This is a genomic window from Prevotella phocaeensis, assembly GCF_900065875.1.
GTDB lineage: Bacteria > Bacteroidota > Bacteroidia > Bacteroidales > Bacteroidaceae > Prevotella > Prevotella phocaeensis.
The window spans coordinates 57,672-115,342 of the sequence record NZ_LT160624.1 but is presented as its reverse complement, the minus strand read 5'-3'; the positions used below and the strand labels follow the sequence as shown (position 1 = coordinate 115,342).

48 protein-coding genes and 4 pseudogenes (2 of these 52 cut by a window edge) are annotated in these 57,671 nt (G+C 41.6%); 23 read left to right on the top strand and 29 right to left on the bottom strand.

Features of this window, described 5'->3' with window-relative positions:
• The 3 genes in view from BN3912_RS05910 to BN3912_RS05900 are tightly spaced (each overlapping or abutting the next) and all read right to left on the bottom strand, a layout consistent with a single transcriptional unit that may run on beyond the window.
• Positions 1–1,530, bottom strand: partial view of an NADH-quinone oxidoreductase subunit D-related protein gene (locus BN3912_RS05910; protein WP_023983232.1) — the 5' portion only. 42 nt of this gene lie to the left of the window's left edge; 1,530 of the gene's 1,572 nt are visible here — the first part of the coding sequence; the start codon lies at positions 1,528–1,530; its stop codon lies beyond the left edge, outside the window.
• Positions 1,517–2,245, bottom strand: a complete 729-nt coding sequence (locus tag BN3912_RS05905; RefSeq protein WP_023983233.1) for an NADH-quinone oxidoreductase subunit B — start codon at positions 2,243–2,245, stop codon at positions 1,517–1,519. The genes BN3912_RS05910 and BN3912_RS05905 overlap by 14 nt, the downstream gene beginning before the upstream one ends.
• The gene (locus tag BN3912_RS05900; protein ID WP_004370212.1) at positions 2,236–2,586 is read right to left on the bottom strand and encodes an NADH-quinone oxidoreductase subunit A; all 351 of its coding nucleotides are present in this window, start codon (positions 2,584–2,586) and stop codon (positions 2,236–2,238) included. Before BN3912_RS05900 ends, BN3912_RS05905 begins: the two co-directional genes overlap by 10 nt.
• 730 nt (positions 2,587–3,316) lie before the next feature.
• Here BN3912_RS05900 and BN3912_RS05895 point away from each other — a divergent pair.
• The 6 genes and pseudogenes from BN3912_RS05895 to BN3912_RS05870 all read left to right on the top strand — a co-directional run.
• Positions 3,317–4,179, top strand: a pseudogene (locus BN3912_RS05895) (phage integrase SAM-like domain-containing protein); the annotation flags it as partial.
• Positions 4,180–4,537: 358 nt separating this feature from the next.
• Entirely contained in the window at positions 4,538–5,347 is an 810-nt protein-coding gene (locus tag BN3912_RS05890; RefSeq protein ID WP_023983236.1) for a DUF4595 domain-containing protein, read from the top strand.
• A gap of 265 nt (positions 5,348–5,612) precedes the next feature.
• Positions 5,613–6,062 (top strand): HU family DNA-binding protein, encoded by a 450-nt coding sequence (locus tag BN3912_RS05885; protein ID WP_036859132.1) that lies wholly within the window; start codon positions 5,613–5,615, stop codon positions 6,060–6,062.
• 312 nt (positions 6,063–6,374) lie between these two features.
• A pseudogene (locus tag BN3912_RS05880) lies at positions 6,375–6,644 on the top strand (helix-turn-helix domain-containing protein).
• A 21-nt stretch (positions 6,645–6,665) separates the two neighbouring features.
• Positions 6,666–6,974, top strand: a complete 309-nt coding sequence (locus tag BN3912_RS05875) for a helix-turn-helix domain-containing protein (protein ID WP_023983239.1) — start codon at positions 6,666–6,668, stop codon at positions 6,972–6,974.
• A gap of 354 nt (positions 6,975–7,328) precedes the next feature.
• A pseudogene (locus BN3912_RS05870) lies at positions 7,329–7,755 on the top strand (plasmid mobilization protein).
• 16 nt (positions 7,756–7,771) lie between these two features.
• Here the strand turns inward: BN3912_RS05870 and BN3912_RS05865 are convergent.
• The 16 genes and pseudogenes from BN3912_RS05865 to BN3912_RS05805 all read right to left on the bottom strand — a co-directional run bounded on the left by BN3912_RS05865 (position 7,772) and on the right by BN3912_RS05805 (position 24,893).
• Complete coding sequence (locus tag BN3912_RS05865; protein ID WP_051403416.1) at positions 7,772–8,191, bottom strand: hypothetical protein; 420 nt, start codon at positions 8,189–8,191, stop codon at positions 7,772–7,774.
• 60 nt (positions 8,192–8,251) lie between these two features.
• On the bottom strand, positions 8,252–10,465 hold the full coding sequence (locus BN3912_RS05860; protein ID WP_036858944.1) for a peptidase domain-containing ABC transporter: 2,214 nt from the start codon (positions 10,463–10,465) through the stop codon (positions 8,252–8,254).
• 30 nt (positions 10,466–10,495) lie between these two features.
• The gene (locus tag BN3912_RS05855; RefSeq protein ID WP_023983243.1) at positions 10,496–12,793 is read right to left on the bottom strand and encodes an outer membrane beta-barrel family protein; all 2,298 of its coding nucleotides are present in this window, start codon (positions 12,791–12,793) and stop codon (positions 10,496–10,498) included.
• Complete coding sequence (locus tag BN3912_RS12475) at positions 12,790–13,473, bottom strand: radical SAM protein (RefSeq protein ID WP_023983244.1); 684 nt, start codon at positions 13,471–13,473, stop codon at positions 12,790–12,792. The genes BN3912_RS05855 and BN3912_RS12475 overlap by 4 nt, the downstream gene beginning before the upstream one ends.
• Positions 13,448–14,038: a radical SAM protein gene (locus BN3912_RS12470; protein ID WP_023983245.1), complete on the bottom strand. Its 591-nt coding sequence runs from the start codon at positions 14,036–14,038 to the stop codon at positions 13,448–13,450. The genes BN3912_RS12475 and BN3912_RS12470 overlap by 26 nt, the downstream gene beginning before the upstream one ends.
• A gap of 68 nt (positions 14,039–14,106) precedes the next feature.
• Positions 14,107–14,325, bottom strand: a complete 219-nt coding sequence (locus BN3912_RS11960; RefSeq protein WP_023983246.1) for a hypothetical protein — start codon at positions 14,323–14,325, stop codon at positions 14,107–14,109.
• Between the two features lie 237 nt (positions 14,326–14,562).
• Positions 14,563–15,701: pseudogene (locus tag BN3912_RS05845) on the bottom strand (StlD/DarB family beta-ketosynthase).
• A 193-nt stretch (positions 15,702–15,894) separates the two neighbouring features.
• Positions 15,895–16,194: a hypothetical protein gene (locus BN3912_RS12465; protein WP_023983248.1), complete on the bottom strand. Its 300-nt coding sequence runs from the start codon at positions 16,192–16,194 to the stop codon at positions 15,895–15,897.
• 636 nt (positions 16,195–16,830) lie between these two features.
• Entirely contained in the window at positions 16,831–17,664 is an 834-nt protein-coding gene (locus BN3912_RS12455; protein WP_023983249.1) for a hypothetical protein, read from the bottom strand.
• Complete coding sequence (locus tag BN3912_RS12450; RefSeq protein ID WP_023983250.1) at positions 17,661–18,197, bottom strand: fimbrillin family protein; 537 nt, start codon at positions 18,195–18,197, stop codon at positions 17,661–17,663. The genes BN3912_RS12455 and BN3912_RS12450 overlap by 4 nt, the downstream gene beginning before the upstream one ends.
• A gap of 384 nt (positions 18,198–18,581) precedes the next feature.
• On the bottom strand, positions 18,582–19,100 hold the full coding sequence (locus BN3912_RS05830) for a CinA family protein (protein WP_023983251.1): 519 nt from the start codon (positions 19,098–19,100) through the stop codon (positions 18,582–18,584).
• Between the two features lie 39 nt (positions 19,101–19,139).
• Positions 19,140–20,171, bottom strand: coding sequence for a tRNA (adenosine(37)-N6)-threonylcarbamoyltransferase complex transferase subunit TsaD (gene tsaD / locus BN3912_RS05825; protein ID WP_023983252.1), 1,032 nt, complete (start codon positions 20,169–20,171; stop codon positions 19,140–19,142).
• Positions 20,172–21,035, bottom strand: a complete 864-nt coding sequence (map, locus tag BN3912_RS05820; RefSeq protein ID WP_023983253.1) for a type I methionyl aminopeptidase — start codon at positions 21,033–21,035, stop codon at positions 20,172–20,174.
• Between the two features lie 107 nt (positions 21,036–21,142).
• Entirely contained in the window at positions 21,143–23,902 is a 2,760-nt protein-coding gene (metH, locus tag BN3912_RS05815) for a methionine synthase (RefSeq protein WP_023983254.1), read from the bottom strand.
• Between the two features lie 6 nt (positions 23,903–23,908).
• The gene (gene smpB, locus BN3912_RS05810) at positions 23,909–24,388 is read right to left on the bottom strand and encodes an SsrA-binding protein SmpB (RefSeq protein WP_023983255.1); all 480 of its coding nucleotides are present in this window, start codon (positions 24,386–24,388) and stop codon (positions 23,909–23,911) included.
• Positions 24,381–24,893, bottom strand: coding sequence for a DMP19 family protein (locus BN3912_RS05805; protein WP_036859140.1), 513 nt, complete (start codon positions 24,891–24,893; stop codon positions 24,381–24,383). Before BN3912_RS05805 ends, smpB begins: the two co-directional genes overlap by 8 nt.
• A 178-nt stretch (positions 24,894–25,071) precedes the next feature.
• Here BN3912_RS05805 and BN3912_RS05800 point away from each other — a divergent pair, with 178 nt between their 5' ends.
• Positions 25,072–25,761, top strand: a complete 690-nt coding sequence (locus tag BN3912_RS05800) for a DnaJ domain-containing protein (RefSeq protein WP_023983257.1) — start codon at positions 25,072–25,074, stop codon at positions 25,759–25,761.
• 102 nt (positions 25,762–25,863) lie between these two features.
• On the opposite strand, the gene BN3912_RS05795 is transcribed toward BN3912_RS05800, so the two are convergent.
• The 4 genes from BN3912_RS05795 to BN3912_RS05780 all read right to left on the bottom strand — a co-directional run bounded on the left by BN3912_RS05795 (position 25,864) and on the right by BN3912_RS05780 (position 31,652).
• Entirely contained in the window at positions 25,864–26,307 is a 444-nt protein-coding gene (locus BN3912_RS05795; RefSeq protein WP_023983258.1) for an HU family DNA-binding protein, read from the bottom strand.
• Positions 26,308–26,777: 470 nt separating this feature from the next.
• Positions 26,778–27,125 (bottom strand): AbgT family transporter, encoded by a 348-nt coding sequence (locus BN3912_RS12445; protein ID WP_230204670.1) that lies wholly within the window; start codon positions 27,123–27,125, stop codon positions 26,778–26,780.
• 244 nt (positions 27,126–27,369) lie between these two features.
• Positions 27,370–28,095 carry a DUF5932 domain-containing protein gene (locus BN3912_RS05785; protein ID WP_004370337.1) on the bottom strand — a complete coding sequence of 242 codons (726 nt, stop codon included), beginning with the start codon at positions 28,093–28,095 and terminating at the stop codon, positions 27,370–27,372.
• On the bottom strand, positions 28,074–31,652 hold the full coding sequence (locus BN3912_RS05780) for a sensor histidine kinase (protein WP_023983260.1): 3,579 nt from the start codon (positions 31,650–31,652) through the stop codon (positions 28,074–28,076). The genes BN3912_RS05785 and BN3912_RS05780 overlap by 22 nt, the downstream gene beginning before the upstream one ends.
• A gap of 134 nt (positions 31,653–31,786) precedes the next feature.
• Between BN3912_RS05780 and BN3912_RS05775 the strand changes: the two genes are divergently transcribed.
• The 14 genes from BN3912_RS05775 (at position 31,787) to cls (ending at position 45,775) form a co-directional block, all read left to right on the top strand.
• Positions 31,787–32,851 carry a LacI family DNA-binding transcriptional regulator gene (locus BN3912_RS05775; protein WP_004370335.1) on the top strand — a complete coding sequence of 355 codons (1,065 nt, stop codon included), beginning with the start codon at positions 31,787–31,789 and terminating at the stop codon, positions 32,849–32,851.
• Between the two features lie 32 nt (positions 32,852–32,883).
• Positions 32,884–34,167: a Na+/H+ antiporter NhaC family protein gene (locus BN3912_RS05770; RefSeq protein WP_023983261.1), complete on the top strand. Its 1,284-nt coding sequence runs from the start codon at positions 32,884–32,886 to the stop codon at positions 34,165–34,167.
• Positions 34,168–34,195: 28 nt separating this feature from the next.
• A complete protein-coding gene (locus tag BN3912_RS05765; RefSeq protein WP_023983262.1) occupies positions 34,196–35,017 on the top strand; it encodes a hypothetical protein in 822 nt (273 codons plus the stop codon).
• 94 nt (positions 35,018–35,111) lie between these two features.
• The gene (locus BN3912_RS05760; RefSeq protein WP_036858950.1) at positions 35,112–35,807 is read left to right on the top strand and encodes a glycoside hydrolase family 25 protein; all 696 of its coding nucleotides are present in this window, start codon (positions 35,112–35,114) and stop codon (positions 35,805–35,807) included.
• A gap of 99 nt (positions 35,808–35,906) precedes the next feature.
• Entirely contained in the window at positions 35,907–37,055 is a 1,149-nt protein-coding gene (locus BN3912_RS05755; RefSeq protein WP_023983264.1) for a zinc ribbon domain-containing protein, read from the top strand.
• Between the two features lie 320 nt (positions 37,056–37,375).
• Positions 37,376–38,941, top strand: coding sequence for an acyl-CoA carboxylase subunit beta (locus BN3912_RS05750; RefSeq protein WP_023983265.1), 1,566 nt, complete (start codon positions 37,376–37,378; stop codon positions 38,939–38,941).
• Between the two features lie 37 nt (positions 38,942–38,978).
• On the top strand, positions 38,979–39,134 hold the full coding sequence (locus BN3912_RS12305) for a hypothetical protein (protein ID WP_023983266.1): 156 nt from the start codon (positions 38,979–38,981) through the stop codon (positions 39,132–39,134).
• Positions 39,135–39,151: 17 nt separating this feature from the next.
• Positions 39,152–39,577, top strand: a complete 426-nt coding sequence (locus BN3912_RS05745) for a biotin/lipoyl-containing protein (RefSeq protein WP_023983267.1) — start codon at positions 39,152–39,154, stop codon at positions 39,575–39,577.
• A gap of 502 nt (positions 39,578–40,079) precedes the next feature.
• Positions 40,080–40,886, top strand: a complete 807-nt coding sequence (locus BN3912_RS05740; protein WP_023983268.1) for a glycogen/starch synthase — start codon at positions 40,080–40,082, stop codon at positions 40,884–40,886.
• A 55-nt stretch (positions 40,887–40,941) separates the two neighbouring features.
• The gene (locus tag BN3912_RS05735) at positions 40,942–42,375 is read left to right on the top strand and encodes a DUF4270 domain-containing protein (RefSeq protein ID WP_023983269.1); all 1,434 of its coding nucleotides are present in this window, start codon (positions 40,942–40,944) and stop codon (positions 42,373–42,375) included.
• Positions 42,372–42,515 (top strand): dehydrogenase, encoded by a 144-nt coding sequence (locus tag BN3912_RS05730; protein ID WP_394332702.1) that lies wholly within the window; start codon positions 42,372–42,374, stop codon positions 42,513–42,515. Before BN3912_RS05735 ends, BN3912_RS05730 begins: the two co-directional genes overlap by 4 nt.
• A gap of 178 nt (positions 42,516–42,693) precedes the next feature.
• Positions 42,694–43,449 (top strand): 3-deoxy-8-phosphooctulonate synthase, encoded by a 756-nt coding sequence (gene kdsA / locus BN3912_RS05725; RefSeq protein WP_023983272.1) that lies wholly within the window; start codon positions 42,694–42,696, stop codon positions 43,447–43,449.
• A gap of 30 nt (positions 43,450–43,479) precedes the next feature.
• The gene (locus tag BN3912_RS05720; protein ID WP_023983273.1) at positions 43,480–44,454 is read left to right on the top strand and encodes a KpsF/GutQ family sugar-phosphate isomerase; all 975 of its coding nucleotides are present in this window, start codon (positions 43,480–43,482) and stop codon (positions 44,452–44,454) included.
• A gap of 22 nt (positions 44,455–44,476) precedes the next feature.
• Positions 44,477–45,775, top strand: a complete 1,299-nt coding sequence (cls, locus tag BN3912_RS05715) for a cardiolipin synthase (RefSeq protein WP_036859145.1) — start codon at positions 44,477–44,479, stop codon at positions 45,773–45,775.
• Here the strand turns inward: cls and BN3912_RS05710 are convergent.
• The 6 genes from BN3912_RS05710 to uxaC all read right to left on the bottom strand — a co-directional run bounded on the left by BN3912_RS05710 (position 45,772) and on the right by uxaC (position 55,254).
• Positions 45,772–46,383 (bottom strand): response regulator transcription factor, encoded by a 612-nt coding sequence (locus tag BN3912_RS05710; RefSeq protein WP_023983275.1) that lies wholly within the window; start codon positions 46,381–46,383, stop codon positions 45,772–45,774. The two genes, cls and BN3912_RS05710, sit on opposite strands and share 4 nt — an antisense overlap.
• Before the next feature lie 161 nt (positions 46,384–46,544).
• Entirely contained in the window at positions 46,545–49,772 is a 3,228-nt protein-coding gene (gene carB / locus BN3912_RS05705) for a carbamoyl-phosphate synthase (glutamine-hydrolyzing) large subunit (RefSeq protein ID WP_023983276.1), read from the bottom strand.
• 8 nt (positions 49,773–49,780) lie between these two features.
• A complete protein-coding gene (carA, locus tag BN3912_RS05700; RefSeq protein WP_023983277.1) occupies positions 49,781–50,857 on the bottom strand; it encodes a glutamine-hydrolyzing carbamoyl-phosphate synthase small subunit in 1,077 nt (358 codons plus the stop codon).
• A 7-nt stretch (positions 50,858–50,864) separates the two neighbouring features.
• Positions 50,865–52,760 (bottom strand): amidophosphoribosyltransferase, encoded by a 1,896-nt coding sequence (locus tag BN3912_RS05695; RefSeq protein WP_023983278.1) that lies wholly within the window; start codon positions 52,758–52,760, stop codon positions 50,865–50,867.
• 177 nt (positions 52,761–52,937) lie between these two features.
• Positions 52,938–53,729: a polysaccharide biosynthesis/export family protein gene (locus BN3912_RS05690; RefSeq protein ID WP_023983279.1), complete on the bottom strand. Its 792-nt coding sequence runs from the start codon at positions 53,727–53,729 to the stop codon at positions 52,938–52,940.
• A 121-nt stretch (positions 53,730–53,850) separates the two neighbouring features.
• A complete protein-coding gene (uxaC, locus tag BN3912_RS05685; RefSeq protein ID WP_023983280.1) occupies positions 53,851–55,254 on the bottom strand; it encodes a glucuronate isomerase in 1,404 nt (467 codons plus the stop codon).
• A gap of 148 nt (positions 55,255–55,402) precedes the next feature.
• On the opposite strand from uxaC, the gene BN3912_RS05680 reads away from it, so the two are divergent.
• Both BN3912_RS05680 and BN3912_RS05675 read left to right on the top strand, forming a co-directional pair.
• Positions 55,403–56,518, top strand: coding sequence for a porin (locus BN3912_RS05680; protein ID WP_023983281.1), 1,116 nt, complete (start codon positions 55,403–55,405; stop codon positions 56,516–56,518).
• 166 nt (positions 56,519–56,684) lie between these two features.
• Positions 56,685–57,671, top strand: partial view of a sodium-translocating pyrophosphatase gene (locus tag BN3912_RS05675; RefSeq protein WP_023983282.1) — the 5' end (the start) only. The gene runs 1,215 nt beyond the window's last position; only the first 987 of its 2,202 coding nucleotides appear in the window; it begins with the start codon at positions 56,685–56,687; its stop codon lies off the right edge, out of view.

The following is a 57,671-nucleotide window of genomic DNA, read 5'->3' as shown; positions in this document are numbered from 1 at the left end:
CGTTGTTACGAGATCGGCAATCTTCTCTCCACGGAGCATCTCGTCCATAGCTGCCACATGGTTCAATCCCATCGGCCGAAATTTCAATCTATACGGACTCTTATCACCCTTCGAATCGAGATATACACCAATTTCACCTCTCGAACCTTCACAAGAAAAATACCACTGACCTTCGGGAACCTTGATGATTGGCTTCTGTTTTACATAATAATCGCCTTCGGGAATATTGTCAATAAGCTGCTCGATAATATGGATACTCTGGCGTATTTCATCTATACGCACAAGATACCTTCCGTACGAATCGCAGAAATCGTTAGTTATCTCATCCCATTCCACCTTATCATACATGCCATAAGGATGGTTCTTACGCACATCGTTCTTCCATCCGGAAGCACGACCAGATGCACCGGTAACCCCATAACTGATAATGTTTTCTTTGCTCATGGAACCTATTCCGACAAAACGGTTCTTCGTAATTACATTATTACCGAAAACATCCATATATTCTTTCAACATGGGTTTCAGATACGAACAAAGAGTTTTACAATTGTTTACGAAATTAGGATCGATATCTTCTTGGCATCCGCCGATACGATAGTAATTCTGAATAAGGCGCCCACCTGTAGTTTCTTCCATCACGTTAAGTACGTGTTCTCTATCGCGCATGCTATAAAGAAATGCGGTAAGGGCGCCAAGGTCTTGTGCACAACAGCCCAAGTAAAGCAAATGAGAGTCTATACGTTGCAATTCATCCATAATTGTACGAATATAACGTATACGATCTGTGAGTTCTACTTCCATCGCCTCTTCGATCACCCCTACAAGCGCATGCCTGTTCATCATTGCGCTCAAGTAATCCATACGGTCTGTAAGTGCCAATGTCTGAGGATAAGTATATTCCTCACACATCTTTTCCATCCCCCTGTGAATATATCCCAAATGGGGATAAATACGTTTAATGGTCTCACCATCGAGAATAGTTTGAAGACGCAGCACGCCGTGTGTACTCGGATGTTGCGGACCGATGTTTATCACAAAATCATCGTCGGTAAACAACGGAACATGCCTTTCTACCAAGCATCCATCACCATCAAGCGAGTATTGGCAAGTATAATTTAATTCTATGTCATCCTCTAAAGTGTAGCCATTCTTCTCCGGAGCCGTATCATAATTCTTACGAAGCGGATACCCAATAAAGTCGTTCCGCAGATAGAGGCGCCGCATATCGGGATGCCCCAAGAACTTAATTCCCAAAAAGTCGTAAACCTCTCGTTCAAGAAAATCGGCTGCTTTCCACGAATTCGTTACGGAATCGAGTACATAATCCTCGCCGATCTGCTTTGCAATAGCCTTTACAGATATACGCTCATGACTTTCCGTATTCTCGAGAATATAGATACATCCTAATCCTTCTTCACCGAAATCTTCGCCAACAATCGTAACAAGATAATCGAAATGCTTTTCATTCTTCAGCTTCTTCATCTCCGAAACAAAGTCGGATGCTTGAAATTCAATATTATTCAGTTTCATTTCCGTCTACCTTATTTATATTGTCAGCATATTCAAGTTCTTCAGAAGCATTGAAATCTTCAGGAACATCCGTTACTACGATAGGCTTCCGCCCCAGCTTCTTTTCAAAGACGAGTTCCTCGTTGCTTTTTCCTGCCTCCTCGGCAGTCTGCTTATGATTTGCTCCGCCAAAGAACTTTTCTATCTTTACTTTACGTTGTAACTGCATCATACCGTACATGATAGCCTCCGGACGAGGAGGACATCCGGGGATAAACACATCTACCGGCACTATTTCATCGATACCCCGTACTACGTGATAGCTACTTTTAAACGGTCCTCCCGATATGGCACATCCTCCTACAGCTATCACATACTTAGGTTCTGCCATCTCATCGTAAAGGCGTTTAAATGCCGGTGCCATCTTGTTAGTTATCGTACCGGCACACATAATCAGGTCTGCCTGACGGGGAGAGTTACGCGTAACTTCGAAACCAAACCGTGCGAAATCATAACGCGCACAACCCACTGCCATAAATTCAATACCGCAACAACTCGTTGCAAAGGTAAGACTCCACAGCGAGTTCGAACGCCCCCAGTTAATCATCTGATCCAAAGAGCCGGTAACAACATTTACCCCACCCTCGTGCAATTCGTCGACAATCTGCTCCAAAGAGCTGTTGTCCTTGAATTCTTCATAGGGAATACTCTTGATATGCGGCTTTCTTACTTCCATTCCAATGCCCCTTTCCGCCAAGCATAAGCCAAGCCAAATACAAGTACCAACAGAAAGAACCCGATACTGACAAGCGCCATAGGACCGAACTGCTTTACCACGACGGCCCACGGATAAAGCAACACCGTTTCGATGTCGAACATCAGAAACAGAATAGCAAAGAGGTAATAACCAATATGAACCGGAAGCCACGAAGAGCCTCTTGTCGGAATACCGCTTTCATAAGGTTCGCCTTTTACCTGATTATACGAACGGGGACCTATCAACTTGGCTATAGCATATGCAGCTATCACCAAGAAAACAGCCGTCAGCAAAACGGTAACAAATAAAGTAAAATACATAAAAAATATAACGTTATTAATATAATGCTTTTTATATAAATGCTTCTAAGTTGCGTGCAAAGTTAATAATATTTTTGGGAATACTATATTTATTTCGATAAAAATACAAATTAAATCAATACTGCATAGAATGTAAAATTCCAAGAAAATGCTTTATATCCACAATTCCAAACCGACGAGAAGCAGACGAAACGCATGTCAGCCTGCTTTGACCATAGCATTGCTTTAAACCTCTAACTACTCTTATCAAGTTTATAACATTGCCTATTATCCCGCAGCCATACCTTTTTCTTTATACGTACGGATATTCTGACCGTCCTGATACGCCCTATGGTTTGCTGCCATAATCATCTGATTTTTAAAGGTTATACACGTTATTTACAAAAAGCATAGCTCTTCGTTGTAAGGAGATGGCCTTTTTACGATAAGTAATCAGTAGTTAAGAATTAAGGGAACCAAAGGGAAACGTAAGGAATGTAACTATTTGAAATATCATTAGTTGGCATTTTATTGCTATTATGAGGGTAAGCAAAAACGAGCATCAAACGGCAGGAGTTCCGTTACCAAATCGTAACCCATCGGGGAAAAGGCAAAAAGGGGTTACGAATTGAATGTAAACGATTGTGTCATAGGTTTTTATTCCTCATCTTTCATTTTTCTGCATCGCTCAGGAATACTTGTTCATCTGTACCTTTGCAAGCAAAGGTAATTTAGAAAAGACGACAGAAAAATGAAGGAAAACAAACTGAAAGTGTCGTTCTTCGTTCAGGCGAAACGAACAGACAAGAAAGGACTTGTGCCTGTCATCGGGCGCATCTCCGTAGGCAGAACTCATTCAGGCTTCTCCACCAAGTGCAAGACTCCACTATCCCTGTGGGACAGCCGAAAGCAACGACTCGTCGGCAAGAGTGCAATGGCGGTGTCCGTCAATCAGAAACTCGGTGAATGCACCGCACTCATCCACGCACACTTTCACGAACTCAGTGAAAGGGAAGAACACTTTACTGCCACAGATGCGAGGGATGCCTATCAGGGGCAAATCCACTGCCAAACCCTGCTCTTGGAGTGTTTCGGGGAGTATCTCGCACAGACAAAGGAGCGCATAGGTATCGACCGAGCCTTGAAGACGTTCAAGCTCCGCACCTATCAGCTCTCCCTGCTCCGTGAGTATGTACAGAAAAAAACAGGGTAAGCGACATTCCCCTTTCACAGTTGGACAAAGCCTTTATCGAGGGTTTCGAGTATTTTCTCACCATCGACCGCAGACTGAAACGCAGCAGCATATCGAGTGCCTTGTCCACCTTGCAGACCATCGTCCGCATGGCGGTGAAGAAAGGCGTGCAGGACTTATATCCTTTCTTGGGCTACAGCTACGAGCGACCAAAGGGCGAGCCTCGAAGCATTACGCAGGAAAAACTTCAACGCATCATCGACTTGGAGATTGAATGGGAGAACTACCGTATTGTCCGTGATTTGTTCGTGTTCTCCTGCTTTTCGGGGCTTGCAATCTCCGATGTCCGTAATCTTCGGGAGGAAAACATCGTCTTGGAAGAAGGCGAACTCTGCATCAAAAACAGGCATTGGTTGTTGAAAGACAGACAAAAACAAAAGCAACGCATTGCATTTCAAGAAATAAGTTGTATATTTGCATCCGATAAACAAAAAGCATTGTGCCTATGAACGGATAAAACAGATAAAAGACATAATAGATAAAAGCGTTAGCTTGCATTCTTGTTCTTGAAATTCGCCAAAATTCAAAAAGAACACACAAGAGTAAAAGTTAATGCTCACGCCAAACGGCGTGGGCTCTTACTCGGTTAGGTGTGTTAGGTGTTTGGCGATACCTCAAGAACATAAGCGAAGTTATCAGTCCACGCTTTTTGTTTGTCTTCTCCTCACCTTTTCAGGACTGAACCAAAACACTAATCATAAACACATAAAATAAGAAATAATGAAAAAAATCCTAACAATGGCGTGCCTTGCCGCAATGGTATTGGGCGCAACGGTGACATTTACATCATGCAACAACGACAACGATGATGAAACCTCTGGTGGAATGGCAAATCCCCAAATAGTATTCACAGGCGGACTTCCCAAGAAAGCAGCTGGTATGACCATTCAGACAAATGAGAAGGGACAGATTGTTGCCATTAAGGATGGAAAAGACGTGGTTACTTTCAAGTACAGAGAAGCAATAACACGCTCTGCTAAATCGGATCCAGATGTTGTCATGACACAAGGAGAAGGTAAAGAAAGACTTGTCTGTAACCTATACCTCAACAAAGACGGCTTTGTCAGACACTGCGAGGAGATAGAGTATGACTTGGATGGGAAACAGGAGGAAACATGGGATTTTACCTACAATGGCGATGGGCAACTGCTGACAATGCTACGTTCTGAAGGCGGAAACGAAAAGACCACAATCAAATATCAAGACGGCAATATCGTGGAAACAGCAACGGTTTCTGCCAAAGAACCAGAGGAAAGCAGCTCCTACAAGGTTTATTATACCTCAAATTCCATAACTTCGCCTATCGAGAACAAAGGATGTATCATGCTCTTTGACACGACTTTCGGTATTGATATGGACGAAATGAAATATGCATATTATGCTGGTTTGCTCGGCAAAGCAACCAAGCACTTGCCTGCAAGACTTGTTGATAACGAAAACTATACTCAGAATTTCTCTTGGACACTAAATTCTGCAGGCTATCCAATCTCATTCAAGGGTAACAACGAAACTTATTCTTTTGCTTGGTAATTAGGAAGTCGCCAAAGAGTATCACTGCAAAAGCAGTTAATCACTACTCGAGAAGCTTATGAGTGTATTTCTCAAAGTTTTTAAGCATTCTCTCAAAAGCTCCTAAGCTTTTCCGGAAAAGCTTAGGAGCTTTTTCTGCCTACTCACTTGCTTTTACGGAAAAAGGGTCCTATTTTTGTGACAGGTTGTTTTGGCAACTGCTTTTGCGGGTTTTATGGTTTTCTGGCCCGTCAAGGCTAACGGAGGAAACCGCCCTTTTGACATTATGGCAAATAAACCATTGCAGTTCATTCTGACAGAGCGCAAGCTCAACGTGGGCAAGCAGGCAGAGAGGACCGTACAGGTAGCCCAGCCTACGGGACGGCACCGTGTAGACTTCCGTAACTTCTGCGACCGTGTGGCGAAATCTACTACTTTCAGTCCGCAGGAGGTGACGGCAGTTCTTAATCTTGCCACAGAAACGGCACGCGACATCGTTGCCAACGGCGACATTGTGGACTTCGGCAACTTGGGCTCGCTCAAACCCTCGTTCAAGAGCAAGGCTGTGGAGAAAGGAAAGCCTTTCCGTGCGCAGGAACACATCGAGAAACCCGTTGTAAGACTCGTACCCTCGCGCAAGTACTTTATGCTGACCGATGCTGCCAACGAGCAGGTGAAGGGAAAAGCAGAGAAGAATACGACTGGAGATACTACGGGTGGTAATGAACATCCATAATTCTACCATGTCTGACACGATGAACGTGTAAGTATTAAACAAAGTCGTCTTGGCATTTAATGGTCAAGGCGACTTTTTTCTGTTATTTGCTGATATGGTGCGAGCCGACACCTCTTCTCATTACCGCAATTCTTGTGTCTTCCCATCATTTTCGTCTTTGACTTCCCTTGTTTCCCTCTATTTCCCTACTTTTCTCCCTCTCTTTTTCAAAGCTTCCCTGCGCTTACCTTTACACACGACAACAGTGGCAACGGACTGTATATTAGTTTGTTTGCCGAGTAACAACAATGTAATCAAAACAAAATGAATGCAATGAAACTTATCATCATCGACCGCAAGGCATAGGAGCGGCACAGCTCCGACTTTGCAGACTTTATCCATCGTATCGAACTGCTTATGGGCAATCCGCCCGAAACGGACGAATGGCTCGACAACGAAGCCGTATGCCGCAGGCTTGGCATCAGCAAGCGCACCCTGCAATCATATCGGGATACAGGTAAAATACCCTTCTCCATCATTGGGCATAAATGTTATTATAAGAAGAACGACATCACGGAGTTACTGAATGCAAAAAATGAATGAACTCAAACACTGAATGGAATTATGACAGAGAACGAAATCATCACACAGCAAGACCCGCAAATGCAGATGTTTTCGCAACTGATGGAGGGCGTATTGAAGAATATGGAGCGTTATTGCGCAACGGCTCGCCCCATGTTGGGCGGAGAGGTTTATCTCACGGGAGAGGAGGTTTGCAGCCTGCTACGGCTGAGCACTCGTACACTTCAGGACTATCGGGACAATGGCACGATTGCCTACTACAAAATCGGTGGCAAGATACTCTACAAGCAGAGCGACATACAAGCCATGCTCGAAAGACATTATTACCCAATACCTAAGAAGCTGGAGTGAGCCACAAGAAGTATAACCTAAGTCAAGAGCATAGTTAAAAATAAGGTAAGTCAAGAAGTTAATTGGTCAGGAAGTTAGTTTTAACTCAACTCAAAATTGACTTACTGCCCAAACTATAGACTTGCCTCAGTCGATAAGTCGACTTATCGACAGGTTAATATGTCGACAAGTCGAAACTTCGGTCAAAAAATATCAGCAGGTAATATCAACTACAAAAGTATCATATCTTGATACTGGCAGCAAGGTGTGTCTTTGTCCGACAAACTGCCATTTGTCCCACAAATACCCTTGCCCCGAAAGGGGATTAAATCACTCCGAATTCGTGATTAGAAAACAAACAAAACAAGTAAGATTATGCCTAAATTAGAACCACTTAATAACAACAGTTACGGTCATCGCAAGATAGAAGAAGTGCCACGCTGGGACAGATGGGACACCCGTATGCCCGATGTGAAAGACCAGTTGCGTGCCATTGGCCTGTACAGCAAGTCGGGTGCAGTGAGCAAATCCGATTTCGTGCGTGCCCGCATTCTCGGAGAGAGTTTCAAAGTGATAACGGTGGATAAGTCCGCCGTGGAGTATTACCGCAAGCTCTCTGAACTCACAGCCCAAGTACATAAGATTGGTACAAACTACAATCAAGTACTACGGCTGATGCACCTTTATACGGCTGAGAAAAGAGTAAAAAGCATTGTTACAAGAACTTATCCTGCTAGAAAAAGAACTCACCGCCTTACAAGAGCAGACAGTGAGTTTAACCATTGATTATCGGGAGAGATAAGAAATATGAGGTGGGATTATATTCTCCCAAGCATTTTTTGCAGCAGGTTGCCCGATGAACGTACTATCTGAAAATCCACCGTCTGGTTTTCTACCGTTTTTATGTCGACTAACTTGAAACGGCATAGGGTTTCCTGACACTCCAATGTGTCACGGATAGCGGAAAGGGTTTGTATTTTTCCAGTAAACGTACCATTGACAACTTGCAGATAAAGCATTTGTCCGTTTACATTATATGGACGTTTGTTCTCAAATCTGAGCAGGATGGTTATATCCGTACTGTCGTTTGGTGTGATTGTTACTTCATGTATGGTAGCCGTTCCCGAATAGACTTGTTTATAAGGCAGGAAATAGGCTACAGCAAAAAGACAAAGCAGTACCACCCCGATAGCGGCAATGCCGTAGCGAACCAATGAGGAGGGAATTTGTCCGACAATGCTACGTACTTTCTCGCTACGTAGCTCAAAACTTTTTTCTTGTTTTTTTCTTCTTCCATATCAGTTGCCAAGTTCTAATTGATTCTTCACTAAGGCAAAGTATTTGCCACGTTTGGCGGTCAGTTCCTCGTGTGTCCCGACTTCTTCTACAATCTTTCCTTCATCCAACACAACTATTTGGTCAGCATTGCGGACAGTGGAAAGACGATGTGCCACTACTACTACGTTTTTTCCCTTGTAGAACTCCGAGAGGTTTTCGGTGATGGCTCGCTCGTTGTTGGTATCCAGAGCATTGGTGGCTTCGTCCAAAAATACGAACATCGGGTTCTTATAGACTACTCTCGCTATGAGGATACGTTGCCGTTGCCCTTGACTAATGCCCTGCCCGTCCTGTCCTATCATTGTGTTGTAAGCCAAAGGTAGGGCTTCGATGTAGTCTGCGATATTTGCCACTCGGGCAGCATGGCGGATACGCTCTATATCGGGATCATCATCCGAAATGGCGATATTTCTTGCAATGGTGTCGGAGAACAGGTAGCCCTCCTGCATCACTGCACCGCATTGGCTTCGCCACCAGCCGAGATTGCATTCATTCAAATTGGCATTGCCTATCTTGATGCTTCCATTCAGTGGCTCATAGAATCCCAAAAGGAGTTTGATTAGCGTGGTTTTTCCACTTCCGCTTGCCCCAACGATTGCCGTTACTTTGCCATTGGGAATGAAAAGGTTGATGTTCGAGAGAATATCTTTCGAGCTGTATATGTCGTATTTGAATGAAAGGTCTTTTATGGCAAGCGAATGCCCATCTGTAGATTCTTCGGTATAGTTGTTCCTTGTCCGTTCCGTATTCTCCTCATTGGTCTCGGTATGAATTTCGTTCATACGGTCAAGGCTGATGCTCACGTCCTGCCAAGAATAGATGAATTGAATAAGTTGCTCCACGGGACTGTTAAGTTGTCCGATGATATACTGCACCGCCAGCATCATACCGAGCGTCATGCTGCCATGTACCACAGCAGTGGCGGCAAGAACTGTAATCAGAATGTTCTTAACCTCGTTGATGGTAATGCTTCCTGCTTGCTGTACTTGTTGCAGGTTCAGGGATTGCAGATTGACCTTGAAAAGGTCGGCTTGCACGCCCTCCCATTCCCAACGCTTGCGCTGCTCACAACCCTGTAGTTTGATTTCCTGCATTCCCCCTATGAGTTGGTATGTAACGTTGCGGTTTCGTCCTGCCTGCTCAAAGTATTTATAATCTAATTGTCTGCGTTTTTTGAGAAAGAGGATAATCCAGCCTGCATAAAGCGATGTTCCCATGAGGAATACAAGGAAGATGCCGAGATTATAGACTGCAAGGACGACGCCGAATACCAAAAATGTGAAGAACGAAAAGAGCAGGCTCAGGCTGCTTGATGTGAGGAACTGCTCCACACGGCGATGGTCTTCGATGCGCTGCAAGAGGTCGCCCATCAGCTTTGTATCAAAGAACTTCATCGGGAGCTTCATTAACTTGATGAAAAAGTCTGAAATGAGCGAGATATTGATACGTGTAGAAATGTGCAGGAGTATCTTCGAGCGGATGAAATCAATAGCAGTACGACTGAAGAGGAGCATCATCTCTGCCAAAAGAACTAACCACACGAAACCGATGTCCTTTCCCCCTATACCTGTATCGACGATGGCTTGGGTGAGGAATGGGAAAATGAGTTGCAGGAGCGAGCCGAGCAACAGACCGAGAATGAGTTGCGTAAAGAAACGCTTGTACTTTTTGAGATAGCTCCAAAGGAACTTCACTCGACTTTGAGTAGGTGCTGTTTCCGTATCGTTTTGAGCGTAGAACTGTTCTGTTGGCTCAAGAAGTAGGGCGACACCTTTCTCCTCACCGTTGGTCTTAGTGCTTACCCAATGCTCGCAGAACTCCTCTTGGGTATGGGTAACAAGTCCTTTCCCCGGATCTGCCACATAGATGGTATATTTTCCTTTCTTATACTTTTTTATCTTATAAACAACGACAAAATGATTTTGATTCCAATGAACTATACATGGCAATGGTTGCTCTGTTGCAAGTATGTCAAAAGATAGCCATCCTCCAACAGTCTTAAAACCTATCTTTTCTGCAGCTTTACTGATACCCAACATAGAAACTCCATCTTTATTCAAAGAACAAAGTTTGCGTAATCTCTCCATATCAGCTTTTATACCATAGTACTTAGTAATCACAGCCAAACAAGTAGGACCACAATCCATTGCATCTTGTTGTTTAATATATATCATAATGATGAATACAATTATAACTTGTTGCTTTTATAATCGATTGATTTCGCTACTTGTTGCTCTTCCTTTATATTTGCTGCGCTGTGGATTAAATGAATAGCGCAACTGTAGCATCACGCCCCGTGTATCAAGTTTTCTGTTTTTTGAGTAATAGACATCATTGATATGGCTGCTCCATCGCTCCTTGTCGGTATTGAATAAATCTGAAACCTTAATCCACACCGTCAACTTGTTTTTTAGTAAAGAGGCATTCAGACCGATGTCGGTACGGAAAGAGGGTTTGAAATCAGACAAATAGAGATTGCCTGCTGCCGTTCCCCACATGTCGAACGAAAGATTGACGTGCTTCGAGAGGCGGAAGAGATTATTAAGTTCATAACTGAAATAAGGTTTATTGTAGTTTCTGCCATGATACGTAAAAGTTTGCTTGAATACACTCATTTCAACTTTAGGACGCCAGAATTTTATCGTTGATGAATAACTCACCGTTGCGCTCCATTCCCGATAATATGGAATGTTTTCTGTCGTAAACAACATCGCTGAAGTACTCTCTAACTTCTGGGTTGTTCGCATGAGACTGTTCTTATACCAAGTATGTGTTATATCAATCATCAGACCTTTCCACGAAAACACGAAATCCAGAATATAGTCATAGGCCGACAGCAGCAGTGGGTTGCCTCGTTGATAGGTATATTTGTCCACATATACGGTGCTGCTGTTTAATTGCCCATAAGAGAGGCGATGAATGGAGTTCGTGTAACTCAATGACATGGAGACAGCATTCTTGTCATAATCAATCTGCAAGTAGGGCAAAATTTTCTTATAGTCTTTACTAACCTCCTTATTGAGCTTCTCATCATGAAAGTATTGATAATTGGCAATTTCTATGCGCCCTCCCGCTTCTATGGAAAAATGCCCGAAAGTCTTCGACAGTGAAGAAAAGAGCCCCCACAATCTTTGGCGGTTTTCATCTTCACTCTCATTTAAAGCTGTATTGCTCGTTTGTTCGGCATAATATGAATAGTTGTTTTTTGTAAAAGAAAATTCCAAGCCATAATGTAGCTCTCCACCCCACAATGGGTTAAGGATTTCTGCCTTGCCTGTATATAGGTGATAATCGGATTTATTTTTAGAATCCACATCTTTTTCTTGTGCCCAGTAGGTTTCGTATTGAGAAAGTGCTTTCCCATGCATATAATCAACATTCATAGTCAATTTATTACCTTTCCCCCATGAGGTGATGTAATAGGCATTCAGTGCATGATTTGTTTTTTCATTTTTTCCCAGCAGCATGACATCTTCCGAATGTTTTGTGGCATTATCCACTGAATATATGCTGGTTCCGCTCATTTCATCTCTGTTGGATGGTGCCCGGGAAAAGTTGTATTTCATGCCAAAGTCATTTTTCCCATTGTTGGAAAAGTTGAACCCCGAGTTTATATTGAATGACTTGTTTTTAATATTATTGTTGAACGATTGGTCTACATTGATGGTGTTACTGTTATGGTCAAAATCAATCAAATTTCCTGTCGAACTTTCTTTGCGATCGTATCTGAAGTCCATACCACCGAAAAAATCCCACTTTCTCAAGCGATAGTTCAACTTTCCAAACTTTAAATGATTGAAATGTTTTACCAGAGTTTCACATGCTGTAAGATTGACGCTCAAGCCTTCACCTTTCCGGATAGTCCTTATGTTAATGACTGCTTTTACGTTGTTTCCATAGTTCGCACCTGGATGAAGATTGATTTCAATATGTTTCACCTCATCACTGGAAAGTTTTTGCAACTCATTTACATCGTTAATCTTGATGTTGTCTATATAAATCAGAGGTGTTCCTCTGCCAAAGACGGAGATACCTTCCGTCGTACGACTGACAAAAGGCATCATGGACAGAACCTGAATAGCATCGCCTGTTCGTGCCAACAAGGTGTGCTGCACATTGACTTGTATTTTCCCTCGATTCATTTGAATGACAGGACGTTTCCCGGACACTACCACTTCATTCAGTTTTTGTGTCTCTTCAATGATCATAATGGTTCCCATATCCACACGAGGAGTCAAATATATGTTTTTGTAGCCAATACTGCTTATCCTGATAAGACAGTCATCCAAAGACAATTTTGTCGGATTCGACAGCAGAAAATGCCCATCATCAGCTGTTACTGCTCCTGAAATAAAAGTACTGTCTGATTTTGTCAGCAGGATAACATTGGCATAAGCAACCATCTCACCACGCTCATTAAATACTTGTCCTCGTATCTCCTGCGCATTGAGAGGCAAATTCAATAACAAATTTAAGATTATCAGGATACATTCTTTCTTCATAACTTCATCTGAGATAAAATCTTGTCAATATATGTTTTATAAAAAGAGCAGGCTACACTGTTTACCCCTTGGTCTATTTCTCTATCAAGAGGGCAGCCTCCTCCACAAACTGGCAAGACGGGACAGTCAATACATTCAGAATTTTCAAGATGATTAGCCTTGAAAAAACAAGAAGACAGTCTTTCCAGTGATATACTTTCTTTTAAAATATTTCCTATGGATTTATTTTTATTCCCAACGTGTTCTATACATTTGAAAATTTCTCCATCTGGCGTTATTGCATATGTCCCTACAGAGTTATACATACAGGGGGAAGCGATATCAGGGAGAAATAAGTTTCTTTTATTATTAATTTTTAGTTTATCAATCCGCATTAAGTAATCAAAATAGTCTTGATGATTCATACAAGAACCTTGTGTGTCAAAATTAGTGCAATCTTTCACTATATTGTAGTTTAATTGTATTCTTTTTCTCTTCATTTGAGAAGGGAACTCTTGATTAAAGAAACCTAATAAATTCTCATATTCTTGGAAATTTGTTTTATCAATCGCTACCTGTATGGTTATGGGAATTGAAGTCTCTGATAACAATCGTTTGATACCTGAAATTATAATATCAAATGAGCCTTTCCCTGAATGAAAATATCTCCTGCTATCATGTATTGTTTTTGTTCCATCCATTGAAATCTGAATGAACTCTATAGATTTTTTTGAGAATATCAATAGCATAGCTGTTCAATAAACTACTATTGGTAATCATTGATGATGAATAGTCAATATGCTCCATTTCTAATTTTTTGGTAATACTTTCTATAGTCCTTATATTCAATAATGGCTCTCCTCCAAACCAAATTATAGAAATCTTTTTCTCTTTGTTTTTCACTAAAAAACGGACAACTGCATCTTCCACATCTTCTGTCATGTTAATTTTTCTTTTATTCCCAGCTTCAAAGCAATAAGAACATGAGAAGTTGCAGTTCATTGTTGGACAGATATAAAGCAATATTCGATTATTACGGAACATTTTGGAATACTGAATGTATTTATATTTCTGTATTTCTTCTTTTCTGTCATTTATAATAATTCCCATATCAATTAATTGCTTAATAATATCTGAATTATTTTCTATTGTGAATAAACCATTAAAGATGTTATTATCAAGTTGTACTAATGCGCTTGTGAAAGTGTTGAAAATGGAAACTTTTCCATCTCTCTTTGCGTAAATATTATATTTAGAAAGTTCCATTGATAATATCTAAATTATAATGGAAAGGTGTAGTTGACTAAATCTCACACCTTTCCATAGTTAATAAATTATGTGGCTTGAGTTGCTGGTTTTTCCAAATTATCAGTCCTTTCTGTTAAAAAAGCAGGACCTTGATAACCACATTTACATTCCATGGAAGTATAGCCCTTTTTGCAAGAAACTTCTACCTGAGAATCAACACCTCCAGTAAGGAAGTTCATTTCTTCATCATTCATGGGGTTTAATAAATCTGTTCGCCCATGGTTTAAGATCTTTAAATCGTTCATAATTTCTTTTTAATTGCGTTTTCTACTCGTGTCGCCTTTCGAATCCGCGTCCTTTATTTCATACAGTTTTTCGAATTAATCGGTAAGGATATTGCTGCACTGTAATCAACTTTACAGCTTCCAAACAACTAAGTTTGTGTTTTAATTCTCTGATTGCTTCTTAAAATTTAATTACTAATACATCTCATACAAAACCTTATTGCGTCCTTGCAAAAGAGCAATAAGCTGGTTTCCTACTTATTCAGCAGTAAATAATACCGTTCCATATGAGAATCTACCACTCTCCGGTACAAGAAGAAGTATCATTTCCCCTCGTTTTATTTCTTTTGTTCGTATCAATTCGTCCAATGCCACATAAATGGCAGCGGAACCGATGTTGCCAACAGAAGTCAGATTTGTAAACCATTTATCCTTTGTCAGAGCAATGTTACGAGTTGCTATTTCATCATTTAACTTCTCATAGAAAAACATTGAGGAAACATGAGGTATGACATAATCTATCTCTTCCGCTTTTACATGATACTTGGCAAGTACGGTTTCGATGTGGTTAACCCAATACTTGATAATGTATTTTTTTAGCTGCCGAATGTCCTGTTTGCCCACGAGTACGGCACGTTCCTTAATCTCATCAGGAGAGAACTCCTTCCAGCTTTTAAGCCGTCCGTTTTCTTGCAACTCTGACGCCATAAACATACAGGTAGGTAGTTCGTTGGCATAGGAAGTCATATCGACCCATTCGATTTTGAGAGGACACGCCCTTTCGGGATGATCTTGCACCAATATCGCTCCTGCACCATCAGAAAGCATGAACCGCATAAAATCCTTCTCAAAAGCCATATATGGATCTTTGTCAGGATTGTCGTGTGTAGCTTCATACTCTGGGTCATAAATTTGGATACCAATGCAGGTGAAGTCAATTCTGATGCCACGCATACGGCTTTTTGATGCAGTCCTGCAAGAATATTGCTATAGCATATTTTCAATGCCTGCAATGAAGTCAGACATACATCTTCCGACGAGAATATTTCCATTGGAAAATTAGTCAACTCTCCGTGAACCATAGATGCATGGGAAGGAAGCAGTTGGTCGGGCGTACTTGTTCCACAAGCCAAAAGGGTTAGGTCGTTAGGGATACTTCCATTTTCAAACAGCCTACATACGGCTTCTTTTGCCGGTCGCGCGTTGGAGTGGGTTATGTTTTGATTTTTGTCCAACCCATAATACCTCGTTTTGATGCCATTTTGTCTAATGACAATAGAACGAACCCTTGAAGGATTTCCACCAATTTCCCCAATATAATCTTCCATTTCCTCGTTGACAATGGGAGAATTAGGGAGATATGCCGACACACTATTGATGTATACTGCTTTTTCCAGAAGAACATTATTTGGTTATTAAATTATATATTGTGTATATCTGATCTTTCAACTCTGAGATGGAAAGCTGGCTACTCAAGGCATTTCTGTACGATAATCCAAGATAAATGTTCCTAATGGAAGAGATAATCTTTTTGGTCTCCACAGTCTGAACAATTTCCCCCTTTTGCTTGGCTAGTTCTATTACCTCATACTATTCACTGTTCTTTCTTTCCTCATATTCTTGAAACTTCTCTTTCCAGTTTGGATAGTTGTCTTTTAGATACAAAATGAACGACATGAAATTGGCAGGAGTGACTGTGCCTTTTGTAATCATAAAAAATGATTTCATACGACGACCGATGTTTTCCATACGATTGTCGATGAAGTCCTTTAATGGCGTTGAGCTTGTAAGTTCAAGAAGGTCTGAAATATCATTGGTCAAGAATTCAAACACAAACCTGTCAACAGTATGGTTGAATATATCCTCCTTATTCTTAAAGTGATGAAACATATTTCCACGAGAAACGCTGGTTGCTTCGACCAAATCCGAGAACGATACAGCTGCATAGCCTTTTTTCAGAAATAGTCTGAATGATTCGTTTAGGGATAATATCCCTTTTACTTATTTTTTCTTTACCTGTTTGATTTTCCATAATCTTATAATGTTAAACTCAAAACAGGACGTTTGTTCTTTGATTATAAGCCCAATATTATGCAAATTATTTCAATCTACCAAATTTTTCGGAAGATTTTTTCGAAAAGTTTCATTTTTCTCATTTTGCAATGCAAAAGAGTTGATTCTGAGTATTATTTCAGGCTTAATATAATTAGGCTGAAAATCCCGTCAAATTACCCCATTAGACTTTGTATGTGATTATTTTTAGGTGTGCCTTCTATTTATTTCCGTAAAAACACGCTGTTTTTGCGGTGAAAATATTATCTTTGTATTATCAATTTACGTGTTCTTTTAAGCATTGCAGAATAAAGAAAGGGAAAGAAACTCGCTCGTTTCCAAGTCGTAACCCTTTAATCCTTTAATCAATCTTAGTTTATTGATTATCTGAAAGATACGTATTTATTGAATCTTTTTCTAGCAAAGACGGTCTCTTTATAACAAAGAGACCGTCTCCTTACACAAAATACTAAATTATTTGTCTACATAAACAGCACGGATAGGCAAGAAATCGGCCGGCAAATACTTTATCCTCAAAGTATGGGCATCGCATTGTTTGCCGGTTTTCCAATCGCTCTCATATCCTCCTTCGTTCACACTATGTCCGAAACACCAAGCATCTACACAGCTGTTATAGAGCGTAGAGGTCATATACTTCGTTATGCATTTGGCTGCATCCCTGCTCCAGCAACCGTCTGAAGTTCTGTAAGCAGCAAAAGGCAAAAAGACTCCATTCTCAATATCTTCCCAAGAGAAGCATTTCGGGCATTGGCGATCGTAGCTGGTTGTACGTACACCATTCTCAGGACATGTAAACAAAAGACCGTAAGCCAATTTACAATCGGGCCACTCATGATGCCCTCCGGGACGCCCCCAATGGCCTCCTCCGCGACGACCACAGTAAGTCACCTCTTCAGCGTTTTGGTAGCGATTACGACCATACATGCCATACGCCCACGAACGAACTGTAAACAGCTTTGTCATTTCCTCTGCAGTCGGCAAACGGAACTTTCCGCACGTAGCCCAGTAGACAATATCGCCATAACGGGCCTTACGGAAGTCTTTTGTCTCGCAACGCATCTGTGGATCGGTGTACATCTTTCCGCTGATTTCTTTTGTTCCTGACGGTGGGCAATAGTAGCCGCGCGGATTCCAAGCATCGTTGCCGATAACTCCCCAACGGAAAGTATCGTAAACGCATCGTTTGGTAACATTGCTGCTCCACGGCTCTTTATAGAAACCGTAAGAACTCTGGCACCACGGACGGCACGGATCTAATACAACAAAGTTAGACTTTGCCCACTTCACGCCATCGCATTCATATAAGGTGGCTCCTCTGCTGTTTCTAACTCGATATTAAAGTTATAATACTTTCCAGCTTCGAGTGTCATATCTCGTTTCGTCGTATAAGTTTTTCCGTCTGTACCTTCCACAGTAATCGCATATGTTTCTTTCTGTTTATTCATTGGGAAAAGAGTAGTATATAGCAATCCAGCTGGTGTATCGGGCTTCACGTTGATAACATCTGTCTGTTCAGAATGAGACTTAAGATCGCCGTTAGATTTATCTGTAACCAGATTGATAGAAGCTCTTGATGGAGCGCCTGTTATTTTCATTTCCTTTACAGAAAGCGTTTGTCCGTTTATCTTGAAAACAAATTTGCAATTACACAAGGAAGTCTGTTCGTAAAGAACCGCACTCACATATGCAGTATTTCCAGTAACAGAACTCACGCTTCCATGGCCGAACTTAAATAAAAAATTATTGGCCAAATAGTCGAGCATACCTTTCTGTTCGCTAATGTTCAAATCAAGATGCCCGAAAACAGGGCTTTCCTTCATCGGGAAATAGTATGTAATTATTTTAATTTTATAACTTCAATATTGGTCGCCAAACCTTTGTATTTGCTGCGCTGCAGGTTAAACGAATAGCGTAGCTGCAATATGACATCTCTCGTGTGTCAAGGCATCTGTCTTTGGAATAGTGGATGGCATTGATGGCTGTCTGTTTTATTTATCAGCATTACGTTAGAAAACAGCAATGCTTGCCCAAGATGTTTACGATTTTTCTCCAAATATCTTACTCCATAAGCAGCAGACTACCTAACGGAATTAAAAGAAAAAATAAGAGATACTTTTTTCTTAAGCAATGAAATGCCGTTTTAAGTATTCGAGTCTAACGCAAAAAATCTATATTAAGTGGTGTATATCACAATTACAGAAACGTTATCCTCCGAATTCTAGAATTTCATTTATATTCTCTTCTTTCAAAAAATCTAAAAATAGGCGGAGGACTTTATTCGTTGCAATCGCAAGATTGATATCACGTCCGAAATCTTCTTCCAATTTATAGGTATGAACCTTGTCTTTCGTTCCACAAGCAATCCAAATCGTTCCTACCGGAATACTAACAGTTCCTCCTCCCGGTCCGGCAATACCTGTCGCAGAAATAGCATAATCACAATGGAGCATCTTGCAAGCACCCTTTACCATTTGAACTGCAACGTCCTCACTCACAGCAGTCTTCTCTTCTAATGTCTGATGGTCTACATGTAGCAGATCTTCTTTGATTTCGTTCGTATAAGCAATGATTCCTCCTTTAAAATAATTAGAAGCGCCAGGAGCGGCAATAATAGCCTCAGCAATTCTTCCACCAGTACAACTCTCCGCAGTACCTAACGTTTTCTTATTATCATAAAGAAACTGTTGCAACTCCTTACTCAAAACTTTACTTTCTAATTCCATCTCTTTATAAATTTATTTATTAACGTAAAGCAGCATAAACTATTTGAATGTTACTTTGCTGAAAGCAGGTTTATCTATGCTACAGAAATCATGATCCATATATTTATAAAATCCAGTTATCCCAATCATTGCTGCATTATCCGTAGTATAGCTAAACTTTGGTATATAAATAGTCCAGCCATATCTCTCTGCATGTTCACGAAAAGCATTTCGCAAACCATTATTAGCAGAAACACCGCCTGCAACAGCCACATGCGTAATTTTTGTTTTCTCAACAGCCATACGCAATTTTCTCATTAATATATCTACAATCGTAAATTCGAGACTTGCTGCTATGTCCGTCTTATGTTTCTCGATGAAATCGGTCTCTTCTTCAATCCATTTTCTCAAGTTATACAAAAAAGACGTCTTTAAACCGGAAAAACTATAATCCATTCCGGAGATATTAGGTTCAGAAAACTGATAAGCATGCGGATTACCTTGACGCGCTAGCTTATCGATAATTGGTCCCCCGGGATAACCGAGCCCCATTACTTTCGAACATTTATCAATAGCTTCCCCTGCAGCATCATCAATAGTCTGTCCGAGCACCTCCATATCATTATAAGCATTCACCTTTACAATCTGCGAATTACCTCCACTTACCAAAAGACAAAGAAAAGGAAAGGGTGGCTGATGATAATCATTATCACTTTCCTTGATAAAATGAGCCATAACATGTCCTTGTAAATGGTTGATATCTATCAAAGGAATTTCCAATGAGCGAGCCAAACCTTTGGCAAAACTAACTCCCACAAGCAGTGAACCCATTAATCCGGGACCACGTGTAAAAGCGATAGCCGATAGTTGTTCTTTAGTGATACAGGCTTTCTTTATTGCCTGATCAACTACAGGAACTACATTCTGTTGATGTGCCCTCGAAGCAAGTTCCGGAACAACTCCTCCATATGCCTTATGTACTTCTTGTGAAGCCGTTACATTACTCAGTAGAACATCGTTTCTAAGCACTGCCGCAGAAGTATCATCACAACTACTTTCTATACCTAATATATAAATATTATTCGTTTCCATTTAATATGTCAAGATTTCAACTCCATGCTCTGTCATCACAAAGGTGTGCTCCCATTGTGCCGAAGGTAGTTCATCCCCCGTAATAACTTCCCATCCGTATCTATCATCTGCGTCTATAAATACTTTCCATGTACCCATATTGATCATCGGTTCTATCGTGAACACCATGCCGGGAACAAGCAACATGCCCGTTCCACAATGTCCGTAATGTACCACATCCGGTTGTTCATGAAAATCAAGACCGACTCCATGACCACACAAATCACGTACAACTCCATAATGATACTTTTCTGCATGTTTCTGAATAGCATGCCCGATATCACCAACAAACCCAAATGGCTTAGCTGCCTCAGCACCTACTTCCAGACATTCTTTGGCAACCCTTACAAGCTGTTCTTTTTCTGGAGTAGTTTTCCCTATAATGAACATACGGGATGCATCTGCATAATATCCATCCAATATTGTAGTGAAATCTACATTTACAATATCTCCTTCCTGCAAAACATCTTCTTCTTTCGGTATCCCATGACATACGACCTCATTGATACTTGTACATACACTTTTGGGAAAACCTTCATAATTCAAGCATGCAGGAATGGCATCGTGCCCAGTGCAATAATCATAACAGATTTTATCTATTTCGAGTGTATTCATTCCAGCATGTATCTGTTTTGCAACTTCGTCAAGCACTCCCGTATTAACGATACCACTCTTTCGTATACCTTCTATCTGTTCGGGCGTTTTTATCAATTCACGCGTAGGCACTTCCTTGCCTTTATTCTCCCAATACATCACTTGCTTATCGAGTTCCGTTATCGGTTGACCAGGTAAGCAATGCCACCGTTTTCTATTCTTAAATTTCATTCCAAAATTACTAAAACCCTACAAAAGTAGTGTAAATTATATATTTCACAAAATATTATTTCACATTTTATTCACCATCTCTTAGTAAGAAAAATCCACAAATAAAATCAAGATTCAAACAAATTTAATTTATTTTTCCGTGCCTCATCTATCGAAACAAGTTGTTGCTGCTCCTGTCGATAACCTTCGCGCAATTTGGCATACTTCTCATTCAGAGAATTAGTATACGCCGGTTCTTCCGCCTTATTCAGCAGCTTTGCCGCCGCTAAAGCATTCTGCGATGCATCTTTCATCCACACCACAGGGCCACCATATACAGGGGCGATTTTCAATGCCACATGCAATTGTGAGGTTGTGGCTCCACCTATCATGATGGGAATATCAAGCCCTGCCCGCCGCATTTCCACTGCCACGTTCACCATTTCCTCAAGCGAAGGTGTAATAAGTCCGCTTAATCCTATCAGATCAGCTTTCTCCTCTATGGCCTTCTTTACAATATGTTCAGCCGGAACCATCACTCCCATATCAATCACTTCGTAATTATTGCACGACATCACCACCGCAACTATATTCTTGCCGATATCATGTACATCGCCTTTTACTGTGGCAAGTATTACTTTTCCTGCCTTCGAAGAACTATCTTTCTTCTCGAATTCTATATAAGGTTGGAGAATAGAAACAGCCTGCTTCATCGTTCTTGCCGTCTTTACTACTTGCGGCAAAAACATCTTTCCCGCACCGAACAGCTCCCCTACTTCGTTCATGCCCGCCATCAATGGGCCTTCTATAATATCGACCGCACGAGGATATACCTTCAATGCCTCATGAATATCTTCATTAAGATGATCCCCTATCCCCTTCTTCAGAGCATATCCCAAGCGTTTGTCTACTGGTTCGCTGCGCCATCCTTCCCGATTTTCCGCCTGCAAGTCACCGACAGTTTGTCTCGCGGATGCCTCCTCTGCTTCTTTTTTCAAACGGTCGGCCAATTCTATCAAATCTTCCGACGCATTCTTCCGACGGTTCAACACCACATCTTCGAGTATCTGCAAATGCTCCTCGGGTATGTCTGTGTACATTACCTTAGTCGCCGGATTTACGATACCGAAATCCATCCCCGCCTTAATGGCATGATAAAGGAACACAGCATGCATGGCTTCGCGCACGTAGTTGTTTCCTCTGAAAGAAAACGACAAATTGCTTACTCCTCCACTCACATGAGCTCCGGGCAGGTTGTTCTTTATCCATTCTACCGATTTAATGAAGTCTACGGCATAATTGTCGTGCTCCTCCATCCCCGTGGCAATAGCCAGTATGTTCGGATCGAAGATGATATCGAACGGATTCATGCCCACCTTCTCCGTTAGAATGCGATAAGCCCGCCCTGCTATCTCTATCCTGCGTTCGAAAGAGGTAGCCTGTCCCCGTTCATCAAAGCACATCACTACCACGGCTGCACCATAGCGCTGCACATCTTTGGCATGCTCGATAAACTTCCCTTCTCCCTCTTTCAACGAAATGGAATTAACTACACACTTACCCTGACAGCACTTCAATCCGGCAACAATCACATCCCATTTCGAAGAATCTATCATTACCGGAACCTTTGCTATATCGGGCTCGGCGGCAATCATATTCAAGAAAGTCACCATTTCCGCCTTGGCATCGAGCAGTCCGTCATCCATATTAACATCAATAACAAGCGCCCCGTCTTCTACCTGTTTACGGGCTATCGACATCGCCTCCTCGTAGTTCTTCTCTTTTATCAAGCGAAGAAACTTACGACTTCCCGCTACATTGCAACGTTCTCCTACGTTTACAAACTGTACTTCACGAGTTACGTCGAGCAATTCGAGCCCCGAAAGCCACATCGTCTTTGGTTTCGCAACCACTCGGCGGGGCTTTTTTCCCTGTGCCCATCGGGCATATCGGGCGATAAACTCATCGGTTGTGCCGCAACACCCACCGACTATGTTCACCAATCCTTCGTCTATGAACTCTCCTATCTGTGGAGTCATCGACTCGGCCGTCTCATCATAAAGCCCCATGGAGTTAGGCAAGCCGGCATTTGGATAGGCAGAAATATAATAAGGTGCTTTCCGTGCCAGCTCTTTCAGATAGGGCTTCATCTGCCGAGCGCCGAAAGAACAGTTCAAACCCACGGAAAAAATATCGTATGTACTGATACTTGCCAAGAAAGCCTCCAATGTCTGTCCGCTCAAGGTTCTGCCGGCAAGATCGCTGACAGTTATGCTCAGCATGATCGGGAGACTTATTTGATGCGATGCCATAACGCTCTGCGCTGCATCAATAGCTACTTTCGCATTCAACGTATCGAAAATTGTTTCTATCAAAAGAGCATTCACTCCACCCTCGATCAATGCTTCTATCTGCTCCGTATAGGCTTGATACAAGTCATCATAAGTCAGTTCTCTTACAGCAGGATTGCTTACATCGGGCGACATAGAGCAGGTTTTATTGGTCGGCCCTACGCTTCCCGCAACAAATCGCGGCTTCTCGGGAGTAGAAAACTCATCGGCTGCCTGCCTTGCCAAGCGTGCACCTTCCAGCGAAAGCCGAGCAGCATAACCTTCCAAACGGTAGTCGGCCTGCGAAATGCGTTGCGAAGAAAAGGTGTTGGTTTCTATAATATCGGCTCCGGCCTGCAAGTATCGCCGATGAATATCCATGATTACATCCGGACGTGTAAGGTTCAGCACATCATTATTACCCTTCATTTGCTCCGGAATGTTCGCCAGCTGTTCATTGCGGAAGTCGTTTTCCGTAAGCCCGTAGTCTTGTATCATGGTGCCCATAGCACCGTCGAGTATCAATATCCGCTGTGCCGCGGCGTCTCGTAAAGTCATGATAGCTCAAAAATGTTTGATTGCCCGATCCATCTCGCGCCGGTCTTCTTTCTCTTTCAGCGTCTGCCGTTTGTCGTATTCTTTCTTTCCGCGAGCCAAGGCGATATCTACTTTAGCGCGCCCCCTGCCATCTATGAACACGAGTATGGGCACGATAGTAAAGCCCACCGCCTTTGTTGCCTCCTGCAACTTATAGATTTCGCGCTTAGTCAACAGCAACTTACGGTCGCGCTTCGCCTCGTGATTGGCGTAAGAACCGTAGAAATAAGGCGAAATATTCATACCTTTCACCCAGATTCCACCATTGTTGACATAGCAAAAGCTGTCAACCAACGAAGCTTTTCCCTGCCGGATCGACTTGATTTCCGTGCCGGTGAGCACGATACCCGCCGTATAAGTATCTACAAAGTAGTATTCGAACGAGGCCTTTTTGTTTTTTATCTGCACAGGACTCTTCCTGCGGAGTTCCAATTCTTCTTTATTCATCTTTCTCTATCTTCGCAAAGTTTTCGATATGCCCGTCGATATAATGGGCTACGGCCGCCGTAAACGTTTCTTCTTTTTCCACGAACTCATCGTCGAACACATCGAACTCTGAGAAACGTTCGAACAGTGCCATGAACTCATCGTCGCTACAATCTTTCTCTATCTCTTTGCCATATTTGGCATAAAGCCTATGGCACTTGCTGATAATCCGGTAAAGGTCTTGCATCCCCCATGCCCTCACGGCCTTGTTGAACGGGTTCATAAATATGAAACCGCCGTAGCCGTTATGTATCAGTTGCACAAAACCGCCGTCCATCACCTCGTCCCGCATATACCTGTATGCCAACAACGTAATCTGGTCGGCATTGAGCTGTTGCAGATGTTCCACTGCAAGTTCTCCGCCGATCGCACCGTTTATCACATCGAAAAACACATCCACAAAGGCATCCATTCCCTTTTCAGCGGCCTCGACCAGCCTGCTTTCCTTAATGATTATATCGTTCATAATTGCCACGTTCCCTTCTCGCATTTGTATTTTGCAAAGGTAGCAATTATTCTTTTAACAGCAAATACGCCTGTCCGATTTTTCATTTACAGGCAACATACAGCTAAAATAATTACAGAAAGACGGCCCAACGGCATACTTTTTGCTATCCTACAAGTAACAAATTAATTCAGTAAACATGGCATTTATAGACTATTACAAAATATTAGGTGTAGACCGCAACATACCGCAGAAGGATGTGCGGGCGGCATACCGCAAGCGTGCCAAGCAGTTTCATCCCGACCTGCACCCTAACGATCCGAAAGCAAAGGCCAAATTTCAGGCTCTCAACGAGGCTTACGACGTGTTGAGCGATCCCGAGAAACGGCAGAAATACGACCAATACGGCGAGAAGTGGCGCGAAGCAGACGGATTCAATGCAGCAAGCGGACAGAATGTGGGAGGGTTCCAGTGGTCGTCTTCGGGCGGCGACTCACCTTTCGAAGGCTTCGACTTCAGCAGTTTCGGCAGCGGTGGCTTCTCGAGTTTCTTCCAAGACTTGTTCGGAAGCGGTGCCAAAACGCGCACAACCCGCCGCACACAGCGGAGAACCACAGGCGAGATGGATGCCAACGTCTCCATCGATATGTTCACGGCAATACTCGGAGGCGACATCATCATACAGACCACAAGCGGCAGCCGCCTGAAACTTAAAGTAAAACCCGGAACGCAGAACGGCACGAAAGTCAGGCTGAAAGGCAAGGGCTACGACCGCGGAGACGGCACCACGGGCGATCTGATCATTACCTACAACGTAACACTGCCTACCAACCTGACGGAACATCAAAAGATGCTCTTAAGACAGATACAGTCGGAACAAACCGCATAAAAGAACAGATGGCTCCGAAAGGTATATCGCCTTTTCCGAAAACGAAAAGCCGCGGAACGAATCAAGAATGACCGTTCCGCGGCTTTTTGTTCAGAATAAGCATCACGGCTTAGGCGCCCCGCCGCCCGTTATTATTTTCGTTACGGGAAGCGGTACGCGCTCGTAGGTTACGCCCGTGAGCGTGAAGTATTTGCGCGAGGGCGAGAGCCGCACCACGGGTTTGGTGATGTGCAGATTGGCGTCGAAAGTGTCTTTGCCTTTCTCCACGAGCTTGCTCTGGAACGAGGGACTGAGCGTGCCGAGGTCGCCGAAATCAACGATGTCGCCATTCTCCACATGCCGTTTGGCGATTTCTGCGGCGAGGCGGAGAACGGCCTCTACCTCTGCGCCGGTGAACGTGGTAGCCCGCGCCACTTCGTCGCAGAAGTTGCGGTGATCAACCCGTTTGCGCCCCGTAGGACGTGCCTGAATGACGGTTTTGCCTGCCATCTTTCCGAGATTTGCCTTGCGCTCTACGAGCACATAGGCCAAAGGTCTGTTTGCCATAGCTGTTGAAAGTTGCTCCCGCCATTGTTTTCGCGCCGCGTCGGAGGTCGGGAGCCTTACCCTCCGCCGGCCATTTATCCTTGGCGATACGGCAAATATACGAAATCATTCGCCAGCATGCAAGCAATCGGCCGTCTATTTTCTCGAAATATAGCATCAGTTTAGATTTAATATAACGATTTTTCAGATAAATTGTAATGTCAGTTCGGATGTAGAATAACGAAATCCCAATATGATACGATGACATCTCCGACGGGCTGTGATGCTTATTCCGATGTATTCAGTCGTCATTTTCCGGGGGAACTGTCGTCACTTTTCGAGAAATCTGTCGACAGATTTTCAGAATTAGTCGACTATTTTTTAAAATCAGTCGACAGATTTCTCGCATGCAGAAGGAAAAAGCGAACACGCAGCAATGTGCCTCCGACCAATAAGAGCGCAGGCGCGGGGAGAAAGTAGGCAAGGACGGCCTAAATTATTAGTACGAATTTAAGGGAATAGAACAGTTGCGCGGCTAAGATGTAGACGATGAGCAGGGGCGCCAGCGCGGGAATTTGCGACGTGAACGATTCGAAAACATCGTGCAGTGAATGGAAGCTGCCGCTGATGACGCCGTAGCTTATCGAGAATACTACGCAGGCGAAAGACAGACAGGGGATGAGGCTCTGAGAGAAGCTGCTGGGAAAGAGGTTGCCCGTAACGCTCAACAGGATGGCATGAGGCACAGAGGTGAGCAGCAGAAGCACGCAGAGAAAGAGGATTACTTCGATGATTACGATGCGAAGGGCGAACTTTTGACGGAAGTCTACTTTGCCCATCATTCTGACGGCGTGCAGGAGCCCGCTTTTGCGCATGGCGCCGTAGGCGATGACTATGAATAGCATCCATGCGAGCAGGGGGGTGAGCTGGTTTTCTGTGAGGTGGCCGAAGAACCATCTGATGCCTTCGCTGCTCAGTAGTGAGCGCAGGGGGGCGTCGGGCATGGCGGCTGTTATGAGCCACGACACGAGTATGACGAGCATTTGCACGATGCAGAGGGTTAGGGCTGATAGTGTGAGGATTTTATTCTTCATCGGGTTGCAGGTTGTCGATGTCTAGTATTCGCAGCTGCAGTGCCTTTACGACGAGCCGCGTGGCATTGATTCCGATGCCGCTGTTGCCCTCGGGGAAGAGTTTTTGTATGAGTTCGTTCTGGCGTTTCTCCAGACTTTTTACGCCGAAGGGCATGCCGCGCAGGTTGGTGATCTGCTCTTTGGTGTAGCCTAATGCTAAGTGGCGCAGGAATCGCTCGTCGTATTCATCGATCTCGTAGCTTACGAATGCTTCTTGCTGGAGTAGCTGGCTGCTCACGCTGTGCTTGAATCTGTCTACGATTTTCTCTAATATGGGCTGGTTGAATACCATTCGCTTGCCGCTCATCACGCTGGCTACGTCGCCTCGGGTGAGCAGTTCGCCGCTTTTGAGTATGATGCCGTCGCAGCCTGCATCGAGCACGTCTACCCATAATTTCTCGTTGAGTATTTCGCCGGTGAATATCAATACTTTTACGTGGGGGTAGGTTTCTTTGGTGTGGCGGCATATTTCTACCCCGACGGTGGTGGAGCCGCCCAAGCCGAGATCGAGCAAAACGAGTTCGGGCAGTTCTTGCTTGATGAGTTTCCAATATGCCTGTTCGTTTTCTGCGGTTCCTATAATCCGCGCTTCGGGGATGTCGTTACGGAAGATGCCTACTGTTCCTTTCAGTTCTAAAGGCACGTCTTCTACGATTATAACTTTAAAGTTTTCCATATTCGTTTGGTTAAAAATATTTCTATGATTATTCTTCCTTGGCGGTCGATGGCTTGAATGCCGCAGCCGCGTGCGTTGGTGGCTTCGCCTATTTCTCTGACAATTTGTCGGCATAGCAGGTAGTTCATGTCGACGGTATTGGGTGTGAAGAGGTCGGCCAATTGTTCTTCCGACAGTGCGAGGCCGGTCATATTGACATTCAGGCATATGTAAACATCGCCTTTGTCTAGGGCTTCGCAGGTTATTTTTTGCTCGCCGTTCAGTCGCTGCAGTATTTCGAAGAGATATTTCACCATGTCGTTATCTACTGTTTTTCCGATGTCGATCTGTCGCATGGCCTGTGCGCTCAGTATGGCATATAGTTCTTTGTAATATTCGGCCAGCTCGCCGATGCTTTGCAAGTTGGCATCGCCCCCGTCTACGAGCAGGCGGATGCGCGATGGATAGTACATGGTTTCGTGCTTCAGGGTGGAGAGGCAATTGTCGAGCACACTGTTGCTGATATGCAGTTTGTCGTTTTCGTAGTTCAGGCGGTGCAGTTCGTCTTCGGCAAGTTCTATGTTTGCATGATAAATATTATCGGCACGAATGCTCTGGGCCAGTGCTTGCTTGATCTGTCCTACAACGGAGTATAAGGGTGCCGAGTGGGTATTGAATACCGACATGCGCGCATCCCACAGCTGATTGATACGCTCGAGTTTCTTTTCGGCAGGAAGAGCGGTCAGCAACACTGCGTTTATATCGTTGATGCGGTCTACACAGAAACGGTAGTTCACCCTGTATCTGTAGTACAACAGATAGTAGGCGGGGAATATAAACAGCAGCAGGAGTATCAGCAGGATGATGGCCACGTTTTTATTGCTTTCTGACTTCTGCATGACGCGTACGTACTCGCCGAGGTTGGTGTCGGCACTGCACTCACGGAAGAGCCGCGTGTAGACCTTGTTGTTAAAGCGGTAGGTATCCCAATCATGCAATGCAAGAGCAGCCACCGCGCTTTCGTTTCGAATGTCGAGGATAATGTTGTAATTGGTTTTTAGTCCGCGATGCAGCCATTTCAGCTCCGCCGGATCTTCTGTACCCGATGATACAGCTGTCATGGTATCGGTACCGTTCGGATACTGTGCCTTATAAAATTCGTTTAAACAGCGACGGCAGCTGTCGGCAAAAGCAAGAGTTCGGCTATACGTTCCGTTGATGTTGCTGAAATAGGCGCTGTCGGCAAAGGTGTTGGCACGCCCCAAAAGATCGCTCTCCAATGTCTGATAAACGATTTTATGAAGACGTTCTTTCTTGCCTTGAGCATTCAAGCCGGACAGGAAAAAGAGACTTATCGCGAAAACAAGAGCAACGGTTCTGGCAATTCCTTTAGGCAATCTGAAATAAAATCGGCTTCCGCTTCCTTTTTTACTCTCCACATCTATACGGCATACGGAGAATATTTTGCTCATTTTCCGATATTTATCAATAATGCCCTTGCAATTCATCAGGCCGAACCCGTGGCTTCGTTGCTGATTGTCGGCAGACTTATTTTGGCCATTATTCAGTTCTTCGTCGATAATCGGCTTATGATCAAATATATGTTTACTCTGCTCCTCGTCCATCCCGATACCAGTGTCTTGTATGGAAATCTCTACATAGTCTGCGGATGCACAGGCACTGATAACCACTTTTCCCCCTGCGGGTGTGAACTTTCGTGCATTGTCTGCCAAAGTGTTAATCATGAAGAGAGTGAGTGTGCGGTCGGCTTTCACGGTTTCTGTAGCCGGTCGCACCTCCAGTTCTACTCCTTTCAGCTGAAATCCCATCCGGCCTCTCTGCACGATATCGAACAATGGCTGCAACGGAAAGCTCTCTATATGCAGGTTGAATTCGCCTTGCCGCATTTGAATCCACTTGGTAAGCACCTCGTTGTATTCATTGATTTTATCGGTTAGTTCGGCAACGTACTGATAACGCTCAGTGCGCACTGTGTCATCTTCACCGGACGCCAACAGTCGGTGTATCTCGTTGAGCATTCGATCAATGAACGGGGTTATGCTCATTACCAACGATATTTTTGCCCGTTGTTCAAGATTTCGCTTCTTGTTATTCAGAATATGCGACTTTACAATCTCGCGCTGCTCGTTTATTTCTTCAAACTGTTCCTTTTCCTTCTCAACATGCTGCTCATTCTGCTGTTTCCATTTATTCAAAGGTTCCAACAAAGACTGCATAGAGAAGCGACGGTTACTTTTCTTACGCATGCTATCGAAAACGAACAGCAAAGCGCTCACTATAACTATCATAAGCACAACACCGATGATCATTATATTGAGTTGCCGAGAAGACTTATCGAGCTGGAGAGCGCGAGCCTCTAACTGGCGATCCTGACGCGTAATTTCCTGCATATCGAGATAAGCATTGCGGTTATAGTCGCTTTTCGCTTTGTCATCAATGGCAGAATAAGCCAATGAGAGTTGTTCGCGGATGGAAGCCACCAAATCGGGAGCACGATTGATGGCAGTATTCTTCTGTAATGCACTCTTTAAACAGAAAATGGCCGACTGATAATCTTTTAATTCCCAATAACATTCAGCAAGTGTTCTGTAAGCTCCCGCCGTTTGATAAACGTCTCCATAGCGGGTAAATATTTCCAACGAACGCTGCGCAAGGTTACCGGCCAGCAACGAATCGGGCATATTATCCACGTTGAGAAACTTCATTGCCGGCAGATTTGCTTTAATCAGCCGCTTTCTCGCCGTCGGCGATTGCAGATGCTCGCTTATCGCCTGCATGGAATTGGCCTCCCAATACGGATATCCATATTGTCGAGACAGCAGATAACACCGCATCAGATAGTCGAACTCCGTCTGTTCTTCCTCTTCTTGAGTCCTTGCAGTTATAATGCCTCCCGCGCCTATATTGTAGTAATAATTCAGCACTTGGGCCGTATCGGTCACGATCTCTCCGTTGGGATCGATGGAAAGCATGGCCTCTGCCGACGCCTTGTCCAGTCCCACGTAGTAGTAATAAGTAGAAGTTACAATATTCAGTTCGGTCTGCGCATATACCAACCGTTTTCTCTGATGCGCGTCCAGATATTCTCTTTCCTCATCGATACGCTTCATTCGGCGTACAGCCTGTTCGCGATAATCGTAAAAGTCACGATTGCGAGACTCGCGTTGGCACAATCGCATAAACTGTACATCTGCCACCAACAGTTCCACTTGGTTATTGGTAATATTATCAACCCTTTCTAATTGCTGCTTTGCACGCTCGTAATCCATCTTAACGATACTGACAAAAGCCAAATTGTTCAGCGCTTCTGCCATACCTTCGCCATACCTTCCGGAAAGCGCATAAGCCCTCTCGGCATAGACGCGTGTACTATCGAGATTACGATAATGGTAGAAATACGACTTCTCGTTCAGCCCGTCGACCTCCCGACGATTAGGAAGCGAACATGACATTAATAGGCAAGACATAGTTAGAATAACTTGCCACCTGATAATATAAATACTGCCGAAATAATCTTTTCGCATTTCTAAAAGCGCAGGATTTAGCGATATAAACATGACAAAGATAGGATATTTTTCCCTTTAAGACGAATTATTCACGCACATTTTGTCAATTTTATAAAAATAAGACCTATGTGTATATGTGCAATTAATAATTTATCATTAATTTTGCATATAATAATATGTAATGTATGACAGATAAAATCAGAATTAAAGATATCGCTCTAAGAGCCGGTGTTTCTGTTGGAACCGTAGACAGGGTGCTACACAACCGGCCGAATGTATCCAAACCTGCAAAAGAAAAGGTTGAACTGGCGCTAAAAGAAATGAACTATCAGCCCAATGTTTATGCCAGTGCGCTTGCTTACAATAAATCGTATACTTTTTACATCATTATGCCCGAACACGACTCTGAAGCATATTGGGAAGAGATAGAAGAAGGCACTCTCAAAGCAATGGAGACTATGCGGGATTTTAATATCGATGTGAAAATACTATATTACGAACGCTTTAACGACAACTCTTTTATAACCGTATCGCAATCGTGCATAGATTCAAATCCCGACGGTGTGGTCATCGTTCCCTCTACTTTGGAGATTACGCGGCAGTTCACCGACATTATGCACGAACGACAGATACCTTTTGTGATGCTCGACTCTTACATGCCAGACTTGAAACCATTATCATTTTACGGGCAAGACTCCTTTGTCAGCGGATATTTTGCTGCGAGAATGCTGATGTTGATTGCCTCTAATGAGAAAGAAATCGTACTGATGAAGCGCATTATGAACGGCAACGTTACAAGCAAACAGCAGGCAAACCGCGAAGTAGGTTTCCGACATTACATGCACGACCACTTTCCTGAAGTAAATATTATCGACTTGGATATGCCCATAGATGGCTCGCGCAAGAAATACGATCATATCCTCGAAGAATTCTTCAACAGCCATCCGCACATACACCACTGCATCACTCTCAGCTCTAAAGCCCATATCGTAGGAGAATTCCTGCTGCGAACAAACAGAAGAGATATTCAGATTATGGGATACGATGTGGTTGCCAAGAATGCAGAATGCCTGCGTCAAGGCAGCATATCTTTTCTGATCGCCCAACATGCATACCAACAAGGTTTCTGCTGTATCGACACTTTATTTAAGGCAATAGTGCTGAAAAAAGTTGTCAATCCAGTAAACTACATGCCTATCGAGCTGCTTTCAAAAGAGAATATAGACTTCTATCGTCGCACACAGCTTTAAGAAACACGTATGCATATTTAACAACCCATTTGATGATCAGCAACAGAAAAGGGCTTGCAGCCCTAAGCCCACTCATCTTTTTCATTGCACTTTATCTTGTAACTTCTATCATTGCGAGAGATTTTTACAAGGTACCCATTTCTGTTGCATTCCTTTTCGCGAGCATTTTTGCCGTCGCTATATCAGGAAAGTATCCATTGTCACGAAGAATTGAAACATTTAGCAAAGGCGCCAGCACACAGAATATGATGTTGATGCTTTGGATATTCGTATTGGCCGGAGCCTTTGCCAACTCTGCAAAAGTTATGGGTAGCATTGATGCTACCGTAAACCTTACGCTCTGTATACTACCGGGCAACATGCTTCTTGCAGGCTTGTTTGTTGCAGCATGCTTTATTTCTTTATCCGTCGGAACAAGTGTCGGTACTATCGTTGCCATCGTTCCGATTGCCACAGGCATATCATATTCCACAGGAATAGGCCTGCCTTTGATTACGGCAACCGTAGTCGGAGGGGCCTTCTTCGGCGATAATCTTTCGTTCATATCTGATACTACTGTTGCCGCCACAAGCTCGCAAGGCTGTAAGATGCGCGATAAATTTCGGGTAAACTCATTTATCGTTATACCTGCAGCCCTTATTATTTTGCTAATATATATATACTTAGGATACGGAATGCAACTGCCTGCAACCTTTCCAAGCATAGACTATATAAAGGTACTCCCATATTTTATCGTTCTTATTTCTGCCATCTGTGGCATGAATGTTATGGGTGTATTGACCTTAGGCATATTGTCTACTGGTATTGTCGGCATCGCCGGTCACGAATACGACTTTTACGGATGGCTAAAAGCTATGGGAGACGGTATTCTCAGCATGGGCGAACTTATCATCATTACGATGCTGGCAGGCGGACTGTTAGAGATTATTCGTGAAAATGGAGGTATCGATTATATCATCCAGAAGATGACTTCGCACGTAAAAAGCAAAAGAGGAGCCGAATTATCCATAGGCATTTTAGTAACGTTGGTCGATATTTGTACGGCCAACAATACCGTAGCAATCATTACCGTAGGAGGCATTTCGAAACAGATATGCGATCGCTTCGGCGTGGATAACCGAAAGGCGGCAAGCATCCTCGATACATGTTCATGCTGCATGCAAGGCATCATTCCTTACGGTGCACAAATGCTGATAGCCGCCGGTTTATCCAAGGTTAATCCTATAGAGATATTGCCCTATCTATACTACCCCTTTGCAATAGGCATTGCTATCGTTATGTCTATCGTCTTCCGATACCCCAAAAGATATAGTTGAAATCAACAAATAGTGAAAGTGATTGCATATGATGGATATTGTAAGACGTAATTTTTTCAGGCTTTTACGCTCGGGTGCTTTCAATGAATACGAAACTTTAGAACCGATGTCTGCCTACAAATGGAGGAGCTTGTTCAACAGCATAAAAATCCAAGACATCGTGCCCGTCTTTATCAAAGGGATAAGAAACTATCAATACGACAGCAATACGCTATTGCCGACCGACATTACTGAAGAATTACGTTCTTATGAGTATACCGATAAAACAGAAAAGAAAAACAGCAATGAGAATATTGCTCATTTAAATAATCGTTTCCTCAACCGACGATTAAAAAGAATACATTACAACGAACGTCATGCTATCGACACCTCTATAGAAACGCTGAAACTTCTCGATCTAATTGTTGTAAACGTTAACTGTATACTGAACAAAGGAATATCACTCAAAGAAATCATCAATTTGGGGATATATTTGAGGATAAAAGGCGACAAGGTTGACTTTGTTAAATTAGAAACATGGATTAAACAACTCCATATCCAGCGCATGGCACAATTGGAAGGAAGTGTCCTTATAGTATCTTTCGGTTTCTCCGAAGACGAAATTCCATTCGTACATAATATAGAGAGAGAAGCAAGAAAACTAACGCTGCGAACCCTGAAACCAAATAGCCATATAGCACCTGCAGAATGGCATTTCCGCCAGAGTAAAAGCGGTTTTGTACACAACAACTCATCTGCTTTCAGGCGTACACTAAAGCACAGTTTTCGCTTTTTCACGTATGCTCCCATAGAAACCGCAAGCAGTTTTTTATATAACTTCAGGAAGAGCTTGTCTGAAATCGAAGAATAAGCAATGAAAAACAAACCTATAAACAGTTATAATATTTGTAAAAATATAATATCCTCATAACTGCTTGTTCTTTCTTTTTACTAACTTTGCAAATATGAATAGAATATTTATTTTACTTACAAGTATATTTATCGCCTTATCCTTACAAGCACAAAACGAGTACATCCAGTGTGAAGACACCTGTACTCATATTCATGGAATAGACTTAAGCCATTATCAAGGAAGTGTTTTTTGGGAAACTGTAGGTGATAATAGCAAGATGGCATACGTTTATCTGAAAGCTACAGAGGGAGGCGACAATATAGACAGCAGATACGAAGAAAATATCTATTTGGCCCACAAATACGGCTTAAAAGTGGGCTCGTACCATTTTTTCAGGCCAAAAGCAGACTTGAATAAGCAATTGCAAAACTTCATGACACAGTGCCGCCCGGGAGATCAAGACCTCATACCCATGATCGATATAGAAACCAAAAGCGGCCTTAGTACGGAAGAGTTCTGCGATTCTCTTTTCAAGTTTATCAATCTTGTAGAAAAGGCTTACAAACAAAAGCCTTTACTCTACACATTCACAAATTTCTACAACCGCTATCTATCAGGGAAGATCGATCAATATCAAATTATGATTGCACAATATTCGGCACAAGAGCCGATACTGAACGACGGGCGGGATATAACCATGTGGCAATATACCGGTAAGGGTAGTCTTAATGGTATAAACGGATATGTGGACAAAAGCAGAATGATGGGGCAACATGGATTACGCGAATTGCGCTTCAGACACCATTAGATAACCAAGAAAAAGAAGCAACCATATTATAATGGGTACGTAAGTAAGAAAAATCTTTCTATATCTTTAAACTTTTAATCATTAAACATTAAGATACCAATGGCTATTATAAAATGTCCCGAATGTGGGCACCAAGTTAGCGACAAAGCACCTGTATGCCCGAACTGCGGAGTTGAAATTGCAGGAAAAACAATTCAATGTCCGCAGTGTGGAGAAATTTATTTTAAGGAACAGCCGGCATGTCCCAACTGCCATCATACGACTATTGTCGAACAGAATATACCTGTACACACAGTTGCGCCCTCTGCTCCCACCCCTTCGCAAGAGCCTTTACAGCCTCTCACAAAAGAGGAAATATCCCCAAAAAGAGAAACTACAAGCTCTAACCGTCGCACAATCTTCATCGTATCGTTTATCATAGCTCTGATCATCTGTGCTACATGCATCTATTTCTATAGCAATGCCAAAGGCAATAAAGAACAAGAAGCATACGAATATGCTATGAAGAGTCAAGATCCTTTGGTGCTTCAAAGTTTTCTCGACACCTATACGGATGCATCAGAAGCACATCGCGACTCCATACAAGCACATCTTACAGCACTCAACCAGATAGATAAAGATTGGACGAATGCAGTGGTAAGCAATTCCAAAATGGCAATAGAAGATTATTTAAATAAGCATCCAGATTCACCACATAAAGAGGAAGCACTGCATAAATTAGACTCTATTGATTGGGCAAACGCACAACAAGCCAATACAAAAGACGCTTTTATATCGTATCTCGAGGACCATCCAAATGGCGAACATGTAGATGATGCTAAAGATGGTATCAAGAACGTTAATGCAAAGACCGTACAGCCAGAAGAGAAACTGATGATTAGCGGTATCTTCAGACAATTCTTCCAGAGCATTAATTCTAAAGACGAAGATGGTCTTGCAAATACCGTAAACTCTATTCTTACATCATTCTTAGGCAAGAACGATGCTACAAAAAACGATGTCGTCACATTCATGCACAAGATATATAAAGACGATATTGCCAATATGACATGGAGACTTCCGGGGGATTACAAAATAGATAAAAAAGAAATCGGAGATAACGAATACGAATACACAGTATCGTTCTCTGCCGTACAGGAAGTAGAAAAGACAGACAATTCCACATCAAATACGAAATTCCGCATTAAGGCAAAAGTCGATCCCGACGGCAAAATTACCGAATTCAACATGCTGAAAATCTTAGAATAACATCCGAATGGCAGGCTCAAACGTCTGCCATTTTTCGTATAGAATAAAAGTATTCCGCCTTTCCCAAAACACATAAGAAAATACACACAAGGTTTATATGCGCATAAAAGACCATCTCCTTACCGTAAAAAGGCCGTCTCCTTACCGTAAAGAGGCCGTCTCCTTACAACAAAGAGACCGTCTCCTTACGACAAAGAGGCCGTCTCCTCACATTATATAATAACATATTTTACAGCTTGCAGCTTTATGCTTTCAAATTTTATTACTATCTTTGCAGGCAGTTTTTAACAGAATAAAACAAAAAATCAAATAGATAAATTATGAGCAAACAAGTTGAAAAAATCAAAGAATTGATAGCAAAACGCGAGCAAGCTCGTCTCGGTGGCGGCGAAAAAGCCATTGAAAAACAGCACGGGCGTGGCAAATATACTGCCCGCGAGCGTATAGATATGCTTGTAGATAATGGCTCTTTCGAGGAGTACGACATGTTCAAACTACATCGTTGTCATAACTTCGGAATGGAGAAAAAACAATATTTAGGCGATGGTGTTGTAGCCGGAAGTGCCACTATCGATGGCCGTCTCGTCTATGTATATGCACAAGATTTTACCGTAAACGGTGGTTCTCTTTCCGAAACCATGAGCCAGAAGATATGTAAAGTTATGGATATGGCCATGCAAAACGGTGCACCTGTGATATGCATGAACGATTCCGGTGGCGCACGTATCCAAGAAGGAATTTGCGCACTTGCCGGTTACGGCGAGATTTTCGAACGCAATATCCTTGCGAGTGGCGTCATTCCACAAATCTCGGCTATTATGGGACCGTGCGCCGGAGGTGCGGTCTACTCTCCTGCCCTTACCGACTTTATCTTGATGACCGAAGGAACTTCTTACATGTTCCTTACCGGTCCGAAAGTGGTAAAGACCGTGACCGGCGAAGATATAGACTCGGAACATCTCGGCGGCGCATCCGTTCATTCGACTAAGAGCGGCGTTACACATTTCACAGCCAAGAACGATGAAGAAGCTTTAGAACTTATCAAAACATTGCTCAGTTATCTTCCGTCGAACAACACAGAGGAAGCTCCGCGTATAGAATGTACCGATCCGGTTAGTCGTGCCGAAGACCTGTTGAACGAAATCCTGCCGGACGATCCCAATAAAGCCTATGACATGTACAAAATTATTGGCGCCATCACCGATAATGGCGAATTCTTTGAGGTTCAACCTAAGTTTGCCAAGAACATTATCACGGGGTTTGCCCGCTTCAACGGCCAGAGTGTTGGTATCGTAGCCAACCAACCTATGGCTTACGCCGGCGTACTTGATACCAACGCATCACGTAAAGGTGCACGCTTCGTTCGTTTCTGCGATGCCTTCAACATCCCAATTGTTTCTTTGGTTGACGTACCGGGCTTCCTTCCCGGAACAGGACAGGAATACAACGCAGTTATCTTGCATGGTGCACAATTGTTATATGCTTACGGAGAGGCCACAGTGCCTAAAATTACGATCAACATACGCAAGAGTTATGGCGGAAGTCACATTGTTATGGGATGTAAGCAACTGCGATCAGATCTAAACTTTGCATGGCCTACGGCAGAAATTGCAGTAATGGGAGCTTCCGGCGCCGTTGCAGTGTTGTGTGCAAAAGAAGCTAAGACGCGAAAAGAGGCCGGTGAGGATGTCAGAGCTTTCCTTGCAGAAAAAGAAGATGAATATACGGAAATGTTTGCAAATCCCTATCAGGCTGCACAATATGGTTACATAGACGACGTAATAGAACCACGCAACACCCGTTTCCGTATCTGCAGAGGGTTGGCACAATTAGCTCATAAGCGTCAGTCATTGCCTGCCAAAAAACATGGCTGTATTCCTATGTAATATTAAACATCAGATTACATTATTAAAAGTTTGTAATATGGCAAAAGATAAAAACATATTTGCGGCGATTGTACTTGCACTCCACGAATTTAAGGGAAACAATGTACACGATAAAGAGTCTGGCATAATAACGATTAAAGAACACAACACTTTGTGGAACGCTAAGTTCTTGTCGTTTACAAACAAACCGTAAAAATAGATAACAATACAATGAAAGAATATAAATATACTATCGACGGAAAGGAATATAAAGTCGAAATTGGAGATATCGAAGAGAATGTAGCGAATGTAACTGTAAACGGTGAAGCATTCAAAGTAGAAATGGAAGCAGAACCCGAGCCCGAAAAGAAAGTGGTTTTAGGTAAACCTGCAGCCTCAACAGACCATGAAGAAAAAATTACATCTTCGGAAAATGTAAATGCAGACAAAGCCGTTAAAGCTCCTTTACCCGGCGTTATTACCGAAATCAAAGTCGGTATTGGAGACGAAGTAAAGAAAGGTGATACCGTTATTGTGCTGGAAGCCATGAAGATGGCCAATAACCTCGAGGCCGAAAGTGACGGCAAAGTAACTGCAATTTGTGTAAAACAGGGTGAAAGTGTTATGGAGGACACACCACTCATCGTTATCGAATAATGCTCAAGAATATTAAAATAGGCCTTGCCATTACATGAAGTTCATGTAATGGCAAGGCTTTTTTCATGCTTTATACAAAATAAATATTTTTGCTTATTTGCCTCTCGATAACGTTCTCTCTGTTATTATATCACATATAGAGGCACAACCTGTCCATATTAATATGATGATATAAACTAAATATATCTATAGCCTATCCTACACAGTACGGCAAGATAATGTACCCGTTCATTTTCTTTCACACATTTTTTACATCTATAAGTCGACTTACTTATACTTTCTATCAACCATATAGCAGTTTACATATTTCACTAAAAAGCGAGAACTATTTTTAAAAATTCCCAAAACACCCCTCTATAACTTATGTTTTAAAACCAAAAAGAAGCACATGTAAAATATTTTTAGTAACTTTGCAAGCAAACCTATAGTGTGTAAATGTGACGGAACAAAAGCAAAGAAACTGCAATCCATACATTCTCACTAAAGAAAAAATATATTAAACATGGCCAAGAAAATATTATTCATTAACCAGGAAATGACTCCTTATGTACCGGAGACAGAACTATCTAAGATAGGACGTGATCTTCCTCAAAAAATGCAAGAAAGCGGTTACGAAATCCGTACATTCATGCCTAAATGGGGAAACATTAACGAACGTAGAGGACAACTGCATGAGGTAATTCGCCTTTCGGGAATGAATCTTATTATCGACGACACCGACCATCCGCTGCTCATAAAGGTAGCATCAATTCCTTTGGTACGTCTTCAAGTATACTTCATCGACAATGAAGACTACTTTACCAAGCGCCAGATGACGGAAGATGAAGGAGGGCATGAATATCCAGACAACGGGGAACGAGCTATTTTCTTCGCTCGCGGTGTACTCGAAACGGTAAAAAAACTGCGCTGGTCACCCGATATTATTCATTGTCAGGGCTGGATGGGAGCTGTAGTCCCCCTATATGTCAAAACAGCCTACCATGACGAACCGGCCTTTGCCAATACAAAAGTAATAACATCTTTATTTCAAAAGCAAATAAAAACAAATCTCGGAAAAAACTTCAAGCATTGTCTTGAATACCGTGAGGCCAAGGCTGAATTGCTAAAACACTATAGTGAAAAGTTTGATTTCCTTGAACTCGGCAAGCTCGCCATAGACTATAGTGATGGTATTATTGAGGCAGGAAACAATGTAAATGCCGATCTTCTGCATTATGCAAAAGGAAAGAATTTACCAATATTAAAATATTCGGGAGAAAATTATGCAGAAGCATACCCAAATTTTTACAACGATATCTGTCCCGAATAGAGACATAATTTAGTGAGAACGACATAAAATTAAGATTTAAACATATCTTCTATTTATGAAAATAAGAAACTTCGTAGGCATGGTACTTATTGCCTCGCTTACCTTGACAGCATGTGACGACACGACAAATGAGTTGGGTACATCTCTGACAGATAAAATGGATCGCTTGAATATATCGACAGACACTTTTGAAGTGTCTACACGTTCAATCATAGCCGACTCCGTTTTGTCGCGTAACACTATAGGATATTTAGGGCGTGTTCGCGATCCGGAAACCGGCGCCTATATCACAAGCGATTACATGACGCAGTTTCACATATTGGATAATTACCAATTTCCACCTGTAGACAGCATGCTCAGCAAAGAAGGAGGCGAGATTATCGCCGATTCTTGTGAGATAAGACTCTATTATACGAACTTTTACGGCGACTCGCTCACAGCAATGAAATTAACAGCCTATGAAATGAATAAGCCTATGGAAGAAGGGCGTTTATATTATTCGAACTTCGATCCGATGAAAGAGGGTTATGCTTCTTCTGGTAATTTTAATACAGACAAAACCTATACATTGGCTGATTTAAATGTTAGTCCCCAAACCAAGAAAACTTCAGGCTATGTGAATAATATCCGTGTTAGGCTTGATAAACCTTATACAGATAGTAACGGTACGACCTATAACAACTATGGAACATATATTATTCGGAAATATTATCAACATCCGGAATATTTTAAAAACTCGTACCAATTTATTCATAATGTTGTCCCGGGATTTTACATTAAGTCTACAAATGGTTTGGGAGCTATGGCGTATGTTTATCTTACCCAACTTAATCTTTATTTCAGATACCTCAATAAAGATACGACAACAGTGGGTACCACATCGTTTGCAGGCACAGAAGAAGTTCTGCAAACATCAAATATAGTAAACGATGGGAACACCATCAAACGTTTAGCCGCAGATAATACATGCACATATTTAAAGACTCCGGCCGGTATATTTACAGAAATGACACTTCCTATCGACAGTATTATGAAAGGACATACCCGCGATACGATCAATACTGCCAAAGTTACTTTAGAGCGTATCAATAACAGTTCTACAAGCGACTATGCATTGGGCATTCCCCAAACTTTGCTCATGATCCCGAAAGAGAGGATGAACACATTTTTTGAAAAAAACGAGATTGCCGATTTTAAGACCTCATTTATTGCAACTTTCGACAAGAAAACAAATACATATGTATTCAATAATATAGGTTCGCTTATTAAAGATATGGCTACAAATAAAAACTCTTATAAAGAAGAACATTGGGGAAAGGTGGTAATTATCCCTATAACAACTACTTATAACACTTCATCCGATAATCAGACAAGGACTCTAACAAAAATTGTCCACGATATGTCTATGGCAAGTACAAAACTTGTAGGAGGAAGTGAAAATAAGAATAACAAAATAAAACTAAGCGTTATCTATAGTAAGTTTAAATGATTAGAAGCTGTATGGCAGACAATTATCTTGGACGTAAACGCAGAGACTATGAGAAAAGAAAGGCTGAATGGTTACAAAAGAAAGGATATCATTCACGCCTTTCTTCAAATATAGAAAAGCCGGAAGACGAGGCTTTATAAGAAAAACACACCGCTCTACTCTATCTGTAAAGTAAGTATTCATATGGGCATGGACAGTAAAAGTATTCTCAAAAAATCTTTATTCGAACATTTTATATCTAAGCTTAAATATATGTTAATTACTTTGTTCCAAGACGCTTTTTGAGTACCTTTGCAATAATTAATAAGGAATATGTTTATGCAGCCAATTTTTATTGCGGGGCCTTGTGTCATTGAATCACAAGAATTATTAAATACGGTAGCAGAAGAATTAAATAGGTTAAACCGCCTGTTAGGCATTGATATTATCTTTAAATCATCATTTGACAAAGCTAATCGTACCTCCATACACTCTTTTCGAGGCCCGGGATTGGACAAAGGACTGCAAATGCTTTCCGATATCAAGCAAAAATACGGCCTGAAAATTCTCACAGATATTCATGAGAGTTATCAAGCTGAACCTGTAGGCAAGGTATGCGATGTAATTCAAATACCGGCTTTCTTATGTCGGCAAACAGACTTACTCGTTGCTGCAGCAAAAACAGGAAAGACAATAAATATTAAAAAGGCGCAATTTTTAAGCGGAAAAGATATGAAATTTCCTGTAGAGAAAGTGCACGATGCCGGTGCCCAAAATGTTTGGTTAACAGAACGAGGCAATACTTTCGGTTATAACAATTTAGTTGTAGATTTTAGGAATATCACTGATATGAGAGAAATTACCAATACAGTGATAATGGATTGTACACACAGTGTGCAAAGACCGGGAGGGGAAAACGGAACGACCGGAGGAGATCGCCGTTTCGTACCGGCTATGGCATTGGCGGCCAAAGCATTTGGTGCCAGCGGATATTTCTTCGAGGTACATCCTGACCCCGATAAAGGTTTAAGTGATGCATCCAACATGCTGGAACTAAATAAGTTGGAGAAACTTATAAAACAGTTACTTGCATAAAGTAATAATCTGACAATTAATTCAAAATCAATGAACGACATCAATAAAGAACGAATGAAGAATGTCACGGCCTATGCAACACAATGCTTGAAAGACGAGGCAAATGCAATACTTGACTTAATCCCCCAGTTAGACGAGAATTTTTCTAAAGCTGTAGAGATGATTTTCTATTGTAAAGGGAAAATTATCGTTACAGGCGTAGGGAAAAGCGGTAATATAGGAGCCAAGATAGCAGCTACATTATCTTCAACAGGAACACCCGCATTCTTCATTAATCCTCTTGATGTATATCATGGTGATTTAGGTGTAATGACACCCGACGATGTTGTGCTTGCTCTGAGCAATAGCGGACAGACCGATGAATTGCTCCGTTTTATTCCGATGGTTCTTCACATGAATGTACCAATTATTGCAATGAGTGGTAATCCAGACTCTCTGCTTGCTAAATATTCAAATATTCATATTAAGGTATGGGTAAGCAAAGAGGCGTGTCCGCTTAACTTAGCACCGACAAGCAGTACTACTGCTGCGCTTGCTATGGGCGATGCTTTAGCCATAGCACTTATGCAAGTAAGGAACTTTAAGCCACAAGATTTTGCTCAATTCCATCCGGGAGGAGAACTTGGAAAACGACTTTTAACAACCGCCGAAGACGTCATGCGTTCAGATGATCTTCCTATTATTCCTCAAGAAATGCACCTTGGCGAGGCAATTATTCATGTGAGTAAAGGTAAACTAGGCTTAGGTGTATCTTTAATGGATAATAAAGTTTCGGGACTTATTACGGATGGCGACATTAGACGTGCCATGGAGAAATGGCAAGCACAGTTCTTTGATCATACCGTAGGTGACATTATGACAAAACAACCAAAGACCGTGCTGCCAAATACAAAATTGTCTGAAATCCTACGAATTATGCACAAATATAAAATTCACACCGTATTGGTAACCGACGAAGAAAATCATCTATTAGGTGTTGTCGATCATTATTCATGCATGGTATAAATTTACCATGAAATGGCCATTTATGAATAGAGAAAGTTTTATACCTTTCAAAGACTCTTCTATAAAAGGAATATTATTGTATATATTCCTTCTTTTTTGCATGTCTTCCAATGCGCAGACTTCAGACTCGCTCATTGTACAAATATTGCGCAACGAAGGTATCAAGTTTTCGCATAATAATTCTGTTACACTGTTGATGAATGGTCAAGAGAAATTCGACGATATGTTTACAGCCATACGACAAGCCAAAAGTAGCATCCATCTCGAATACTTTAACTTTAGAAACGACTCTATTGCCAACAGACTCTTCGATCTTTTGGAAGAAAAAGTAAAAGAAGGTGTAGAAGTCAGGGCATTATTCGATGCCTTTGGTAATATGTCAAACAATCGTCCGCTGAAAAAAACTCACTTAAAAAAGATACGAGACAAAGGTATTGAAATTTATAAATTTGATCCGATCACATTTCCGTGGATCAATCATGTATTTTCCCGCGATCACAGAAAAATCGTGGTGATAGACGGAAAGATTGCTTATACTGGAGGCATGAATGTTGCCGACTATTACATTAAAGGAACAAAAGCTGTTGGTTCGTGGAACGATATGCACTGTCGTATCGATGGGGATGAAGTAAACACATTGCAGGGAATCTTTCTGAAAATGTGGAATAAAGTAACCGGACAAAATATCCATGGTGCTAAATACTATCGCGGATACAAACCTGCCGACTATTTCATTGCTTTGAAACAGGATACAACCGTTACTGCATATCACAAGATGGTTGGTATCATTAATAGAGAACCACACACAACAAATACTATTATTAGGAAATTTTATACAGAGGCAATTAATGTTGCAAAAGACAGTATTAAGATCATCAATCCCTATTTCACACTAAATTATGGTATCAAAAAAGCGTTGAAGAAAGCCATCAAGCGGGGAGTAAATGTCCAAATCATGCTTTCCACAAAGAGCGATATTCCGCTGACACCCGACTGTGGTTTCTATAATGCTCATCAACTAATGAAACGCGGTGCTACGGTGTGGATGTATACTGCAGGCTTTCATCATACAAAAATTATTATGGTGGATGGAAAGTTTTGTACCGTGGGAAGTGCAAATCTGAATGCAAGAAGCTTGAGTTGGGATTACGAAAATAATGCCATAATCATAGATCAAGCTACAACGAAAGAATTAAATAATCTTTTTGACAAAGACAAGACTGATAGCTTCAAACTCACGCCAAAGACTTGGAATGCCTTCCGTACACCGTGGCAAAAGTTCCGCGGATGGTTTGCACATCTACTATCTCCTTTCCTCTAAATCTTATTAATATCCACGTATCCATGCATAACAGCATAAATAGTCAATGCTGAAACGCTCTTCATCCCCAACTTCTCCATGATATTTTTCCTATGGGTAATCACTGTTGTTATACTAATATTCAACCGCCCTGCAATCTCTTTATTGATAAATCCTTGTACAATCAAAGATAACACTTCTATCTCGCGTCCTGTCAAGATCTTAGTCCGCAGCATTTTCTCCTGCATCCTTTTCGGTTCAGCCGGTAGCCTTTTCCCTCCGACATGTGCGTATTGAACTAACATTAATACGGAACGAACCAGTTGCTCCTCTGGCACATTAATATACAAACAATGGAAATCGGCCAATTGGTTATCAATCGCAGCAGATACTGTTAACACAATTGTCTTCATTCTGCGCTCCATAAAAAAGCCGTAATTTTGCGATACGACTTCCTCATCGACAAAAAAATGAAAATATCTCTCAAGATCAACGACCATTATTTCCTTAAAAGAGAGGAATGTATCTATCGCCATAATTGGCATAACATTTTGCAATAATTGCCTCATTCCCAATACAGAAAGGGTGTTGAGACCTATGATTGCAATGCGTGGTCGGCTATCTATCATAATTCTTTCTTCTTTTTTATTTGATAAAGTTATCCCAAGTCACATGGACTTCCAACACAAATCGTATTATTTTCCTTCACACCAAATACTCTACTTTACAGATGAAGAATAAAAATATCCGCATTTTAACACCTTTACCATAAAGGAATAAAAGATATCGGTTAATACTCTGCCCAACTTTTGATATCTATATCATCAAGTTTCAAAGCACAGAACGACTGAATAAACGCACTCGCTAAACGACTGTTTGTTATCAATGGAATATTAAGATCAATAGCAGCTCTACGAATTTTATAGCCATTCGTCAGTTCGCGGGGAGTAAGATCCTTAGGAATATTAACCACCATATCGATTTTCTTTTCATGAAGCAATGTTAGTGCTTGCGGTTCCTTTCCCTCGTCCGAAGGCCAAAATACTCGTATGTTGTCTATACCATTATCGGATAAATACTTAGACGTTCCCCCCGTGGCATACAATTTGTATCCATATCTTATAAGCGTCTTTGCAGAATCAAGCATCTCGGCCTTTTGCTTAGCCCCTCCCGTTGAAAGTAATACGGTATGTTTCGGAATGCGGTAACCCACACTCAACATACTCTTCAACAATGCCTGATTGGTATCATCTCCCAAACAGCCGACTTCGCCGGTAGAAGCCATATCAACACCAAGAACCGGATCAGCTTTCTGTAAACGATTAAACGAGAACTGGCTCGCTTTAATACCTACATAATCCAAATCAAACAAATTCTTATTCGGCTTTTTTACTTGTATACCGAGTATTATCTTCGTAGCCAAATCGATCAAATTTAATTTCAACACCTTACTTACAAAAGGAAAAGAACGAGAGGCTCGCAGATTACATTCAATAACAAGGATATCGTTCTCACGTGCCATAAACTGTATATTGAACGGCCCATTGATATGTAACGCCATCGCTATCTGACGGCTTACACGCTTAATGCGACGTACCGTTTCTACATAAAGTTTTTGTGGTGGGAACTGTATCGTAGCATCTCCAGAATGTACACCGGCAAATTCGATATGTTCACTAATGGCATAAGCCATGATTTCGCCATTACGCGCCACGGCATCCATCTCTATTTCTTTTGCATTTTCGATGAACTTACTTACTACCACGGGATGATCTTCTGACACATTGGCAGCCAATTGCAGAAAACGCTCCAACTCTTCTTTGTTTGAACAAATGTTCATTGCCGCCCCTGAAAGTACATACGAGGGACGCACCAATACAGGGAAGCCCACTCTATCTACAAACAGTTTTATATCGTCCATCGAAGTAAGTGTGCTCCATTCGGGTTGATTGATACCGTTACGTGTAAGCAGCTCAGAGAATTTAGCCCTATCCTCTGCGTTATCTATATCTTTAGCGGCAGTACCAAGAAGTGGAACATTCTCTGCATCTAACCACATGGCCAGATTATTGGGTATCTGTCCACCCGTTGACACGATAACACCATAAGGCATTTCGAATTCTATAATATCTAACACACGCTCGAAAGTAAGTTCATCAAAATACAGACGATCGCACATATCATAATCTGTCGATACCGTTTCAGGATTATAATTGATCATAATTGATCGGTATCCTTCCTTACGTATCGTATTCAGTGCTTGAACACCACACCAATCGAACTCCACGGAACTGCCTATGCGATAGGCACCGGAACCGAGCACAATAATAGAACGTCTGTCAGTATCAAACCGCACATCACTCTTCACACCTGCATAAGTAACATAGAGATAGTTGGTCTGTGCAGGATATTCAGCAGCAAGTGTATCAATCTGCTTGACAACCGGCAAGATACCAAAACTTTTACGCAACCTCCGGACAGTAAGTGCAGCTTTGTGCATATTGCTGATTTCCTTATCTAATCGAAGAGCACGTGCAATCTGGAAATCTGTAAATCCATATATCTTTGCAATACGCAACAAGTCTTTATCCATTGAATTAATACTCGTGCACCGTTTCAAATTCTCATCAATATCAATGATATGTTTCAGTTTTTGCAGAAACCATCTGTCAATCTTTGTCAACTCATGAATTTGGTCTATGGTATACCCCTTATGCATTGCTTTCGAAATAACAAAGATACGTTTGTCGGTAGGTTCTTTCAAAGCAGCGTCGATATCAGATATAACAAGTTCTTTATTTTCAACAAATCCATGCATTCCCTGCCCGATCATGCGCAGTCCCTTCTGGATAGCTTCCTCGAAATTACGTCCGATAGCCATTACTTCTCCCACAGACTTCATCGATGATCCTAATTCCTTATCTACTCCATGAAATTTAGATAAATCCCAACGCGGTATCTTGCAGACGACATAGTCTAAAGCTGGTTCAAAGAATGCGCTCGTTGTTTTAGTAACGGAATTCTTCAATTCAAATAGCCCATACCCCATACCAAGCTTTGCTGCTACGAAAGCAAGAGGGTACCCCGTGGCTTTAGAAGCCAGAGCAGAAGAACGGCTCAAGCGGGCATTCACTTCTATAACGCGGTAATCTTCGCTTTGTGGATCGAAAGCATATTGCACATTACATTCTCCAACAATGCCGATATGACGTACAATCTTTATAGAAAGAGCTCTTAACTTATGATATTCGCTATTTGTTAATGTTTGAGATGGAGCTATGACAATAGATTCCCCCGTATGAATACCAAGTGGATCGAAATTCTCCATATTGCAAACAGTGATACAATTATCATATCTATCGCGAACCACTTCATATTCTATCTCTTTCCATCCTTTTAGACTTTTCTCTACAAGAACCTGTGGAGAAAAGGAGAAAGCTTTCTCTGCCAATACATTCAATTCGTCTTCATTATCACAGAAACCACTACCAAGTCCCCCAAGTGCATAGGCTACACGGATGATAACGGGATAACCAAGATCGGCTGCAGCTTTCCTCACCTGTACTATGTTCTCACATGCCTCACTTTTGATTGTCTTAATATTGATCTCATTCAATTTCTCCACAAAGAGTTCACGATCCTCGGTATCCATAATTGCCTGTACAGGGGTACCGAGTACTTTCACATTGTATTTATCGAGCATACCGCTTTTAAAGAGCTCTACTCCACAGTTCAATGCGGTCTGTCCGCCAAAAGATAGAAGAATACCATCAGGCCGCTCTTTCTGAATAACACGTTCAACGAAATAAGGTTGCACGGGTAAAAAATAAATTTGGTCCGCAACACCTTCGGAAGTCTGTACAGTCGCAATATTGGGATTTATCAACACCGTAGACACTCCCTCTTCCCGCAATGCTTTGAGTGCTTGCGAACCGGAATAATCAAATTCCCCCGCTTCGCCAATCTTCAAAGCCCCAGATCCCAAAAGCAGAACCTTTTTTATGTTTTCATCTTTCATGATGTATTTTACTTTAATGTTTCAACAAATTTATCAAATATGAATTCAGTATCGACCGGACCAGAACATGCCTCAGGATGAAATTGCGACGTGAACCATGGATTGATCTTATGTTTGATACCTTCATTACTCCCGTCATTCATATTGATAAACAATTCTTCCCATTCTTCTCCGAGTGTCTTGGTATCAACGGCATATCCATGATTTTGACTTGTAACGTAACATTTATTAGTCCCAACCATACGAACAGGCTGATTATGCGAACGATGACCATATTTAAGTTTATAAATGCTTGCTCCTCCGGCTTTAGCCAGAAGTTGATTTCCCATACAAATTCCACATATAGGTTTCCTACTCATGCTGATTTGTTTACGGATAATATTGACAGCCTCTTCGCATATATCGGGATTGCCCGGCCCATTGGCAAGAAACAGGCCATCAAATTCTAAGTTTGTATAATCATAATTCCATGGAACGCGTATTACTTCTACCCCACGATTAATTAGGCTTCTTATGATATTTGCCTTAACACCACAATCTACCAAAATAACTTTTTTACCGGCTCCCTCATTATATTTAATAATTTCTTTGCAGCTAACTTTATCGACAAAGTTTACTCCTTCGTAACTTGCATCTGGAATATTGGCCGGTTCATCATCGAAGATGATTTTCCCCATCATTACTCCATGTTCACGCAACACCTTGGTAAGTTCCCGTGTATCTATACCAGTAATACCGGGAACCTTTTCCCTTTTCAGCCATTCCGCAAGACTTTCATGGGCATTCCAATGGCTGTATTGTTCACTATAATCAGCAACAATAATAGCAGACGCATAAATTCTATCGCTCTCCATAAAAGTAGGTATACCATTTGCTTCGAAAGTAAATGGCGGCACACCATAATTTCCAACCAAAGGATATGCAAGCGTCATTAGTTGTCCTGCATACGACGGATCCGTCAGACATTCCGGATAACCCATCATTGCCGTATTGAACACAACTTCTCCAGCCACCGGAGCTTCATATCCAAAGCTCTTTCCATGAAACTTTGTTCCATCCGATAATAATAGTGTTACACTTCTCATTATATGCTTAAAATTTCTGTTCGTACTGATAAACCTTTTCTATATAATTGATATACGACTGATTGCAAAGCTTAGCCCCTCCCTGCGTTGGGAAATTCCCCGTAAAATACCAATCCCCATGATTATCGGGGATTGCCGTATGCAGGCCTTCTATCGACTGATAAACAATCTCTACAGGAGTAGCCATCCCATTGGGACGTAACATCTCTACAATCTTTTCATTGATTTCCTCGACAGTAAACGGTTCGTAAATATCCCTCACCCAATTCCTTATCTCTGATTTCTGCGTCTTTATTTCTTCAAGACAATTTCTGTAAGTATCTTCTATCAGTTGATGCATTCCTCTATCTTTTATCAATTCTATAGCCGCACGAAATGCACAGAACTCTTCAAGACGGGCCATATCAATACCATAATAGTCTGGATAACGTATCTGTGGAGCACTACTAACAACAACTAATCTTTTAGGATGCAGCCGATCCAATATTCTGAAAATACTCTCTTTCAACGTCGTTCCACGCACAATACTATCGTCAATAATTACAAGATTGTCTTCATAAGGATGGAGACTCTCGTAAGTAATATCATAGACATGCGAAGCAAGGTCTTTACGTGAATTGCCTTCAGTAATAAAAGTACGCAACTTGATATCTTTCCACGCAACCTTCTCCACACGGACAGACTTTGAAAGAATGCTCTCCAATTCCTCTCGGCTTGGCTTATGGTTCAAATGATCAATTGCTTGTATCTTTTTTTTATGTACGTACTCTTTAAAACCTTGAATAAGTCCATAAAAGGCAACTTCCGCAGTATTAGGAATAAATGAGAATATAGTGTGGTCCACATCGTTATCTATGGCTTTGAGCACAGGCATGGTCAGTTGTTCTCCAAGTTTCTTGCGCTCTTTATATATATCACGGTCGCTTCCACGACTAAAATATATTCGTTCAAACGAGCATGCACTATCTCCTCTTTGGCTGAGTATGCGCTCAATGGTACACTTGCCGCTCCGGTTTACAATTAAAGCTGTTCCCGGAAGCAACTCCTGCACATCATCGCACTCGATATCAAATGTCGTCTGCAATACAGGCCTCTCACTTGCAAGCACCACAATATCTTCGTTCATATAATAATATGCCGGACGTATTCCCCAAGGATCACGCATAGAAAACATTTCTCCACTCCCTGTAATGCCACATACTACATAACCGCCATCAAAATCGGCCATTGTGGTTTTCAAGACATTGCCCATTTTAACGTGATCTTCTATATACGAAGTGATATTTTGATCCTTTAATCCTTTTGCCTTTGCATCTACAAAGTTCCGCTCTACTTCCCTATCCAACCTATGCCCCATCAACTCAAGCATGATATAGCTGTCGCTATAAATACGCGGGCACTGTCCTTGCTTTGTCAGTTTTTCGAATATTTCATTAATATTCGTCATATTAAAGTTTCCGCAAAGACTAAGATTCTTGGCACGCCAATTATTCCTACGCAAGAAAGGATGTACATAAGAAATTCCCTGCCTCCCAGTTGTAGAATATCTCAAATGCCCCATATACAGTTCTCCGGCAAACGGTAGACTCTGTTTAGCGAAATCCACATCGGCAAGTTGTTCTTTAGATAAATTGGTAAAATTATTCTGGACAGCACTAAAAATCTTAGTAATTGCATCCTTTCCTTCTGCCCTTTCCCTAAACATGTATTCCTGTCCGGGCTCCGTATCCAACTTTACACAAGACAATCCGGCGCCTTCCTGCCCGCGGTTATGTTCTTTCTCCATCATCAAATAGAGTTTATTCAGACCATACATCCACGTTCCATATTTATGCTGATAATATTCCAATGGCTTTAATAGCCTTATAAGCGCAACGCCACATTCATGTTTTAAGATTTCCATCAATTCTTTACTAAAACTTCTCTAAAAATATTTTATCGTCTATACACCTATACTCCAAGCCAAGTTTATAATCTGTTTAAACCTGCTACTCCTACATTCTATTATCAATAAAAAGATGATGTAGCTCTAATAAACTTTAAGAGCCAAGAGATTGCTAATCTCTTGGCTCTTAAATATTTATTTGCGAAGAATATTCACTAATAAGGAAGCAACCGAAGTAACTATTCCAACAAACGAGAACCAAAGCGTTGTGGAAGAACCGATAGATGAATTTTTAGCTCTAACGCCATTTGGTTCTACATATAATATATCATTTTGCTGTAAATAATAGTAAGGTGAGTTAAGTAAATTCGCATCATTAAGATTCAGCCGATGTGCGCTCTTCTGTCCTGTCTCATCTTCACGTATTAATAACACATTGTCTCGTTTACCGTAGATAGTTAAGTCGCCTGCTTGTGCCAAAGCTTCGATCACACTCATCTTTTCTGTCGTTACAGGAATAACCCCCGGACTATTAACTTCTCCATCTACCGTCACTCGATAGCTTGACATGCGTACTGTAACAATCGGATTTTCCGTCTTTGCCATATAAGGCAATATCTTATCTCTAATCGTATTCTGGCATTCATTCTTGGTCAGTCCTGCAACATGCAAGGTTCCTACGACAGGGAAATTAATATTACCATCATTATCTACAAGATATGTCTGTAAACTCCCCGTACTGCTTCCTGACGCATTTACAGTATTTAATGCAGATAAATTAAAAGGTCGGGAAGCCTCCGGATCTGTGGTACTGACAGTTATCGACAGCATATCTTTCGGCATGATCTTTGCATCATAAAGCCCACGTGACGGTGCTAAACTGATTGAATCGATATTCTGAAAATAAGCAACTTTCTTACTTCCCGAACATCCTGCCATCGCTATCAACAACGACAGTGTGAACATCGGTATAAAAAATCTCTTCATACAATGGATGGGTTATTTTTATAATCTTTGGCAAAATTAGTCTTATTTTTTCAAAGAGGCAAATATTTATTAGTTTAATTGACCATAGACTTAATAAAAACAACAGTCTTAAATGGTAAAATCATGTTGGAGAAATATACCTTTTTACATTATTATAACTAATATCTTCGACCAATCGTGCCAGCAACGGCTCATTATAGGGCAACAATCCCCTCTCAACGAAGTTTCCGACTACGTTACACAATATTCTTCTAAAGAACTCGTGCCGTGAGAAAGATAGTAAAGAATGACAATCGGTCATGAAACCTATAAAATGCGAAAAGTTCCCATCAACCGAAATTGCATTAAGATGACGCAATATGGCATCATACTGATTATTTAACCACCATCCTAACCCGAATTGTATCTTTCCCTGACAAGAACCGTCTTGAAAGTTTCCTAACATAGCTGCAATCATATCATTCGACGATGGATTTATCGAATATAAAATTGTACGAGTCAACTTATTCTCCGAACTCAAATAATCCATAAAATGCCCCATTGCTTTCGCTGTATTAAAGACACCTATCGAATCAAAACCATACTTTCGGCCAACAGACCTACTAATTAAATTACTTTTGTCGTGGATTGCTCCGCAGTGGAATTGCTGTGTCCATCCCGTAGCATAGTCCATCTCTGCCATTTTTCTTAAAAAGCAATGTTTGTATTGATGAATTTCAAGAGTTGAAAGTCTCATCCCACGCATCGCTTTCCTAAATATTGTGTCTATTTGAGAGTCCGTAAATTCTTCATCATAAAATTCTTCTATGTCATGATCTGACAGACAACATTCATGATCAACAAAATATTGATGGCGCATACTTAATGCATCCAGCATATCCGAAAAGCAACAAATGTCAAGATCGGCTGTATTCCTAAGCCTATCAACATAGTCGGCAAAACCTTCTCGTTCTATGTTCATAGCCTGATCCGGGCGCCACGATGGATACATTTTTGTATTTTTATCTTTCTGATTATGCTGCCGATGACTGGTTAAATCATCAGTAGGATCATCGGTAGTCCATAATACTTCGACATGAAACTTTCGCAACAATTCCAATGAGGAATACTCTTTTGACTGCAATTTCTCATTACATTCGTCATAAATTTCACGAGCTGTTTCGGGAGATAACACCTTAGTAATCCCAAATATTGTTTTCAATTCCAAACACGATAATAGATACAATGGCTCACATACTGTATATGGAAACACTTCGGCCCATTTCTCAAATTTCTCCCAATCGCTGCATTCCTCTCCTATGCAATACTTTTCTTCGACTCCATGAGTACGCATTGCACGCCATTTATAGACATCGTCTTTTATCCATAACTCTGTGATAGACCTGAAATGACGGTCCTCCGCTACCAATTCAGGTTTCAAATGGCAGTGATAATCATATATGGGCATCGCCTTTGCGTAATTATGATATAAATCACAGGCAATCGTTGTGTCTAATAAAAAGTCTTGGTCTAAAAAATTTTTCATAACCTGTTAATATATGATGTTTGCAAATATACATATTTAAATTGTAAACTGTTTACATTTTAGTTTTAATTTTCTCATCAAATTTCCAGCAGCTTGAAAAAATATATTACTTTTGCAGAGTAAACTTTAAAATACAAAATAAGAAATCATGAAAAAAAGATTAGCTGTTGTACTATATTGCTTTATTGCAATAATGGCAAACGCACAAATCAAACTTCCCTCTTGGCTGAACAACGTAAAAGTATCGGGATATGGAATTACACAATTTCAGTACAGCTCACAAGAAAATGCCAAATCGAACACATTTAATCTTCGCATGGCAAGAGTTTCCCTTGACGGCCGTATTCTCAACGACTTTTATTGGAAAACACAGGTTCAATTTAACGGAAATACTTCTACATTGGGAAGCAGTCCTCGCATTGTAGATTTGTTTGCAGAATGGCAGAAATATGATTATTTTCGGATAAAATTAGGACAATTCAAACGTCCTTTCAGTTTCGAAAATCCTATGCATCCCATTGATCAAGGTTTCATGAGTTACGGGCAGGTCGTTACTAAATTAGTCGGATTTAACGACCGTAATGGCAGTCATGCATCGAATGGAAGAGATTTAGGTATTCAGCTACAAGGCGATCTTCTTAAAAATAAGCACGATAGAACTCTGATACATTACCAAATAGGTGTATTCAATGGGCAGGGTATCAATGTAAAAGACGTTGATCATCAAAAAGATATTATCGGCGGAATTTGGGTTATGCCGGTTTTAGGCATGCGAATTGGGGCATTCGGATGGACCGGTTCTTACTCCAGAAAAGGAACTTGGCAAGACGATATGGGCAATACATTATCCGGTATTCGTAAACTTAAACAACGTAGATATGCCTTTTCTGCAGAATATAAAGTAGATGATTGGACATTTAGAAGCGAATATATTCATTCTACCGGTAATGCATTTAAAACAACATACCAGACAACAGAAACAAAAGACTGTACGCTCAGTGCAGACGGCGATAAGGCCGATGGCATATATATGCTCGCTATTGCACCCATCACAAAGAATAAATTGCATGCTAAAGCTCGTTACGATATGTATCGCCCGACTGCAGAATGGAATAAAGCCAGAACACAATACGAAATTGGTTTAGATTACCAATTCGCCCAAAACCTTAAAATCAGTGGAGAATACGCTTTCATCAATGATCGCAGTTTAAGTACAGATCATAATTATAATATGGTAGACATACAACTATCCTTCAGATTTTAGCACTTTTCTTCTTACTCCAAAAATAACAAAAAGAATACTTCATGCCATGTTGAAGTATTCTTTTTATTTATTAAAGAAACAGAAAAATATCTGTTTTTTATACACTTTCCTTATTTTTTCCTATATTTGTCCCAATTATCATCTAAAACATTAAATTATTAAAACTATGAACATTCCTATTGTATTTTGGCTTGTACCAATAGCTTCCGTTATTGCATTAAGCATGGCATGGTTCTTCTTTAGCACGATGATGAAAGAAGATGAAGAACTTCCACGCATGCGAGAAATCGCCTTATATGTACGTAAAGGCGCCATGGCATACCTTAAACAACAATACAAAGTTGTATTGTATGTATTCATTGTCATTGCAATTATCTTCGCATTCATGGCATACGTGTTGAAAGTACAAAATCCGTGGGTGCCTTTTGCTTTCCTTACAGGCGGCTTTTTTAGCGGACTGGCCGGTTTCTTTGGCATGAAAACTGCCACATACGCATCGGGAAGAACTGCGAATGCTGCACGAAGCGGGCTCGATAGAGGACTGAAGATTGCATTCAGAAGCGGAGCCGTAATGGGACTTGTTGTAGTTGGATTAGGACTTCTTGATATTGCAATATGGTTTCTTATTCTCAATGCGTTCTATTCAGGAGAACAAACATCTCTCATTACTATCACAACCACCATGCTTACTTTCGGCATGGGAGCATCTACCCAAGCCCTGTTTGCTCGTGTCGGTGGCGGTATTTATACAAAAGCTGCCGATGTTGGAGCCGATTTGGTTGGCAAAGTAGAGGCCGATATACCAGAAGATGATCCACGAAATCCGGCGACAATAGCCGACAATGTTGGGGATAATGTCGGTGATGTAGCAGGAATGGGTGCCGATTTGTATGAAAGTTATTGCGGGAGTATTCTATCGACTGCCGCCCTCGGTGCCACAGCATTTGCTATGAATGGCGAAATGCAACTACGTGCAGTTATAGCCCCTATGATCATTGCAGCAGTTGGCATCTTCTTAAGCCTTATCGGTATTTTCCTCGTCCGCACGAAAGAAGGTGCCGGAATGAAAGAACTACTCCATTCTCTTGGGTTCGGAACAAACGTATCAGCCATATTGATTGCAATTGCCACTTTTATCATATTATACTTACTG

Bases quoted from the DNA above. Each gene is read 5' to 3' on its own strand.
- BN3912_RS05805 (WP_036859140.1), bottom strand. From the start codon at position 24,893: ATGAACGATATAATCATTAAGGAAAGCAGGCTGGTCGAGGCCGCTGAA.
- BN3912_RS11960 (WP_023983246.1), bottom strand. From the start codon at position 14,325: ATGAACGATTTAAAGATCTTAAACCATGGGCGAACAGATTTATTAAAC.
- BN3912_RS05900 (WP_004370212.1), bottom strand. From the start codon at position 2,586: ATGTATTTTACTTTATTTGTTACCGTTTTGCTGACGGCTGTTTTCTTG.
- BN3912_RS12305 (WP_023983266.1), top strand. From the start codon at position 38,979: ATGGCAAAAGATAAAAACATATTTGCGGCGATTGTACTTGCACTCCAC.
- BN3912_RS05720 (WP_023983273.1), top strand. From the start codon at position 43,480: ATGAACGACATCAATAAAGAACGAATGAAGAATGTCACGGCCTATGCA.
- kdsA (WP_023983272.1), top strand. From the start codon at position 42,694: ATGCAGCCAATTTTTATTGCGGGGCCTTGTGTCATTGAATCACAAGAA.
- BN3912_RS05855 (WP_023983243.1), bottom strand. From the start codon at position 12,793: ATGAAGAAAGAATGTATCCTGATAATCTTAAATTTGTTATTGAATTTG.
- BN3912_RS05800 (WP_023983257.1), top strand. From the start codon at position 25,072: ATGGCATTTATAGACTATTACAAAATATTAGGTGTAGACCGCAACATA.
- BN3912_RS05710 (WP_023983275.1), bottom strand. From the start codon at position 46,383: ATGATAGATAGCCGACCACGCATTGCAATCATAGGTCTCAACACCCTT.
- BN3912_RS05795 (WP_023983258.1), bottom strand. From the start codon at position 26,307: ATGGCAAACAGACCTTTGGCCTATGTGCTCGTAGAGCGCAAGGCAAAT.
- BN3912_RS05755 (WP_023983264.1), top strand. From the start codon at position 35,907: ATGGCTATTATAAAATGTCCCGAATGTGGGCACCAAGTTAGCGACAAA.
- BN3912_RS12475 (WP_023983244.1), bottom strand. From the start codon at position 13,473: ATGGATGGAACAAAAACAATACATGATAGCAGGAGATATTTTCATTCA.
- BN3912_RS05750 (WP_023983265.1), top strand. From the start codon at position 37,376: ATGAGCAAACAAGTTGAAAAAATCAAAGAATTGATAGCAAAACGCGAG.
- uxaC (WP_023983280.1), bottom strand. From the start codon at position 55,254: ATGAAAAATTTTTTAGACCAAGACTTTTTATTAGACACAACGATTGCC.
- BN3912_RS05770 (WP_023983261.1), top strand. From the start codon at position 32,884: ATGATCAGCAACAGAAAAGGGCTTGCAGCCCTAAGCCCACTCATCTTT.
- tsaD (WP_023983252.1), bottom strand. From the start codon at position 20,171: ATGGAAACGAATAATATTTATATATTAGGTATAGAAAGTAGTTGTGAT.
- BN3912_RS05785 (WP_004370337.1), bottom strand. From the start codon at position 28,095: ATGGAAAACTTTAAAGTTATAATCGTAGAAGACGTGCCTTTAGAACTG.
- BN3912_RS05745 (WP_023983267.1), top strand. From the start codon at position 39,152: ATGAAAGAATATAAATATACTATCGACGGAAAGGAATATAAAGTCGAA.
- BN3912_RS05780 (WP_023983260.1), bottom strand. From the start codon at position 31,652: ATGTTTATATCGCTAAATCCTGCGCTTTTAGAAATGCGAAAAGATTAT.
- BN3912_RS05905 (WP_023983233.1), bottom strand. From the start codon at position 2,245: ATGGAAGTAAGAAAGCCGCATATCAAGAGTATTCCCTATGAAGAATTC.
- BN3912_RS05875 (WP_023983239.1), top strand. From the start codon at position 6,666: ATGACAGAGAACGAAATCATCACACAGCAAGACCCGCAAATGCAGATG.
- carA (WP_023983277.1), bottom strand. From the start codon at position 50,857: ATGAGAAGTGTAACACTATTATTATCGGATGGAACAAAGTTTCATGGA.
- BN3912_RS05760 (WP_036858950.1), top strand. From the start codon at position 35,112: ATGAATAGAATATTTATTTTACTTACAAGTATATTTATCGCCTTATCC.
- BN3912_RS12470 (WP_023983245.1), bottom strand. From the start codon at position 14,038: ATGGAACTTTCTAAATATAATATTTACGCAAAGAGAGATGGAAAAGTT.
- BN3912_RS05890 (WP_023983236.1), top strand. From the start codon at position 4,538: ATGAAAAAAATCCTAACAATGGCGTGCCTTGCCGCAATGGTATTGGGC.
- BN3912_RS05690 (WP_023983279.1), bottom strand. From the start codon at position 53,729: ATGAAGAGATTTTTTATACCGATGTTCACACTGTCGTTGTTGATAGCG.
- metH (WP_023983254.1), bottom strand. From the start codon at position 23,902: ATGACTTTACGAGACGCCGCGGCACAGCGGATATTGATACTCGACGGT.
- BN3912_RS12465 (WP_023983248.1), bottom strand. From the start codon at position 16,194: ATGTTTCATCACTTTAAGAATAAGGAGGATATATTCAACCATACTGTT.
- BN3912_RS05735 (WP_023983269.1), top strand. From the start codon at position 40,942: ATGAAAATAAGAAACTTCGTAGGCATGGTACTTATTGCCTCGCTTACC.
- BN3912_RS05695 (WP_023983278.1), bottom strand. From the start codon at position 52,760: ATGGAAATCTTAAAACATGAATGTGGCGTTGCGCTTATAAGGCTATTA.
- BN3912_RS05680 (WP_023983281.1), top strand. From the start codon at position 55,403: ATGAAAAAAAGATTAGCTGTTGTACTATATTGCTTTATTGCAATAATG.
- BN3912_RS05740 (WP_023983268.1), top strand. From the start codon at position 40,080: ATGGCCAAGAAAATATTATTCATTAACCAGGAAATGACTCCTTATGTA.
- BN3912_RS05830 (WP_023983251.1), bottom strand. From the start codon at position 19,100: ATGGAATTAGAAAGTAAAGTTTTGAGTAAGGAGTTGCAACAGTTTCTT.
- map (WP_023983253.1), bottom strand. From the start codon at position 21,035: ATGAAATTTAAGAATAGAAAACGGTGGCATTGCTTACCTGGTCAACCG.
- BN3912_RS12445 (WP_230204670.1), bottom strand. From the start codon at position 27,125: ATGGGCAAAGTAGACTTCCGTCAAAAGTTCGCCCTTCGCATCGTAATC.
- BN3912_RS05860 (WP_036858944.1), bottom strand. From the start codon at position 10,465: ATGATATATATTAAACAACAAGATGCAATGGATTGTGGTCCTACTTGT.
- BN3912_RS05885 (WP_036859132.1), top strand. From the start codon at position 5,613: ATGGCAAATAAACCATTGCAGTTCATTCTGACAGAGCGCAAGCTCAAC.
- carB (WP_023983276.1), bottom strand. From the start codon at position 49,772: ATGAAAGATGAAAACATAAAAAAGGTTCTGCTTTTGGGATCTGGGGCT.
- BN3912_RS05765 (WP_023983262.1), top strand. From the start codon at position 34,196: ATGATGGATATTGTAAGACGTAATTTTTTCAGGCTTTTACGCTCGGGT.
- smpB (WP_023983255.1), bottom strand. From the start codon at position 24,388: ATGAATAAAGAAGAATTGGAACTCCGCAGGAAGAGTCCTGTGCAGATA.
- BN3912_RS05775 (WP_004370335.1), top strand. From the start codon at position 31,787: ATGACAGATAAAATCAGAATTAAAGATATCGCTCTAAGAGCCGGTGTT.
- BN3912_RS05730 (WP_394332702.1), top strand. From the start codon at position 42,372: ATGATTAGAAGCTGTATGGCAGACAATTATCTTGGACGTAAACGCAGA.
- BN3912_RS12450 (WP_023983250.1), bottom strand. From the start codon at position 18,197: ATGAAGGAAAGCCCTGTTTTCGGGCATCTTGATTTGAACATTAGCGAA.
- cls (WP_036859145.1), top strand. From the start codon at position 44,477: ATGAATAGAGAAAGTTTTATACCTTTCAAAGACTCTTCTATAAAAGGA.